This window comes from Bacillus sp. SH7-1 (assembly GCF_008042405.1).
In the GTDB taxonomy this organism is placed as follows: Bacteria; Bacillota; Bacilli; order Bacillales; family Bacillaceae_G; genus Bacillus_A; species Bacillus_A thuringiensis_N.
In genome coordinates this window covers 1-57,671 of the sequence record NZ_QNUD01000027.1, presented here as the reverse complement: position 1 = coordinate 57,671, position 57,671 = coordinate 1, and the positions used below count along the sequence as shown (strand labels likewise).

The window sequence follows — 57,671 nt, the reverse complement described above, 5'->3', positions numbered from 1 at the left end:
TTACGTAAAGAAGGCGTTTCGTTCGTTTATATTTCACACCGAATGGAAGAAATTTTTTCAATATGTGATGCCATTACGATTTTACGTGATGGGGAATATGTGGGAAAGAGATTAATTCCGGAAACATCGTTTGATGAAGTAGTTAGTATGATGGTGGGGCGGAGCATTGGTGAACGTTACCCAGAACGAAATAGTCAAATTGGCGATGTTATTTTTGAAATGCGTAATGGAACAAAAAAAGGGAAGTTTGAAAAGGTTTCGTTTCAAGTTAGAAAAGGTGAAATCCTTGGTGTTGCTGGTTTGATGGGAGCTGGCCGTACAGATATTATGAAAGCAATATTTGGATACGAACCTTTAGATTCTGGCCAAATTTTTATAAATGGACAAGAAGTAAAGATTGATAGTCCAATAGATGCGATTAGACAAAGAATTGCATTCATTACAGAGGATAGAAAATCTGAAGGGTTAGTATTAGATTTCTCAATTCGAGAAAATTTAGCCTTACCGAATTTAGAAAGTCTTTCAAAGGGAAGTGTCTTAAGTAATGAACTAGAACAACAGTTTACGGCAGACATGATGAAGCTACTTAATGTGAAAGCATCTAGCGGAGAGCAGGCAGTGAAATCTCTTTCTGGTGGAAATCAGCAAAAGATTGTAATCGCAAAATGGTTAGGCATTCATCCGCAATTACTCATTTTAGATGAGCCAACAAGAGGTGTTGATGTTGGAGCGAAAAAAGAAATTTACTCTATTATGAATAAGCTTACAGAGCAAGGCGATGCCGTTATTATGGTATCATCTGAGCTTCCGGAAGTTTTAGGGATGAGTGATCGAGTTCTTGTTATTCATGAAGGAAAAGTCGGCGGCATTTTAGGGAAAGATGAGGCATCACAAGAGTCTATTATGGCACTAGCTACAGGGGGAGAGTAAGGATGGCTAAGAAGGGGAATGTATTACAACAACTCGGTTCTTTAATCGGTTTAGTATTAATTATCGTCGTAATTACAGCTTTAAATCCAGCGTTTATTGAAATTCCAAATTTATTTAATATACTGCGTCAAGTATCGATTAATGCGCTTATTGCATTCGGAATGACCTTCGTAATTTTAACAGGGGGTATTGACTTATCGGTAGGTTCTATTTTAGCATTATCAAGTGCACTTGTTGCTGGAATGATGGCAAGTGGCATGGATCCGTTTCTTGCAATGGCAGTTGGATTATTAGCAGGTCTTGTAATGGGAATTGTAAACGGTATCATCATTGCGAAAGGAAAAGTAGCTCCATTTATTGCGACGTTAGCAACAATGACTATTTTTCGTGGGTTGACGCTTGTTTATATGGACGGACGTCCGATCACTGGTCTTGGTGATCATTTAATGTTCCAAATGTTTGGCCGCGGTTATTTTCTCGGTATTCCGGTACCAGCTGTTACAATGATGATCGCTTTCGCAGTACTGTACTTCATTTTGAAGAAAACGACATTTGGTCGCCGTACATTTGCAATTGGTGGAAATGAAGAAGCAGCAGCACTATCAGGTATTAATGTTACGAGAATTAAAGTAATGATTTACGGTCTTTCCGGAATTTTGGCAGCGCTTGCAGGTATTGTCTTAACATCACGACTAGATTCTGCACAGCCGACTGCAGGTACTTCTTACGAATTAGATGCAATTGCAGCAGTTGTATTAGGTGGAACAAGTCTTTCTGGGGGAAGAGGATGGATTGTTGGTACATTCATCGGTGTACTAATTATCGGTGTACTAAATAACGGTTTAAATTTATTAGGTGTATCTTCTTTCTTCCAACAAGTTGTAAAAGGACTTGTAATCTTACTAGCTGTATTAATTGATCGCCGAAAAGAAGCGTAATGGAGGGACAGTTCATGAAGAAATGGTTACTTATACTCGTTGCATGTATTATGGTCATTACTGCTGGTTGTTCAATGGAACCACCAGAATGGGCAAAGGATTCTAGCGATAAAGGTCGAAATAAAACTATTAAAGTTGGATTCTCTGTTTCAACTTTAAATAATCCCTTCTTTGTAACTTTGAAAAAGGGTGCAGAAAAGAAAGCGAAAGATAGCGGCATCGAATTGATTGCTGTTGATGCGCAAAATGATGCAGCGAAGCAAACGAACGATGTTGAAGATTTAATTCAAAAGGGTGTCGATGTAGTTGTTATTAATCCGACCGATTCAGATGCTGTTGCTTCAGCGGTAAGTGCGGCAAATGCAGCAAATGTTCCTGTTATTACAGTAGACCGCGTTGCGAATTCAGGTAAGGTTGTTTCTCACATTGCATCTAATAATATCGAAGGTGGTCAAATGGCTAGTGATTACATTCGTGAATTAGTTGGCGAAGGAGCAAACGTTGCTGAGTTAGAAGGAATCCCTGGATCGTCTGCTGCTCGTGAACGTGGGAAAGGATTCCATAACGTAGCCGATAAGTCTTTAAAAGTAGTTGCCAAACAAGCGGCTGATTTTGATAGAGCGAAAGGATTATCTGTTATGGAAAACATTTTGCAAGCAAATGGTGATATTAAAGCCGTGTTTGCGCATAACGACGAGATGGCATTAGGTGCACTTGAAGCATTGAAGTCTGCTGGAAAAACAGATGTAGTAGTTGTTGGATTTGATGCAACAGAAGATGCTGTGAAAGCGGTTAACGATGGGCGTATGGCTGCAACAGTCGCTCAAAAACCGGAATTAATCGGAGAGAAGGCGATGCAAACAGCAAAAGAGATAACACAAGGTAAAAAAGTGGACAAATCTATTCCGATTGAATTAGAGCTTATTAAGAAAAATAAATAAATATAAAATGAAAATTAGGAAGGAAGAATAACAAATGAAATTTTTTATTGATACAGCAAACATTAACGAAATTAAAGAGGCAAATGCATTAGGCGTAGTAGCTGGAGTAACGACAAACCCATCACTTGTAGCAAAAGAAGGCGTAGATTTCCATGAGCGTATTCGTGAAATTTGCAGCTTTATAGAAGGACCTGTAAGTGCAGAAGTAATTAGCTTAGAAGCTGATAAAATGATTGAAGAAGGAAAAGAATTAGCGAAGATTGCTCCAAACGTTGTTGTAAAAGTTCCAATGACAACAGAAGGTTTAAAAGCAGTAAAAGCGTTCTCTGATTTAGGAATTCGTACAAACGTTACATTAGTATTCTCAGCAGTTCAAGCATTACTTGCAGCTCGCGCTGGTGCAACATATGTTTCACCATTCTTAGGTCGTTTAGATGATATCGGTCATAACGGTATGGATTTAATTCGTCAAATCGCAGAAATCTTTGCAATTCATGGCATCGAAACAGAAATCATTGCAGCATCTGTACGTCACAGCGTTCACGTAACTGATGCAGCATTAAACGGTGCACATATTGCAACAATCCCAGCAAACGTAATTGCTTCATTAGTGAAGCACCCATTAACAGATCAAGGAATTGAGAAATTCTTAGCTGATTGGGAAAAAACACAAGAGAAATAATAGAAAATCAAGAATCCTAGTTTAATTGACTAGGATTCTTTTTTATTTAAAAGAATTTTCATGCAATTTTGCATATTGTCTTTTAAATTTGTTATATAAGATATTTAATATATATCACATAACTCTTTATTTTTCATATTTCGATATAAAGTGAAACGTTAATCAGTGGGGGCTTTGTTCATCACCACACTGATTATTAGTTGACCCAAGGGATAAACAGATAGAGGGTCTGACCAGAAAACTGGAGGGCATGATTCTATAACAGAAAGCTTAATGTTTATAGAATTATGCCTTTTTATATAGGGAGGTAGTAAACAGGGATTTCGACAAAAACGCAACTATTTATCTGAATTTTAAGTTTTATAAAGGGAGAGAAATGGAATGAGAAGAAAAGCGCCATTTAAAGTGTTATCGTCATTAGCAATTGCGGCAATTATCGGATGCACATCTGTAATGAGTGCTCCATTAGCATACGCAGAAACGCCAGCAAAAGAGAAAGACAATGTATCTACAACACCAATTGATTACAATTTAATTCAAGAAGATCGTTTAGCGGAAGCTCTGAAAGAAAGAGGAACAATTAATCCAGCATCTTCTAAAGAAGAGACAAAAAAGGCAGTAGAGAAATATATTGAAAAGAAACAAGGGGACCAGGCAAATAAAGAAATTCTTCCAGCCGATACTGCTAAAGAGGCATCTGATTTCGTGAAAAAAGTAAAAGAGAAAAAAATGGAAGAAAAGGAGAATGTAAAGAAACCTGAAAAAAATGTTAGCCCTGAGCAAAAGCCTGAACCAAATAAGAAACAATTGAATGGGCAAGTTCCAACATCTAAAGCAAAGCAAGCACCGTATAAGGGATCTGTTCGAAATGATAAAGTATTAGTATTACTCGTTGAATTTAGTGATTATAAACATAATAATATTGATCAAACGCCAGGGTATATGTATTCGAATGACTTTAGTAGAGAGCATTATCAAAAGATGTTATTTGGTAATGAACCATACACATTATTTGATGGTTCGAAAGTAAAAACATTTAAACAATATTACGAAGAGCAGTCTGGTGGTAGTTATACGACAGACGGATATGTAACGGAGTGGCTAACTGTTCCAGGAAAAGCATCTGATTATGGAGCTGATGGTAGCAGTGGTCATGATAACAAAGGTCCAAAAGGCGCACGTGATTTAGTGAAAGAAGCTTTACATGCCGCTGCTGAGAAAGGGTTAGATTTATCTCAATTTGATCAGTTTGATAGATATGATACTAATGGTGATGGGAATCCAAATGAGCCTGACGGTGTAATTGATCATTTAATGGTGATCCATGCTGGTGTGGGTCAAGAAGCTGGTGGTGGGAAATTAGGCGATGATGCAATTTGGTCACATCGTTCAAAATTAGCAATAGATCCAGTAGCGATTGAAGGGACAAAATCAAAGGTAGATTACTTTGGTGGAAAAGTAGCAGCACATGATTACACAATTGAACCAGAAGATGGAGCAGTAGGTGTATTTGCGCATGAATTTGGACATGACCTTGGCTTACCAGATGAATATGATACGAAATATACTGGAACTGGTTCACCTGTCGAAGCTTGGTCACTAATGAGTGGAGGAAGTTGGACAGGAAAAATTGCAGGAACAGAGCCAACTAGTTTCTCACCACAAAATAAAGATTTCTTACAAAAGAATATGGGTGGTAACTGGGCGAAAATTTTAGAAGTAGATTACGATAAAATTAAGCGTGGTGTAGGAGTTCCTACATATATTGATCAAAGTGTTACGAAATCAAATCGTCCAGGCGTTGTACGTGTTAACTTACCAGGTAAAAGTGTTGAAACGATTAAACCAGAGTTTGGAAAGCATGCATATTATAGTACAAGAGGCGATGATATGCATACAACATTAGAAACACCGTTCTTAGATTTAACAAAAGGAACAAATGCAAAATTCGATTATAAAGCAAATTATGAGTTAGAAGCAGAGTGCGATTTTGTTGAAGTGCATGCAGTAACAGAAGATGGAACGAAAACATTAATTGATAGACTTGGAGAAAAAGTAGTCCAAGGAGATAAAGATACAACAGATGGAAAATGGGTTGATAAATCATATGACTTAAGTCAATTTAAAGGAAAAAAAGTGAAACTGCAATTCGATTATATTACAGATCCAGCTGTAACATATAAAGGTTTCGCGATGGATAATGTAAATGTAACTGTTGATGGACAAGTAGTATTTTCTGATGATGCAGAAGGAACATCTAAAATGCAGTTAAATGGATTCGTTGTTTCTGATGGGACAGAGAAAAAAGCTCATTATTACTACTTAGAGTGGAGAAACTATGCGGGATCAGATAATGGATTAAAAGCAGGAAAAGGTCCAGTGTATAATACAGGTCTTGTCGTTTGGTATGCAGATGATAGCTTTAAAGATAACTGGGTTGGGGTGCATCCAGGTGAAGGCTTCCTTGGGGTTGTAGACTCTCATCCAGAAGCGTTTGTTGGTAATTTAAATGGGAAGCCAGCGTACGGTAATACAGGTATGCAAATTGCGGACGCTGCATTTTCGTTTGATCAAACACCAGCATGGAGTGTAAATTCATTAACACGTGGACAGTTTAACTATTCTGGATTACAAGGTGTTACAACTTTTGATGATTCAAAAGTATATAGTAACAAACAAATTGCAGACGCAGGAAGAAAAGTTCCAAACCTCGGACTTAAATTCCAAGTTGTTGGACAAGCAGAGGATAAATCAGCAGGCGCTGTTTGGATTAAACGTTAATAACAGAAAAGCACATTCTTCATATGAAGAATGTGCTTTTGAATTTGTACAGTAAGTTATTATTTTAGTTTATGTAATACAAGTGTCTGTTTACATGTAGTGTATCAAATTATGTAGGGAAAGGAAATATTTCCGAGGAAATTGTCGAAGTACTGTTGGTATTTATTCAGTTTCTTTTTTAAAGGAAGAAGGTAGTATTGATTTTATACATAAGGTTATTTACAGTATTACTTGGTTATACACAAAAGTAATATATTAGGCGAAAAAAAGACAATGATGGAATTAGCTTATCATTGTCTTTTTTACTTTACTTTTGTCTTTTACTTTGCTTCGGACATAAATCATTCCAGCAAATGTTACTAAGAATGCACTTCCGATAACGAAGCTGACGCTAGGTGATGCCCCGATTGCTCCAACTGTAAAGGATCCAGCAACAACACCTAATGAGAAGAAAGCATAAAACAATCCGAATGCTTTTCCGCGCTTATCATCTGTCGTATTTTCAACAAGTAATGCATTTATTGATGGGAAAAGGATAGCGAATCCAATGCCATAAACCATCATAACGATAAAGAGCATACCTTTTGTTGCGAATAATCCAAGTAAAGATAATGCTAATGCCATTACTGCAATACCAATTAGCATTAGTTTTGAACGATTAAACCGATCGTAAATACGATTTGTTGGCAGTAAGAAGAAGAGGATAGCGGTAATGCCGAATACACTTAACATCATGCCTGTTGTAGATGCTTTAAGTGCTAATGCCTCAACTTTCACTGGTAACATATAAGTGACAATTCCTTGTGAAAACATTAGTGTGAAAGCACCAATATATGCCTGTAATAACGGTTCTGATTTCAATAGTTCAAACATATCTTCTTTGTTCATCATTTGTGTTCTTGAAGTATCTTTTCTTGATACGTTATTTGGTAAGAAGAAGAGAGATACGATTGTACCAAGAACCATTAAAATAGAAATGGTAATGAACACCCACTCTATACCAGCAGTTGCTTTCATAATCCCGCTGAAAGCAGGTCCTACAATTGCCGCTGTTCCAACAGCAGCACCAGATAGAGCCATTGCCTTACCTTGTCTTGCTGCATTTGTTTGTTTTGATAAAAATGTAAAGGCAGCAGGAATTAAAAATCCGTCACTAAAGCCGTGCATAAAGCGCACAACTAATAGTTGTTCACCACTTTGAACAACGGTGTATAACAAGACTATGAAACTCGTAAGCCCCATGCTTATATAAAGTATTTTTTTTGCACCAAATTTATCGACAGCAGCGCCAGCAATAATATTACCGATCATATTAGCAAATGAGTACATGCCGACAACTAGCCCAATAATAAGAGGGGATCCTCCAAGACTTTGAGCGAACGTACTCATAATAGGTAATTGTGAAAATGTATCTAGAAACGCTACGATAACAATAAAGTAAATAAAATATTTCAAGCGATATTCACCTCTCCTATGCTATTATGGCATAATGCTAATTTCAACCGCAATGAAATTGAATTAACAGATGTGGAAAAAAGTACAAAGTGACAAAATATTGAACATTATTTGTTAAAATTTAGTGGAAATAAGATTGTTTTTTTGAAATATATGGATAGAAGTATTATAATAGATTTGTAAACTTCACCAGGTTAAGTATATACATAGAGAGGGATGTATAAAATGAAAGCATTACTTTGGCATAATCAACGTGATGTAAGAGTAGAAGAAGTACCAGAACCAACTGTAAAACCAGGAGCAGTTAAGATTAAAGTTAAATGGTGTGGTATCTGTGGGACAGACCTGCATGAATATTTAGCAGGACCTATTTTTATTCCAACAGAAGAGCATCCATTAACACATGTAAAAGCACCGGTTATTTTAGGTCATGAGTTTAGCGGTGAGGTAGTTGAAATCGGTGAAGGCGTTACATCTCATAAAGTGGGAGACCGCGTCGTTGTAGAACCAATTTATTCTTGTGGTAAATGTGAAGCTTGTAAACATGGACATTACAATGTTTGTGAACAACTTGTTTTCCACGGTCTTGGCGGAGAAGGCGGCGGTTTCTCTGAATATACAGTAGTACCAGAAGATATGGTTCACCATATTCCAGATGAAATGACGTATGAACAAGGTGCACTTGTAGAACCAGCAGCTGTAGCAGTTCATGCAGTACGTCAAAGTAAATTAAAAGAAGGGGAAGCTGTAGCAGTATTTGGGTGTGGTCCAATTGGACTTCTTGTTATCCAGGCAGCAAAAGCAGCAGGAGCAACTCCTGTTATTGCAGTTGAACTTTCTAAAGAGCGTCAAGAATTAGCGAAATTAGCAGGTGCGGATTACGTATTAAATCCAGCGACTCAAGATGTATTAGCTGAAATTCGCAACTTAACTAATGGTTTAGGTGTAAATGTGAGCTTTGAAGTAACAGGTGTTGAAGTTGTACTTCGCCAAGCAATCGAAAGCACAAGTTTCGAAGGTCAAACTGTAATTGTTAGTGTGTGGGAAAAAGATGCGACAATTACTCCAAACAACCTTGTATTAAAAGAAAAAGAAGTTATAGGTATTCTTGGATACCGTCATATTTTCCCAGCTGTTATTAAATTAATTAGCTCTGGCCAAATTCAAGCTGAGAAATTAATTACGAAAAAAATCACAGTGGATCAAGTTGTTGAAGAAGGATTTGAAGCACTTGTAAAAGATAAAACACAAGTGAAAATTCTTGTTTCACCTAAATAATATAGAATAGTAAAAAGTAGCTCTTTTCTAGAAATAGAAGAGGGCTACTTTTTTTCTATACAGAAAGGTGATAGACTTTCCTGTAACTAAAGGTATTTTGTTTGGAAGGGGAAGTCTAATGCTTTCATTTATGTTGACATTGAAACGGATGCTAAAAGCTTGTTTACGGGCGTGGAAAGATAAAGAATTTCAAGTATTATTCGTATTAACAATTTTGACATTAATATCTGGTACAATCTTTTATAGTACAGTGGAGGGGTTACGTCCTCTTGATGCTTTATATTTTAGCGTTGTAACGCTGACTACTGTCGGTGATGGGCAATTTAGTCCTCAAACTGGCTTCGGAAAGATATTTACGATATTATACATATTTATAGGGATCGGATTAGTGTTTGGATTTATACATAAGTTGGCAGTGAACGTACAGCTGCCAAGTATACTATCGAAGAGAAAAAAAGAGTAAAGCATGTGGATGCTTTACTCTTTTTTACATTAGTTTAGACAAGTATTTGCAGAAGCTTAACAATACTATATTACAATATAAGTGCATTCATTCATTATATTCACTATGTATAAAGTTATAATGATATGAAAATCTGCATATTTTAATTTATTAATAGATATTTCGTGAAAGGTGGGATATTCTAGTCATAGGTTAACCGGACGACATCATAGGATCCTAACAAAAAGTTTACAATAATTCAATTATAAAATGGAGGATTTCAGATGAAAAAGAAAGTACTTGCTTTAGCAGCAGCTATTACATTAGTAGCTCCGTTACAAAGTGTTGCATTTGCTCATGAAAATGATGGGGGAAGTAAAATAAAAATAGTTCATCGCTGGTCTGCTGAAGATAAGCATAAAGAAGGCGTAAACTCTCATTTATGGATTGTAAACCGTGCCATTGATATTATGTCTCGCAATACAACATTTGTAAAACAAGATCGAGTTGCACAATTAAATGAATGGCGTACAGAGTTAGAGAACGGTATTTATGCTGCTGACTATGAAAATCCTTATTATGATAATAGCACATTTGCTTCACATTTCTATGATCCAGACAATGGAAAAACATATATTCCATTTGCAAAGCAGGCAAAAGAAACTGGGGCTAAATATTTTAAATTAGCTGGTGAGTCATACAAAAATAAAGATATGAAACAAGCATTCTTCTATTTAGGATTATCTCTTCATTATTTAGGAGATGTAAACCAACCGATGCATGCAGCAAACTTTACAAATCTTTCGTACCCACAAGGATTCCATTCTAAATATGAAAACTTTGTAGATACGATAAAAGATAATTATAAAGTAACGGATGGAAATGGATATTGGAACTGGAAGGGTACAAATCCAGAAGATTGGATTCATGGAGCGGCAGTAGCAGCGAAACAAGATTACGCTGGAATTGTAAATGATAATACGAAAGATTGGTTCGTAAAAGCAGCTGTATCACAAGAATATGCAGATAAATGGCGCGCTGAAGTTACACCAATGACAGGTAAGCGATTAATGGATGCACAACGTGTTACTGCTGGATACATTCAGCTTTGGTTTGATACGTACGGAGCTCGTTAAGTATTTAAAAAAGGTCAAATCTCATAATAGAGTATTTGGCCTTTTTATCACTATACACATGGAGGTATGGAACGTGAAAGGTAAATTGCTAAAAGGTGTACTTAGCTTTGGGATTGGTTTAGGAGTTTTATACGGAGGACCTTCAGCTCAAGCAGACACGACTACAAATCAAAATAGTACTTTAAAAGTGATGACACATAATGTATACATGCTATCAACTAACTTATATCCGAACTGGGGGCAAAGCCAGCGTGCTGATTTAATCGGGGCAGCGGATTATATTAAAAATCAGGATGTTGTTATATTAAATGAAGTGTTTGATAATAGCGCTTCAGATCGTCTTTTAGGAAATTTGAAGAAAGAATATCCAAATCAAACAGCTGTATTAGGTCGTAGTAACGGAAACGAATGGGATAAAACGTTAGGTAGCTATTCATCTTCAACTCCTGAAGACGGGGGCGTTGCAATCGTGAGCAAATGGCCAATCATTGAAAAGGTTCAATATGTATTTGCAAACGGATGCGGACCAGATAATTTATCAAATAAAGGATTTGTATACACAAAAATTAAGAAAAATGATCGTTTCGTTCATGTGATTGGGACGCATTTGCAGGCTGAGGATAGTATGTGCGGAAAAACTTCACCTGCATCTGTACGTACAAACCAGTTAAAAGAAATTCAAGATTTTATTGAAAATAAGAATATACCAAATGACGAGTATGTCCTATTTGGTGGTGATATGAACGTGAATAAAGTAAATGCTGAGAACAATAGTGACTCAGAGTACGCATCAATGTTTAAAACATTACATGCTTCAATTCCATCTTATACGGGACATGCAGCAACTTGGGATGCGACGACAAACAGTATTGCGAAATACAATTTCCCTGATAGCCCTGCTGAGTATTTAGATTATATTATTGCAAGTAAAGATCATGCGAATCCATCATTTATAGAGAATAAAGTATTACAACCGAAATCTTCACAGTGGACTGTTACATCATGGCTCAAAAATTATACATATAATGATTACTCTGATCATTATCCAGTAGAGGCGACTATTTCTATGAAGTAGTCCTAAAAAGTTTCTTCTTAATAGGAAGAAACTTTTTTATTTTGAAAGAGGAAATTTAAACTTTCTTTCCAATATGTATAAGACATATAGAGAAGAGGAGAGAAAAAATGTGGATCGAGGAATTTTTAAAGAAGTTCCATTACCGTGTGCATTTTTGGATGAAGTAGCTTTAGATAGAAATATTCAATCGATTATAGAATTAAGTGGGAATAAGAAGATTCGTATCGCGAGTAAATCATTACGTTCTGTTCCGGTTATGCAAAAGATTTTAGCTGCAAATGATCGATTTCAAGGTATTATGTGTTTTTCACCTAGGGAAGCTTTGTTTTTACTTGAACAAGGATTCAACGATTTATTGCTCGGGTATCCTGCTTATGATGAAAGAGCTTTACATGAAATAAGTTTGCTAACAAAGAAAGGGATCATTATAACTTGTATGGTGGATTGTGAAGATCATATTGTTTATTTAGAAAAAATTGCTGAGAAGTCTAAAGGGTGTTTTCGTGTTTGTTTGGATATTGATATGAGTAGTCATTTCTTAAAGTTTCATTTTGGGGTCAAAAGATCACCGGTAAAAGATGTGCAAGGTGCTTTGAAAATAGTAAAAAGGGTGAAAGAATCATCATTTTTAATACTAGATGGTGTAATGGGATATGAAGCCCAAATTGCTGGGGTAGGAGATCACATACCGAATCAACGAGTGAAAAGTAAAGTGATTTCATATTTAAAGAAGAAATCAGTGTTAGAAGTTAAAGAAAGAAGAGGACATATCGTAAAAGAAATACAAAATCTAGGTATTGAACTAAGGTTTGTAAATGGGGGAGGCACAGGAAGTATAAAAACAACCGAGAAAGATAATTCAGTTTCAGAGATTACGATAGGCTCTGCTTTTTATGCCCCGAAGCTGTTTGATTATTATAAAGAAGTGCAATTTCATCCAGCTATCGGATTTGCTTTACCAGTTGTGCGGAAACCAGCCCCGTTTATTTACACTTGTCTAGGTGGTGGATATATTGCCTCAGGCGCAATTGGGAAAGATAAAGAACCTGAGGTTTGGAGGCCCGATGGTGCAAAATTAGTAGCTTTAGAGGGTGCTGGCGAGGTACAAACACCGATTTTTTATAACGGCGAGGAACGAGTAAAGTTAGGAGATTCTATCTTGTTTCGCCATAGTAAAGCTGGAGAATTATGTGAGCGTTTTCCTTTTTTATATCGTGTGAAAGAAGGAAAGATTGTTGGGGAGTATTCAACATATCGGGGGGATGGACAATGCTTTCTATAAAGGGACAAAAATGGAGAAATTGGACAGGGAATGTAGAAGGAACACCGCATTATACGATGTATCCAGAAAGTGTACAAGATGTGGTAGAAGTTGTAGGACTTGCGCGAAAAAAAGGGAAGAAAATTCGTGTTGTCGGTTCAGGACACTCTTTTACACCTCTCGTGCAAACGGAAGAAATTTTAGTTTCTTTAGATGAATTGAAGGGCATTGTGAATATTGATGCGGAGAAGATGGTTGCCGAAGTATGGGCAGGAACAAAGCTATATGACCTAGGGAAGTTACTTGAAGAAAAAGGTTATGCACAAGAAAATTTAGGGGATATTGATTTACAATCTATTGCAGGAGCGACTAGTACGGGAACTCATGGGACGGGTGTTACCTTTGGGAGTTTATCAACACAAGTTATAGAGATTACCGCAGTTTTATCTACAGGTGAGAGTATAGTTTGTTCAGAAACTGTGAATGTGGAATATTGGAGAGCCTTTCAGTTGTCGCTTGGGATGCTAGGTATCATTGTAAAAATAAAGTTGAAAGTTATCCCAGCGTATTCGCTCGTCTATGAAAGTGAAAAACAGTTATTATCTACTGTAATGAACAAGCTAGAAGAATATAAGAAGAATCGTCATTTTGAATTTTTCGTTTTTCCTTATTCAGATGAAGTGCAAGTGAAATTTACAAACGAAACAACGGGTAAAAAAAGTGATTTGAAATGGCATAAACTAAAGGTAGAGTTGCTTGAAAATAAGATGTTTTCTTTGTTATCTAAAGGATGTAAATGGTTTCCTTCTATAAGTAAGAGAGTAAGTCGATTATCGGCTAAAGCTGTACCGAATACAAAAATAATTGGTCCGAGTTATGAAGTATTTGCTACATCGCGTACGGTACCATTTTATGAAATGGAGTATAGTGTTCCTTCAAAGTATATGAGGACTGTTGTAGAAGAAATTTCAAATCTTATTGAAAAGAAAAAGTATAAGGTGCACTTCCCAATCGAATGCCGCTATGTGAAAGGTGATGATATATGGCTCAGTCCGGCATACGGTAGAGATTCAGCGTATATTGCTGTTCATATGTATAAAGGTATGAAATATGCGGCTTATTTTGGTGAGGTAGAGAAAATTTTTCTAAAGTATGAAGGACGCCCACATTGGGGGAAAATGCATACGTTAACGTACGAAAAATTACAAAATATATATCCAGAATTACATTCGTTTCTAAAGGTGAGGAAGTCATTAGATGAAACTGGAATGTTTTTAAACCCTTATACAGAGAAATTATTTACGCCTATGAAAAAAAGCTGACAAAGTATTACTTGTCAGCTTTTTTTAGTGTAATTGCATTTTTTGTTTGACTGATATGCTCGTAAAATAGTAACTTATCACGACTAAATACATGTAATAAAACATGAATAATGAATAGGCCGTTAATTACGAGTTGGAATAATAATATAACTACTAATACTAAAGGCTCTGTAAGATTTAGGATAGAGCTACTAGAAAGAATATAATTGATTCCACCTAAAATGAAATAGAATATACCGTAACGGATGAATAGTTCCTTCATCGTAATACGATCTGATTTTCCTTTCACGTAAATACGAAGCAATGCTTTACCAATTGTTTTTCCATTCGTAAAGTATGGAATGATAATAAAGTAAATAAAGATCGAACACGTTATGAAAATGAGTTCATATATGTTCGTGTAAGATTGAATATTAGAAGCAAAGAAAGAATTTCCTTTGTTTTTAATGACAGGTACAACGATAGATAAGAAAATCCAATCAATTTGCATCGCGATAAAGCGACGGACGAATCCGACTGGTTTCGTTTCCAAATCAATATGAATATCTAACTCGTTTGCTTTCGGAAGGAAGTACGTAAATATTGGTGCAATGATAAAGCCAATTATGCCGCCTAATGTATTTAAAAACAAATCGTCTATATCAAATAAGCGGTAGGCACAATTGTATATACCGTATAGTCCAGTCACTTGTGTTAGCTCGAAAAAGAGTGAAAGACAAAAAGAAATACAAATTGTTTGTAAGAAACTACGTCGGAAATAATAACGTAAGTAAATACCGAATGGAACGGTTAATAGAACGTTAAATGCTACTTGTAAAAACGCAGATTCTTTTAATAGGTAGAAATAAGTAGCTGGTTTCGTTAAAATTGCCGAGGTATGATTACTAATTTCTTGTATGAAATAAAATGGTGATAGTTGCATGTGCTGCGTATTAGCCGGTTGTAGGCTACAAGTATCATATGTTTGTGGTAACGGCAAAATCACAAGAAAATAGGCATTTAATAAGTAAAGTAATAATGAGTATAAAATAAATGAACGCCATTTATTTAAATAACCATACTTTCGATAATTAAATATTAAAAAAGGTATTAAGAGAAACATTGCTAAAAAAGGAAATAAAATAAATGCTGTTTTTACAGGAAATAAATATGCAGTCAAAATGAAGCTCCTTTCAATGAAAATTCGTTTACCATTATAACGTTAAAAGAACCTTAAAACAAAATTAAAATATTTTGAAATAGAAAAAATTATAAATTTTAATGGAATTAAGTTATACTAAATTTAATATAAGGATATTATGATTATTATAAGTTGAGAGAGGGTACAAGGTATGCGATATGAGCTTTTTTCTGTAAGTGGGAATCATATTACAACTTTTGAAAGTGCGTGGCGTTTTCAAGAGGGGGAACAGATTTTTGTTCATGATGATCAAACAAAACGAAATTTTATTATTATCCGCCTAACGCATGATGTATTTCAACAAAATAAACATGTTATTCGTTTGTATTGTCAAGAAAAGAAAGTATACGCATAAAAAAGCGAGTCATTCTAGTTTAATAGAATGACTCGCTTTTCGTTTTGTAAGTTTCACTTTATAAGAAAATAAGAGTAAGTACACCTACGATAATGCAATAGAAAGAGAAATATTTTAAATTTCCTTTTGCCATAATGTTCATAAACCATTTTAACGAAATATACGTCATGATAAATGTTGCGATAAATGCAACGACATATGGTACGAATAATGTGTTTAGATTTGGATCTTTTGCAATGTCTGTAATACTTAGTAATAAACCACCTAAGCTAACAGGGATATATAGTAAGAAGGAGAAACGAAGGGCTGTTTCTTGTTTCATACCAAGTAACATCGCTGCTACGATTGTTGCACCTGATCGGCTAATTCCAGGGATTAGTGCGCAAGCTTGTGCTAATCCGACGATGATTGCATCTTTCATAGAAAGGTCACCATCATTTTTACGTCCGCGCAAGTTTCTAATAATCCAAAGGCCGACAGCAGTAATAAGAAGGGAAATCCCAACCATCTTCACACCTTTTAAGTACTGATCGATGTAATCTTTAAATAAAACACCAATAACACCTGCTGGAATAGTCGCAATCACAAGATAAATAATAAAGAAGAAATCTGATTTTGCGTCTTCCGCTCTTGTAAATATATAAGATAGACCATTCTTCGTTAGACGAATTAAATCATTTCTATAAATAAGTAATACAGCTAATAATGAAGCTGAATTAACAAGTAGTTCGAAGCTAAACCCTTCTATTTTTAGTCCTAGCAAATGCTGTGCTAAAACGAGGTGACCGCTTGAAGAAATCGGAATTGGTTCTGTTAGTCCTTGGAACAGACCAAGAATTAAATATTTTAAAATGTAGTAAAATTGTTCCATAAAAACCTCCTTGTTTATTAGTCGAAAGAAACAACTTGTCCATTATAACAAAGATACGGATGAATATTGAGAAGAAATAAATATTCGAAAAATAATAAAAACCCCTTATAGCGCTATAAAGGGTTTTTATTATTAATGAGAAGCCGCTGTTTCTTGAAGACCTTTAGTCAATTGAACATCGACTTTTTCAGCATCATGAATATGGTTCATAATAGTAGTATTTAATTTTTGGAACATTTGTTGTGTATTAGCGAATTCTCGTAATATATCATCATTACAAGATTTTTGGTTTTCGATAGCTTTAATAACATTTGTGGCACCATTTTGTAACGTTTGAATCATAATTAAAATATTTTCAATTCTAGCGTTTGTATCGGCACTCATTTCTACGCCTTCATCGACTAAATGTAAATTATCTTTTGTGTTATCGTATGCTTTTTCAATTTCTTCTTGAATTTTTTTCGTTAAGTTGCCGATGTTTTTTGTGCTTTCCGCTGTACTTTCCGCTAGTTTTCTTACTTCATTGGCAACGACAGCGAATCCTTTACCATGCTCTCCAGCACGCGCAGCTTCAATACTCGCATTTAAAGCAAGTAAATTCGTTTGTGCTGCAATGTTTTGAATGACTTCTACAATTTGCTCGATTTCTTTTGAGCGTTCACTTAAATGGTTCATACTATTAGACGTACGTTGAGATTGTTCACCTAATTTGTTAATTACAATAAGTAAACGGTGAACAGATTCTTTTCCTTCATTAGAACAGTCAATAATTTCTTCAATAGATTGAATTAAGCTTTGCTCTTTTTGTAACATTTCGTTATTCAATTCATTGGAATGTGTAGTACGCGTTGAAACATTTTCGAAACATGAGTTTAATTGTTGAACTAAATTTTGAAGTGTATGGTGTTGATTATTTACAAGTTTATGCTCTTGAACAACGCTTTGTACACGATCGTGGATAGAAGAAATAATCTCTTGTTTTTCAATATCTTTTTGTTTTAATTCTGCTTCTAGTTCCTGTATACGATTTTCTAATTGATCAATTTTATGTTGGAGTGATTTCTTTTGAGTAAACATATATTTATTTCAACCGCCTTTAGAAGTTATATTTTCTCTATATTTGGATTTTAGCATCTTTTATAATTTTTAAATATAGGAATTGTTAAATATTTAAGAATCTATTACATTTTATGCATAATTCCCTTTTTTTCGTCATGAAAAATAAACTGTATTTAATGGTATTGTAAACAAACTGTAAAATAAATCATGTATAACTGTATAAGAAGGGAGTCGGATTATGAACTATTTTAAGCGAATCAGTAGTCTAGTATTAGCAGGCATTATCGGTCTTTCTAGTACAGTCGCTGTAAAAGCAGAGTCAAACGACGAGAAACTTAACAACATGCAACAGCAATTGCAGCAAAACGATGCAGAAATGCAAAAGAAAGAGCAAGAGAAGCAAGCTGTTAGTAAAGAAATTCAAGGTATCGAAAACGAACTACATAATTTAAATAATACAATTGCAAAAAATAAAGAGGATCAAGCTGCTATTCAACGTAAAATCGATGAAACCCATAAGCAGATTGAGCAAAAAAAGAATGAAATTGTCGTTTTAGAGGATAAGGTCCTTGCTCGTAAGGATATTATGAGAAAACGTATGGTTTCTGTTCAAAACAGTTCAAATACAAGTTTAGTAGTAGAAGTTGTAGTAGAGTCAAAAAACTTTGCAGATTTCTTACAACGTATGAACGCAGTTTCTACCATTCTAGAAGCTGATAAAGAAATTTTACGTCTACAAGAACAAGATCTTCGTCAAATTGAAGAAGATAAGAAAACAATTGATGAAAAAGAAGCATCTTTAGTAGTAGACAAACAAAAATTAACAAAAGCACAAGCTGAGTTGCAGGATAACTTGAAAAAGCGTCAAGATAACTTACAAACAGTTCAAGCTAAATATAACCAAGTTGCAACTCAACTTAATTTAGCAGCAGAAGAGAAAGCTAAAATTGAGTCAAATATGAAGGCAGTACAAGAAACAATCGCTCGTGAGCAAGAAGCAGCAAGAATTGCAGCAGAAGAGCGTGCAAAAGCAGAAGCAGCTGCAAAGGCTGAGCAAGAAGCTCTAGCTAAGGCACAGGCGGAAGTTGCTGAAAAGCAAAAGCAAGAAAAAGCTAATAAACCAGTTGAACCTGTTGCTAATAATAATTCGAAGGTAGAACCTGCACAACCTTCTAAACCAACTGCTGGTGGAAAAGAGATTTATGTACATGCAACAGCTTATACAGCAGATCCAGGTGAAAATGGTTATGGTCCAGGTCAACAAGTATACTCTGCATGGGGACCAGGTGGTAAACCTTATAATTTAACTGCAAATCCAGGAATGAAATTAATTGCTGTAGATCCAAGTGTTATTCCATTAGGTTCTACTGTATATGTTGAAGGCTATGGACAAGCAATTGCAGCAGACACTGGTGGCGCGATTAAAGGTCACAAAATCGATGTTTTAATGCCTGATAAAGCTTCATCTAGTAATTGGGGCAGAAAAAATGTTAAAGTTACAATTTTAAACTAACACGTAATCCAACTTTACAATACGTAAAGTTGGATTTTTTTATAAAAACAATGTTAAGTTGAGTTTACATTTTGTTAAAGGTAGCATACAATGATGGTGAGAGGTGGTAAATTTGACCATTTTAAATAGAGTGAAGGAATTAAGAGCTCGGTTTAATTTTTCGCAAAGTGTATTAGCAGAGAAGGTTGGAGTGACGAGACAAACAATAGCTGCAATTGAAAAAGGGGATTATGTCCCTTCATTATTATTAGCGCTTATGATTTGCGATGTATTTCAGTTAAAGATGGAAGATGTGTTTGTTTTAAATAAGGAGGGGGAAGAGGATGAATAGACTTGTATTTTCCTATATGTTGAATGTACTTTTAATGGTATTAGCGGGTTGGGCATTTATTGAGTTGTATTATTTTACTATCGAAGTTGCTAATTTTATTCAAACGAAGAGGGTACCATTTGAAGTTTCGGTGAGTTTAATGCCACTAGGATTGCTTTTAATATTTGGTATCGTATCGACTGTTCTTTATAAAATTCAAAAGAAAAAATATAAAGAGCTATCATATTGGATGTTTCCACTATTATTTCCTCAAGAAGACGAGCGGGAAAAGGCAATTACAGAAAAGGCTTGTCGTACTACATTTATGTCACTATGGTACGTGTTGCCTTGTGCAGTTGGTTTTTTAACGCTTTCTCCAATTGCTAATCTATATGTTCCTGCATATCCAATATATATTGCATTTAGTATTTTCTTTATTCAAATGACAATTTTCCACGTATCCTTATATCGAAATAAAATCGCTTAAAAAGAAACCTTCTTGCATCAGCAAGAAGGTTTCTTTTCAGCTTACACTTGTACATATAGCAATATTATCTTATCATTTTATATAGAGTAAGATTTTGTAAGGGAAAGGAATTGTATATGAATAAGCAAAGAATTTATAGTATAGTAGCAATCCTCCTATTTGTTGTAGGTGGTGTATTAATCGGCAAGCCATTTTATGATGGATATCAAGCTGAAAAGAAACAGACTGAAAATGTACAGGCTGTCCAAAAGATGGATTATGAAAAACATGAGACGGAATTTGTAGATGCTTCGAAAATTAATCAACCAGACTTGGCAGAAGTAGCGAACGCATCTTTAGATAAGAAACAAGTAATTGGTCGTATTTCGATTCCGAGTGTTTCATTAGAACTTCCTGTTTTAAAGTCGTCTACTGAGAAAAACCTATTATCAGGTGCAGCAACAGTAAAAGAAAATCAAGTAATGGGAAAAGGGAATTATGCATTAGCAGGACATAACATGTCTAAAAAAGGTGTTTTATTTAGTGATATAGCGTCTCTAAAAAAAGGCGATAAAATTTATTTGTATGATAATGAAAATGAATATGAATATGCGGTTACTGGTGTATCTGAAGTAACTCCTGATAAATGGGAAGTTGTTGAAGATCACGGGAAAGATGAGATAACGCTTATTACATGTGTATCTGTGAAAGATAATTCTAAACGTTATGTTGTTGCTGGTGATTTAGTAGGAACGAAGGCGAAGAAATAAAAAAGATGAGGGGGAAATCCCTCATCTTTTTTTAATCCATCCATTTCACTAACTTTTTGGAAATTGATAATAAAACACAACCTAAAACGATTGCTACAGCACCAATAACTGTAAATACTTCAGCATACCCAAGTGAAGTCGTGAAGCTTGCAAGTTGTCCGCCTAAAATGTTGGCGATACCTGAACTCGCTAACCATACGCCCATTAGTAAAGATGCTAGTTTTACTGGAGCGAGAGAACTAACCATTGATAGTCCAACAGGTGATAAGAATAGTTCACCTAACGTATGGAAAAGATACGTAAAGACGATAAATAGTAAGTTTGCTTTTTCTGTAATGTTATGCTCATCACTACCTGTTTTTAATGTAGCGATAACGAGAATGATATAGCCGATACCGAGTAGGATCATACCAAGTCCCATTTTTGTTGGGATTTTTAAGTCCCCTTTTTTTCTAGTTGCAAGTTTTGCCCATAATGCTGAAATGACTGGAGCAAGTAAAATAATAAATAATGGATTGACCGATTGGAACCAAGATGTTGGAACTTCCCATCCGAACACAGAGCGGTCTACAAATTTGTTTGTATATAATGTTAATGAGCTACCAGCTTGTTCAAAGCCAGCCCAGAAGAAGACAACAAAGCATGTTAAAATGACGATAACTGCAGTACGTTGTTTTTCTTTTTTTGTTAACGGTGTATCTCCTACTGATGGTTGTCCAGCAGCCGTTTGTAAATCGCGAGTTGGTTTTTTACCAATATCACCAAGGAAGCGATTTGATAGTGTTGTAAATAAAATTTGTCCAATGATCATTCCGATTGAAGCGGCTAAGAATCCGTAACGGAATCCGTAATGTACAACGCCATCAACCGTTGTTTTGAATAAATTTTCTGATAAAAATCCACAAACGAGTGGAGCTAAAAATGACCCGACGTTAATACCCATATAGAAAATGGTAAATGCACTATCACGTTTTGGATCGTTCTCTTCGTATAATTCCCCAACCAGTGTAGAGATGTTCGGTTTGAAGAATCCATTACCAATAATAATAAGCGCTAATCCGAGGTATAAGCCTAATTGGTTTTGCAAGGCAAATAGTGTAAGGTTACCGATTGCCATTGTTATACCACCAATTGTGATCGCTTTTCGTCTACCTAGAAAACGGTCTGTTAAGTACCCACCAATCATTGGTGTGAAATAACAGGCTCCAGTATAAAACCCGTAAATAGAGAGTGCCCATGCGGGACTAAACCCAAGACCACCGCTTACTAAAGCTGTCGTTAAATATAATGTTAATAATCCTCGTAATCCATAGTAACTAAATCTTTCCCACATTTCTGTAAAGAAGAGTAAGTATAAACCTGGAGGATGTTTCTTTTTTCTTTGTTGTTCTCTTTCTAGTTGTATCGCTGATTCCATGTTATTTTCCTCCTGACACAAACAAAAACAAAGTTAATAATTTTGTACATTTAATATTTTACCTTATTAACTATTATAAGTCAATAAAGGTTGATTTTTCAGAAGAAATTGGAAAAGAGGGATAGCTATAGAATGGGTGTTTCTTTTATGTTAGACTATGGACTATGTTTTCTTTGTAAGAAAGCGGATTGGCGTTTATTTTGTATATATGAAATGGATTTCATAAGAGATGAAATTGAAGAAGGAGAAAGAAATGAAATTGTTACAGAAAAAAGAAATTTTACTTATTAGTCTTATGTTATTCTCGATGTTCTTTGGAGCGGGGAATCTTATATTCCCGCCTTTCCTTGGGTATGAAGCAGGAGAACATGTGTGGATTTCATTAGTAGGGTTTATTATATCAGCAACAGGTCTTCCTATATTGGGAGTTATTGCGATTGCGAAAGCAGGAAGTTTTCAAACGTTAGCGGGTAGGGTTCATTCTTCATTCGCGCTTATTTTTCCGTGTATCGTGTATTTATTTATTGGACCAGGCCTTGGCATACCACGTGCAGGAAGTCTAGCTTTTGAGATGGGACCGGGTCAGCTATTCTCGGAAGCAGGTAGCGTAGTCTTATTATGTTACACATTTATTTTCTTTAGTATTGTGTACTGGTTAAGTTTATCACCGTCTAAATTAATGGGGTTGTTCGGAAAGGTTTTAACACCGTTATTATTAGGTATGATTGCTCTTATCTTTATAAAGAGTATGTTCACATCAGTAGGTAGTGTGAAAGAGGCTGCTGGAAACTATGGACAAGCGCCTATGTTCCAAGGGTTTTTAGATGGATATTTAACGATGGATGCATTAGCAGCTTTAATTTTTGGGATTGTGATTGCAAATGCTCTTCGTGCAAAAGGTATTGAAGATGATAAAGGTTTAGCGAAATATATGAGTATTGCTGGAATTGGGGCAGGACTATTATTATCTATTATTTATGTCATACTTGGATATGTTGGTTCAATTAGCGGTTCGTTAGGTACATTTGATAATGGGGCGAACGTATTAGCACAAGTGATGACTACATTATTTGGACAAGGCGGAGTCGTTTTATTAGGTCTTATTTTTACGATTGCGTGTTTATGTGTTTCAATCGGACTTGTTACATCTTGTAGCCAATTTTTTGCAAGTGCATTTCCGAAAGTAGCGTATAAAGTTTGGGCATTTATATTAAGTTTTGTTAGTATGGTTTTAGCTAATTTAGGATTAACACAAATTTTAAAAGTATCAGTACCGATTCTTGGATTTATTTATCCAATTGCATTAACGCTTATTATTTTAGGGCTATTCCATAAGTATATTGGGAAGTATGTATGCATATATCCAGTTACAATTGTGATTGTAGCAGTATTTAGTGCAATTGATATTTTCAATAAAAATGTAATGATGAATCAGTGGACATCAGTATTGAAATACATTCCGTTTTATACAGAAGGTGTTGGGTGGATTATTCCAGCTATTATAGGTGCTTGCATTGGTGTTATCGTTAGTGTTGTTTTAAATAAGAAGAAATAAAAGAAAGGTGTTTTCCAATTTCGGAAAATACCTTTCTTTTTTGGGAAAAATAGTATTGAAAATGAATAGACTAAGAGTATGATAAAGGTAATTGGTAATATATAGGTTTCGAACGGATGATGAGGAGGGAACGTATGAAGGAGGATTTGAATAAGAAAATAGAAGCACTCGAAACGGCAATTGAAACGATTCAAGAAGCACTTTTTGAATTGAAAGCAAAACAAAGAGAAATAGAAGTAGAAAATGCTCAGCAACATGTTAGTAAGGAAAAGAAAGAATATATTGAAACGGTAATAGAGGAAAAACAAAAAGAAGAAGTAGTTACAATAAAAGAGCCTGTGCAAGAACGTGAGGTAAAACAAGTGGATATATCTGCTTTTAAACCAGAACCATTTAATATTATAAAGTTTTGCCAAACTTGGTTACCACGCGTATTTGTCGGCATTATGTTACTTGGAGTAATCTGGTTATTTAAAGCAGGGGTAGATGCTGGATTATTAACACCTGCAATACGAATTGTGTTTGGCATTGTCCTATCTATCGGTTTTTATTATATAGGGGATATTCAAATTAAACGAGAGCGGCAAGCATTAGGGTTAGTATTAGCAGGAGGAAGTATTACAGGTATAGTTTTAACAACATTTGCGGCACATTATTTATATGGATTTATTCCAGCAAGTGTTGCATTTGTGTGTAATATTGCATGGGTCATTTTAGGTATTTATGTAGCGAAGAGGTATCAATCGGAATATCTTACTATTTTCGTAGCGGTAGGAGCTTTCTTCGTGCCATTCTTATTAAATAGTACGACTCCTAATCCGTATATTTTCTTTGGATATGAGACGGTACTAACACTTATCTTATTATGGTATGCGTTGAAAAATCGTTATCAGTATTTATACATGATTTCTTATGCTGTTGCTGCTATTGTTCTTTTGGTCTTCTTTGCTGTTATGTCAATGTTAGTAGAGGATTTGCAAGTACAGTTAACAGTAGTTTATGGTTTGATTCACTTACTATTATTTTGGCATATGTTTACGGAGAGAAGTTTTATAGTAGAGCCACGCTTGGCGATATTTAGTGCGAATGCCGTTTTCTTCATATTAGCCATTTCAAAAATACCTGAATTTACAACATGGGGATTAATGATTAGTGCACTCGTGCACGCTATTATGTTCGTGTTTGAATATAGGAAGAATAGACATTCTACATTTACAAATCTTTTATTTGGTTTCGCAATGGGGGCATTTAGTTTAGCGATTTTATATGAGTATAGTTTAGTGAATGCAGCGATTGTACTATTATTACAAGGTTTCCTCGGTATGGTGACTTCTATTAAAGGAAAACAGCAGATAAAATTGTATGTTAGTGCGACGGTTTACGCAATTGGAATGATACAGACTATTTTTAGCCCGTTTGATCAATTTATTTCGGCAGGCTTTGTTGCTCATATTATTTTAATAGGTACATTTTATTACTGCATGAAACGAGCGAAAGATGTGTTGATGAGCTTTGGAAAATATGTTTATTCAATAACACTCTATTGGTTTATGGTTATCGTATTTATTGCAATCACTAGAGTCGGTGAAGTGCTTTCTACAGATGGAAGCATAATAAGTGTATCTGTATCTTTATTATGGATGGTATATGCATTATTTGCAGTTTGGCTTGGACGGAATAAAAATATGAATGAAATATTATATGCCGGCTTAGTCGTGTTAGTCGTAACGATAGGAAAGCTATTCCTTCTAGACTTACCAGAAGTATCGATGATGATCAGGGCAGTGTTATTCTTGATAGTGGGTAGTATAGGTATCGTTATTTCAAGGATGTTTTTCTCAAAAGAAGAGAAGTAGAAGAAGGCAATCCATATCCGGATTGCCTTTTTCATTATTTCTTATTAATCGTTACAGTCTCACTATATTTTGCTGTTGTATTTTGGCGTAGACGAAGTGTTGCTTGTCCAGCCGTATTTGGATCGATTTGTACGTTCACAATCTTCTCAGCAGAACCTAAGCTGTTTGTTGTGAAAGAAAATGCACTACTATATCCAAAAGTAGATGGCCAAGTGCCGTTTGTATTTTGGACTTTTGCCACTTGTGTACCGCCAGTAGTGAATATACCTAAAGAATAATTATTGTATGTTGTGTTTGGCAATAAGTTATTTACTTGGATTTTGATTTGGAACACTTCATTGTTTGATAGAGTGCTAGGGTGTGTAACTACGTAGTCAGTTGCTGTTACTGCACCGTTATAGCCATATGAACCAGGTTTAAAAGTATTTGTATTAAACCATTGATAACCTGCATTTGGCGCACTCCAAGGTTCAGGTTGTGGCTCAGTTGATAAGCTTGGTTGTTCAAATGTTTGTAAAGTGGTTGGTAAATCAAGTTGTAAACCATTTACTTGATCTAAACTTGTAAATGTTTCTTTATTCGATAGCCAATTTACGATATTTTCTAGTAAGATAGCATCGTTTTCTTCTTTATATCCATCGTAAGTTTTCTTTGTTTGGCCAGAGTCTTCACGAACGTATTTTGGCGTAGCGTCTTCAACAGGAGAAGAGTCACCGATAAAGGCAGCTTTTCCAAGACCTACTTTTGCGATAGCAGCATAAGGACCCTCTGCAACACCACCGCCGTTATACACACCGCTATCAACAGCGTTATTCCATTTTGACGGGTTTTCTGGAAGATAAACAAGTCCTTTTGCTAGTTTTGGATTTGTAATTGCTAAAGTAGAACCAGCATGCATTGCTACAGATGAAACCCCTTCTGTAATTCCGAATGATTGTTCAGGTGACACAATATTTTTAGCGGAAACATCGCCAATTGCATTGTAGCGGAAGCGAATACCGAAGTTGTCAGATAGCCAATCAGAGCTTTCTACTCCTTGCATAGCTTGTGAATTGGCTTCTTCGTTAGACATTCCTTTTGCTGGATTATCCCAAGCACCGCGTCTATATCCGTTAAATACTTCAGAAGAGTCCCAACGATTTTTATTACGATCTGCATTATAATGATCGGCAATGAAGAAGATACTACCGCCATTTTTCACATATTGTAACATAGCATCTTGTTCAGATTTTTTGTAAGGAATATTTGCTTCTGGAACGATAAACACATTGTAGCCTTTTAAATCTTCGTATGTAATCGGTGTTGATTTACGTAGTTCTTTTACATGATATCCGTTTTGGGCAATGCCGTTTCCAAAATCAGAAAAGCCACCATCAATAACCCAGTCAGCTGTCCCAGCCGTTTGACCGTGTGTATTATCGAATAATACTTTCTTCCCATTGTTTTGATTTACAACTTTTGCAGCAATTTCAGGAGCTGGGTCTACAGAGCTTTCTGCATAAGTAGATGGTATGAACGAAGCCCCTATACTTAGTGTAATTGCTGTTGCTAAAGAAAATGTAATCCATTTTTTATTCTTCATAGAAGAATCCCCCTAATAATAAATATATGTGCTTTAATAATGTAATTTATTTTTCTGTAAAAATAAAGACGGAAAACATAAAAAATATTAAAAATTTGTAAAAATACCGTGAATTTTGTTGAGAAATATTTATAGAGATTTAAAAACATCCCTTCCAAATAATAAGGAAGGGATGTTTTGTTTAACTAATTTTTGAATTAGGCGTTTCATCAATTTTATGAAAACCTTTCATGTAATATACGATAGCTAGGCCAATAAGCCAAATTGGGCCAACGATTAATGCAATTCGTGTATCTTCTGAATACGCCATTATACATAGTACAAGTGCAAGGAAGCCAAGTGAGAAGTAAGAGCTTAATGGATGTAAAGGCATTTTATACGTTAGCTTGTCTTTTTTCTCAGTTGATAATCCTTTACGGAATTTAATTTGAGCGACTAATATAATGCCCCAAGTCCAAATTGCCCCGAAAGTTGAAATACTAGTGAGCCATGTAAATACTTTTGCAGGTACGAGATAGTTTAATATAACGCCAATGAGTAAAACGATAGCAGTTGCTACAATTCCTTGACTAGGAATGCCATTTTTATTTAAACGACCGAATCTTTCTGGTGCTTTCTTTTGCTGAGCTAATGTATATAACATACGGCCTGTACTAAATAAACCACCATTACAAGAAGAAAGAGCTGCTGTTAATACGACAAAGTTAATAATCCCTGCTGCTTTTGCGATACCGATTTGCTGGAATGTTAATACGAATGGACTTCCTTTCTCACCAAGTTCGTTCCATGGATAAATTGCCATCATAACGAATAGAGCCCCAACGTAGAACAGTAATATTCTCCAAAATACGTTATCAATTGCTTTTGCGAGTGTTTTTTTCGGATTTTGAGCTTCCCCCGCTGTAACACCGATTAATTCAACACCTAAATAAGCGAATAACACCATTTGTAAAGAGAGTAGTAATCCAGAAAAACCATTTGGGAACCAGCCCCCATGTGACCAAAGGTTTGAAATGCCGGTAGCGATACCGCCGTTTCCGAATCCGAATAAAATAATACCAGCTCCAACAATTATCATACAGATAATTGTGACAATTTTAATGAGAGCAAACCAAAATTCAAGTTCTCCAAATACTTTTACGGATAAGAAGTTAAAAGCACTCATTAATAATAGAGCGAGTAAAGCCCAAGTCCAGCGTGGGATATCTGGGAACCAGTACTGCATGTAAATGCCAGCTGCTGTAATTTCAGCCATACAAGTAACAACCCATAAGAACCAGTAGTTCCAGCCGGTAATATAGCCAGCTAGTGGTCCAAGGTAATCATTAGCATATTTACTAAAAGAACCGGCAACAGGTTGTTCAATTGCCATTTCTCCGAGTGCGCGCATAATGAAAAAAATAACGAGTCCAGCGATCATATAGCCTAGTAGAATAGAAGGACCAGCTAGTTTAATAGCGGAGGCAGATCCTAAAAATAGTCCAACGCCAATAGCTGAACCGAGTGACATTAAAGTAATATGTCGTTCTTTTAAACCTCGGTTTAAAGTTCCAGATTTGTTTGTTTGCTGCATAAGAAGAATCCCCCTTGTAGAGTGAACGATATTTGAATGCGTTTACTAAATATTTAACTATTTCAAATTATAAAACATTTCTATCTGTTATGCTACAAAAATAATCATGATAAACTGTACTATAGTTGTACTTGTCAGACTTAAACTTAAAATTCGAACTATTATTGAATATATTGACTCTTCTTTTTATTGATTGTTAAGATTAAGTATTATATTTTCTCACATACTAGTAAGAAAAGAATGTGTGATAATAATTCAGATGTAGGAAGGGTACATAACCATGTTTCAATTACAAAAATATAACACTTCTGTGAAGCAAGAGCTTTTAGCTGGCATCACAACTTTTTTTACATTTGCGTATATTCTTGTCATCAATCCGAAAATATTATCTGATGCAGGTGTACCATTTGATCAAGCTTTTACGGCAACTATTATTGCGACAGTTGTAGGGACGCTATGTATGGCGTTTTTAGCTAACTATCCAATTGTTATTGCTCCAGCTATGGGAATGAATGCGTATTTTGCTTATTCTGTTGTTCAACAGGCAGAGGGGATTACATATGTCATTGCGTTTTCAGCAGTATTTGTAACAGGTATTATTTTTCTTTTATTATCTTTCACTTCATTTAGGCAAAAGCTAATTGTCGCAATTCCTGACAGTTTAAAACATGCGATTGCAGGTGGAATTGGGTTATTTATTGCTTTTATTGGATTACGTCTATCTGGAATTATCGTTGATCATCCATCTAACTTAGTTACGATTGGTGACTTCCATTCTCCAGCCGTTATTTTAACTCTAATTGGTTTAATATTAGCGGCGGTATTAATGGCATTACGTGTGAGTGGTGCATTATTTATTAGTATGATTGTAACAGGAGTTATCGCCTTCTTTACAGGGCAACTGAAGTTCACGGATAAAATTGTTGCGATGCCTCATTTACCAGAGGGTATTATCGTTTCAAATCCAATCAATGCCTTTTCAGATGTAATTGAATACGGATTATATGGCGTTGTATTCTCATTTTTACTTGTACTGTTATTTGATACAACAGGTGCATTACTCGGTTTAATTAAACAAGCAGGTTTAATTACAGATAATACAGAGAAACGTTTTGGTAAAGCGTTTATTGCAGATGCAATTGGTGGGACTACAGGCTCTATCTTTGGAACAAGCCCAACAGCAGCGACGATTGAATCCTCAGCTGGTATTGCTGCGGGTGGTAAAACAGGATTAACAGGTATTGTAGTTGTCGGTCTAACGATTATAACGGCATTCTTCAGCCCTGTTATTGCTTCTTTATCAAGCGTAGCTGCTATTACAGCTCCTTCATTAATTATTGTAGGTAGTTTAATGGCACAAAGTCTTCGTGATATTAATTGGAATGAATTTGAAGATGCATTACCAGCATTTTTAATTTTCGTTGGTATTCCGTTAACGTCTAGTATTGCGAATGGAATAGCAATTGGATTTTTAGTGTATCCAGTCTTAAAGATTGTGAAAGGGAAAGGGATGGAAGTCCATCCGTTACTATACTTATTTACAATTTTATTTGGATGTCATTTATTCTTATAATATAGATATAGGAGAGGGGGCTTCTTATGAGAGGCCCCTTTTTTGTGTATAATAAAGTGAAACTTAAATTAATTACGTAAATTATAAATTGCTTAATGGAATATATATGTTACACTAAAGGTAGAGGAGGAACATGAATGGCTGTAAGTAAAATAAAAGTCGCGCGTGTTCAGTTAGATTTAACACAGCAACAATTAGCAGAAAAAGTAGGCGTTACAAGGCAAACGATTAGTTTAATTGAGAAGGGGAAATACAACCCGTCTTTAGATTTATGTTTGAAAATTTGTTATGCGGTAGATAAAACATTGAATGATTTGTTTTGGGAGGAAAAGGAGTGATAGGATGAAAATTGTGAAAGATGAACGCTTAATGATTGAGGGGCTAAAACATATTAGACTAGTTTTTACCTTACAAAATATCATCATACTAGGTATTGTTTTTTATCGCTACGTTTTGCAAGGGGCAGGATATGAAAGTGTTTCAGATTTATTAATGGTATTTATGGGCGGGATAATAGTTATTAACTTTTTAAATCTGAAAAATTCAGTGGAAGTGTATGAGCATGCAGGGGGAGTATCACGCAATTATTTTATGAAGTTATTATTAATTCCAGTAGGTATTGTTATTGGAATTTTAGCTATTTGTATTATTGTAACACCAGATATTTCGATAAAGGAAATTAGTATGACAGGACTTATTATGTTTGCTTGTTTTTTAGTTCCTAGTTTGTTTATATACATATATATGAAAAAAATAAAAAATGAAGATTGAAATATAAGAAAAGCTTTCCCGTATTGCGGAAAGCTTTTCTTATATCCTTTTATATAGTATCTTATGAAGACCAATCGGTTTAATTTCAAAGATTTCACCATGTTCCTGAAAGCCTAGGCGCTTGTAATAGTCAGCTACAGTAACTCGACCATTACACCATAATATATTTGCTTGACGTTCTTGTAATATTTGTTCTGCCTTCTGAATTAAGGAGCTTCCAGCGTGGTTGTTTCGAAATTCAGGTAATGTGGCCATTCCTCGTAAACGATAGTGAATACCGGCTGGTAAGTCAGGGTATATTTCCTTTGAGAAGGAAGCGATACTAACCAGTTTATCGTTTATAAATGCGCCTAAGTGAAAGCTGTCTGTTTCATAGTCGGAAGGGTACTTACAATCTGCTAATGTTTGACTCGGGCGTAAAATTTTTTGACGTAATACGTAAGTTTCAGATCCATCAATATTTTTCACGGTAATCATATTAACATCCTTTCTTATAAACCCTTTTCTGTTAGTTGTATAAAGAAATAGGCAGGTGCGGCGAAAAGTCCGAGTATGCTAGCAGTTCCGAGAAGGAGTGAAAGTAAGAGGCAAGAGTATTTTATTCCATTCGATTTTTTCCATCCATAACTACAAATTTCAATGCTAACACCGATGAGAATAATGGCAACGAGTACTTCCGCTAATAATAAGAGAGCTAAAGTTACAATAGACATAATGTGATCCATCCCCATAATATATGATAGTAACATTTTACCATATGAAATGGAAAAAAATGCCCCTCAATTATGTGAGGGGCATTTTTCTATTCTAATATGCTTTTTAGTGTATCGATATGTTCTTTTGAGCCTGTTACAAGTAATGTATCACCGTGTTGTAGTCTTGTATCACCATGTGGAATTAATGCTGTATTCCCACGATAAATTTGAATGACTAGTACATCGCCTAAAAATGGAAGGCGACGAAGTGCAACGCCGTTATATTTATTACTCCGTAGTTCAACTTCACGGACTGTTTCATTTGCTGTTGTAATTAAGCGAACGAGACTTGGTTTATCAATTAGTGCACGCAATAAAATACGTGTAGAGTTAATTGTTGAGAATACGGCGATATGTTCTTGCGTTGCTTTTTCTTGTAGAAGTGGATCTTCTACACTTGCAATAACATGTTCAACACCTAGCTCTTTTGCATGTTCTGCTAATAATAAGTTTTGTTCATCATCGCTTGTTGCAACAACAACGCGGTCTGCATGAAATGCTGTTTGTTCAGTTAATGATGCAATTGTGATGTCATCTAATTTCACGATAGGGAAGTCATGTGATTTCGCTTCCTCATCATTTATTTTATTTTGACGCATCATATATAGTGTTACGTCATAATCTTCTCGTTTTAAATCAAGTGATAACGGAAGGGTAATTCTACTCGCACCAATAATAGAAACTTTTGGCTTTGGCGTTTCTACTTTCGGGAACATCTTTTTAAATAATATAGGTGCGAAAATACAAGTAATAACTGCGCTTAAAATAAGGGAAGCAGATAAACTTGGACTGATGATTCCTAGTTTTTCACCAATTTGTGCAGCTGCAATAACTAAAGAAAGTGTCGATGTTAATAAGATGGCACTCCCCAGTACGATATTACGTGGATACCATTTTCGTAAAACGAGTGATGGTAACAGTTTTGAGATAAAGAGTCCTACAATTAAAATTGGGATCATGAGCATACTAGAAGGTTCTTTGAAAATAGACCAAACCTCTAAATTTACACCAACCATTACGAAGAAAATAGGAATGAAGAAACCATATCCGATGGAATCAAGTTTTTCAACCATATCTTCATTTGGTGATAATAACGATACGAGTACACCTGCTAAGAAGGCACCTAAAATATTTTCTGCTCCAACCGATTCAGATAAACCAACTAATATTAAGATGAGTGCAAAAACAGCTCGTGTATCAATTTGTACACTACCAGCTTTTAAGCTATCTAAGTATGGAATGTTTTTAAAGCGTTTTGCAATGAAGTAAATAACAATACCAGCGCCGAATAGAAGGAGAAGGAGCCACATGCTTTGGCCGCTTTCGGAATTTAATCCGACGAATACAGCGAGTAAAATCATTGTAACTAAATCTGCAATAACAGCGACTAATAAAATGATTTGTCCAATTGCTGTTTTTCCTAAGTTATTCTCTTTTAATGTTGGAACGACAACACCTAAAGAAATTGTTGAAATAATTAAAGTCATAAACATTGCATTATCTACAAATCCTAGCCATACGAATAGTAATGATAGGGCATAAGATAAGATGAAAATAAAGAAGAAGATAATACTTGCTGCTTGGAATGTGTTTGGTTCGTTTGTCGTATTCTTTTTCCCTTTTTGTTTAAAGATAGAAAAATCAATTTCTAAACCGCTTAAAAACATAAGAAAGATAAATCCTAGTGTCGATAAGACTTGAAGCCACATATCTGGTTCAATAATATTAAACCCACTTTTACCTACAAAGATTCCTGCGATGATTTCTGCAACAACGACAGGAAGTGCTTTTAATTTAAAGCGTTGTAACAAAAGGGGAACGAAAAACGCGATTGCAACGACAACCATAAGTGATAGAACAGAAGTGTGATGTTCCATTGCGTTCTCTCCCTTCAAATAAATATAGTACCTATTTAGCCATATAATAGGTAGAAAAGCAACGCATATGGATTCGATTTCATAAAGAAAGAGTTTTCTTAACATTTGTCATAATAAGTATATTTTTCATGATTCTGTTGTTAATTCCGTAATGTGGATGTAATAGGGGAGAGCATAAAAAAAGACTGCTGAGGAATCTCAGCAGTCTTTTTCATGTACATTACATTGAGAAGAAGATCCATACAGTTAAACCAACTGTTGCAGTTGCAACGAAGAAACTGTAGATCATAGTAAGAATTTGAACTCTTCCTTCTCCTTCTTTTAAGTGCATGAACATGATTAATTGTAACAACGCTTGCGCAACAGCCATTATGATAATAGTTGTTAAGATCGTTGAAAGTGGCAGGCTTGTGTAAAGTGCCACGTATAGTGCTAGAAACGTTAGTGCAAGCGATAAAATAAATCCGAAAACGTGTGACCAAGGGAATCCGCTATGCGCATGCCCGTTTGCTTGATTGTTATTTTGACTCATTTACGCCACCATCCCGTTCAAGTAAACTAGTGTGTAAATAAAGACCCAAACTAAATCAAGGAAATGCCAGTATAAGCTGATAATGAATACTTTACGAGCTGTAACTGGTGTTAAACCTCGTTTTAAAATTTGGATAATAACACAAATTGCCCAAATGATACCGCCTGTTACGTGGGCTCCGTGCGTTCCAAGAAGAACGAAGAATCCAGATAGGAAGGCACTTGTTTGAATTGTTGCGCCTTCACCAATATACATAATGAACTCTTCAATCTCGAAGAATAGGAAGCCTGCACCTAAAAGTAATGTAAGGACAAACCATCCAAGCATTGCTTTTTGATTGTGCTTACGCATTTCGTGAATTACGATACCACATGTGAAACTACTTGTTAAAAGTAGTAATGTTTGAATTAAAAGCGTTTTAAGTTCAAACAGTTGCGCTGGAGTTGGGCCATCTGCCGTACGACCAGCAAGGACTAGATAAGAGGCGAAAAGTGTTGCGAACAGCATAATTTCAGCCCCAAGAAAAATCCAGAATCCTAGGATATTCAATCTGCTTTGTTCGGATTGATATTCCAAAGGTAAGCTTTTATCTAAAGCCGCCATGTCATTTCACCTCTCATGCTATATGTTCTGTTTCTTTAATTTCATCAACACTTACGTAGTAACCATCGTCATAATCGAATGAACGATAGATTAAGCAAGCTAAAATACCAACGCCGCCGATTGCTGCAAGCCAGAACCAGCTAAATACTAATGCGAAACCTGCAAGACCGAAGAATAAAGACGCAATAATAGGCACACCAGAGTTACTTGGCATGTGAATTGGTTTTAAATCTTCTGCTGCTGGTGTAACTGTTTCTCCGCGTTTCTTCATGTACCAGAAAGCATCAGCTTCTTTAATTTCAGGAAGCTTCGCGAAGTTGTAATGTTGTACAGGAGATTGAGTTGCCCATTCAAGTGTACGACCATCCCATGGATCTCCAGTTGTGTCACGTTCACCGTGACGTGCACTCCAAATTACGTTGTAGCAAAGAAGTAGGAAGCCAATACCCATCATTACCGCACCAACAGATGCGATTTGGTTTAGCCATCCCCATCCAAGACTTTCAGAGTAAGTGTACATACGACGAGTCATACCGTCTAAACCTAAGAAGTACATTGGGAAGAAACAGATGTTGAATCCGCTCATAAAGATCCAGAATGTCCATTTACCTAGGCGTTCATTTAACATATGACCAGTCATTTTTGGATACCAGAATGTGAATCCAGCAAGCATAGCGAATACTGTACCTGCAATTAATACGTAGTGGAAGTGAGCAATTAGGAAGTAGCTGTTATGGTACTGATAATCAGCTGCTGCCATACCAAGCATAACCCCTGTAACCCCACCGACTACGAAGTTTGGAATAAATGCCAATGACCAAAGCATTGGAACTGTAAAACGAATACGTCCTTTATACAGTGTAAACAACCAGTTAAAGATCTTAACACCGGTTGGAATCGAAATCGCCATTGTCGAAATCGAGAAGAACGAGTTAACCGCTGGACCTGCACCCATCGTGAAGAAGTGGTGAAGCCATACGACGAAACTTAGTAAAGAAATTGCAACCATTGAGTATACCATCGCACTGTAACCGAATAGACGTTTACGTGAGAATGTACTAATGATTTCAGAGAAAATACCGAATGCCGGTAAAATAACGATATATACTTCAGGGTGACCCCATACCCAGAACAGGTTGGCCCATAACATCGGCATACCGCCGCTCGCCATCGTAAAGAAGTGAGCATCGAATAGACGGTCAAATGTCATTAATGCAAGAGCAACTGTTAATACTGGGAAAGCGAAAATAATGATAATTGTTGTAATTAAGATCGACCAAGTAAACATTGGCATTCTCATTAAAGTCATACCAGGTGTACGCATTTTTAAGATAGTAACAAGGAAGTTAATACCGGTCATTAGCGTACCGAGACCTGAAATCTGTAATGCAATTGCGTAGTAGTTATTTCCTACACCAGAAGTAAACTCTGTACCTGCCATTGGGAAGTAAGAAGTCCACCCAGCGTCTGGAGAACCACCGATTACGAAAGCGATGTTGAATAACATTGCTCCGACAAAGAATAACCAGAAACTTAAAGCATTTAAGAACGGATATGCAACGTCACGAGCACCAATTTGTAATGGTACTACAAGGTTCATTAATCCCATAACGAATGGCATTGCCATGAAAAGAATCATTACTGTACCATGTGTTGTGAAGATTCCGTTATAGTGTTCAGCGTTTAAATAAGTTGTTTCTGGGAATGTTAACTGTGCACGGATCATTAAACCATCCATACCACCACGGAATAACATGATAACCGCAGAAATAATATACATGGCTCCGATTTTTTTATGGTCAACAGTTGTTAACCATTCGTCCCAAAGCCATTTCCATTTTTTATACTTTGTTAGTACGAAAATGATTGCTAATGTCACAAGAACGATAGAAGCGTCTGCACCGTAAATAATCGGGTCACCTGTGACAAAGAATTCATCAAGCTTCACTGTGTTCACTCCAATCTGTTGGAATTATAGCTATTATTTTTTTTTGTTTTTGTAGTAGTTGTAATCACAATATTCAAGTGATTTCGGATCTACATAACTTAAGTGGTGACTAGAGAATGTCATACGACCAACTACACCAGGTTTAACAATTTCGTTGTACTTATCTTCTGTTAGTTTAGGAGCAGTTTGTTGTACTTCTTTAACCCACTTGTCATATTTCTCTTTAGTTTTTGCTTCAACTTCGAACTCCATGTGAGTGAATCCTTCACCAGAGAAGTTCGCGCTACGGCCTAGGTAAGAACCTGGCTTATCAGCTTGTAAATAAAGGTCCATAATCATGCCATCCATTGTGTACTTCATACCACCAAGTTCTGGTACCCAGAAAGCATTCATTGGGCCGACAGAAGTCAGTTTGAATTGAATTGGTACACCAGCTGGGATGTTTAAATAGTTAACGGTTTCAATTTTTTCCTCTGGGTAACTGAATAACCATTTCCAGTTTGCAGATGTAACATAAATTTCAACTGGTTTAATATGTTTGGACTCTTTCGGAACCTCTTCCGAAGCGTAAGTTGCTTTTACTGTTGGGATCGATAATGCGATAACGATAATAACAGGAACAAGCGTCCAAATAATTTCTAATAATGTGTTACCGTGTTGTTCAGGTGGCTCGTAGTCCATATTCTCTGGTTTTTCACGATAACGAATCAAGATGACTGTAAACAGGATGAATACAATTGCGATAATTAATGACATAAGCAAGAATGACCAAACAATTAAATCATACTGTGCTTTTGCAACAGGTCCTTGCGGATTTAATACTGCGAGTTTCTTATCACAGCCGCCGAGGAACAGAAGTAATGATAACGGAAGAAGCGAAGCCAACTTCCAAAATGCTTTCTTTAGTTGCACGATTGAAAATCTCCTTTCTCCTTGGATTGAAACTATGCCAATAAAACAATATAAACCTATTAATTTATAGAAGGCAATAGTTTTTGATATATTGTTAAAAAATAGACACAAATGCACACTTTTTAAGGTGAATATCATTTGTAACTTGATTACATTGTAAACTATTTTCCAGAGAAAAACGTGATTGTAAAAATTTTAAGATAAATAAAGTTATACCAGGATATCCAAGAAATAGAAAAAAGCTATCTTATTATAAGAAGATAGCTGAATATTTTGTATATTTAGTTTATTTCTTGTTTTATATTTATTTGATGTTCAATTGTGACAACTTTTTTATATTTTACTTGGTATAAAATGTAACAAATAATCATAAATGGAATGCCGCAATAAAGAGCGATTCTCTGATCTGGGATGAAAGCTAAACTAGCAAATGTAATGAAATTGAGTGAGAACGCTACGATTGGAACGAGCGGATAAAGTGGTGTACGATATTTTAAATCATTTATGTCGCCACCGTTTTTCACGAAATTTCTACGGAAGAAAAACTGTGAAGCCGCAATTGACATCCAAACGACAACGGCAGCCATTGCTGCGATAGATGTTAAAACTAAAAAGACAGTATCTGCCGCAAATACACTTGTTAATAGAGACAGACTTGCAAAGATTAGACTGAAAATCAATGCGTTGAGTGGTACCCCTTTTTTAGTTAACTTCGTAAATGCTGGACTTGCCATTCCTTGTTTTGCCATAGCCCAAAGCATACGAGAATTTGCGTATAGACCAGAATTGGCTACGGATAATACAGCTGTAATAATAACAAAGTTCATAATGTCTGCTGCATATGGAACACCAGCCATATCAAATACAAGTACAAATGGACTTTCGACTAGATTAGCCTCTTGCCATGGGAGTAAACCTACAACAACTGATATTGCTAGGACGAAGAAGAATAGAGTTCGCCAAATGGTATTTTTGATTGCTTTAGGAATTGTTTTTTCAGGATTTTCACTTTCTCCTGAAGCAATTCCGATTAATTCTGTTCCCTGGAAGGAGTAATTTACTGTAATCATCGTAAGAAGAACAGCTAATGCACCATTTGGAAATAATCCGCCATTTTCAGTGAAATTGTGAAGCATTGGAGCTGGTTTTCCGTTAAAGTCTAGTAGACCAAACATAACTGCGCCACCGAGTACGATGAAAACAACAATAGTTGCGACTTTTACACTTGCGAACCAAAATTCTGCTTCTGCATATGCTTTTGCTGATAAAGCGTTTACAAGGAAGAGTGCTGCTGCAAATGTAACACACCAAATCCACGAAGAAACGTCTGGAAACCAACGTTTCATTAAAATACTTACAGTTGTTAACTCTACTCCAACTGTAACCGCCCAATTTAACCAATACATCCAACCGACAACAAACCCAAAACCAGGTGAAATAAATTTGCTTGCATAGCTTTGGAATGAACCTGCTTCTGGCATAGCAACGGATAATTCACCAAGACATAACATCGTTAAATACATAACAAATCCACCGACTAAAAATGCAAGAATAGCTCCACCAGGACCAGCGTTATGGACGATTTGACCAGATCCCATAAATAGGCCAGTTCCGATAACACCACCAAGTGCAATCATAAATAGGTGTCTACTTTTCATTGTTCGTTTTAAATCTGTTTGTTCTACTTGTTGATTCATATGCCCTCACCCCGTTATTTTCTTGTATGTATAAACTGCTTTTCATTCAGAGTTTTTAATCATTAGTGGGGGATGTGACACATACTCGGCTTATTTATTATGCAATGAATGGAGTATGTAAAAATACGAACTATGACTAAATACTCTAAGAATGTTTATTAACAAGGTGATATCTTCACTATGTTAATTATTTTGATTTTAGCAAAATAATTCAGAAAAGTATATTGTTTTTTCTCTTTATTAAAAATAATTAGAATTTTGTAACGTTTTAGTTGTGAACAATAATTCACAGAATCTTTCTAGCAAACTAGTAAGAAGAAAGGTACAATGATAGGAGGTATGTCTGTAAAATAATAATTAATGGAGTTTTGTTTAAAATGAAAAAGTTAAAATATCTTTTTGTTTTTGGAATTATACTTGCTGCCGCGTTTTTTATAGGGAAAGATAAAATTATACAAAAGGCGCAAGTATTCCGTTTAGAGTTTCTATCTGAAATGAAAGAAGCGACTATGATTGAAAATGTTCCGTTTATAAAGCAGTTACCAGAATTACCTCGTGGATGTGAAGTGACAAGCTTAGCTATGTTGCTACAATATAAAGGTGTGCAAGTAGATAAGATGCAACTTGCTAGCGAAATTCATCGTGTTCCATTTGAACAAAATGGTTTACGTGGAAATCCTTATGAGGGGTTCGTTGGAAATATTTATACGAAGGCAGAGCCAGGATATGGTGTATATAATCAACCTATTTTTAATTTAGCGGAAAAATATGTTCCTGAAAAAGTAGTTAATTTAACAGGTAGAGACGTGCAAGATATGTATAAAGTAGTTAGTTCTGGTTCGCCGGTATGGGTCATTATTAATACAACGTTTAAGCCATTAGCTGAGAGTAGTTTTGAAACATGGAAAACAAGCTCTGGCGAAGTGAAAATTACATATTTTGAGCATAGTGTAGTAGTAATTGGATATGATCAAAACTTTGTGTATGTAAATGATCCGCTTAAAAACAATCCGCGTTTGGCTGTTCCGCGAACAGAGTTTGAGAAAGCTTGGGAGCAAATGGGGAAACAAGCGATTACTATTTTATAATAATGAAAAAGTCATCTTTTTGATGGCTTTTTATTTTTTAATTATTGAGATTGAAAATTCAGAAGATTCTTTTAAAAGTTAGCGATTCACGTTATAATAACATTTAACTTGGTGAAGGAGGAGAGAAGAGAAATGGATGTTGCAAAAGAACTTGTTTTGCCAAAGAATCAGTTGGTTGAGTGGAGAAGACATTTTCATAAGTATCCAGAGCTATCTTTTCAAGAAGAGAAAACATCGCAGTTTGTGTTCGATATACTTCGGAAAATCCCATATTTAGAAGTGTCAAGACCTACTAAATATAGTGTAATGGCAAGGTTGATTGGTAAGCAACCTGGTAAAATAGTTGCAGTTCGAGCTGATATGGATGCTCTTCCTATTCATGAAGAAAATGAGTTTGATTTTATTTCTGCATACCCAGGTGTGATGCATGCATGTGGTCATGATGGACATATAGCGATATTACTTGGAGTCGTACATAAGTTAGTAGAAGAAAGAGAGAAGATTAAAGGGGAGATTCGTTTTCTATTCCAACATGCTGAAGAAAACTTTCCTGGTGGTGCAGAGGAAATGGTCGCAGCAGGTGTAATGGAAGGTGTGGATTATATTATTGGTGCTCACCTTTGGGCGTCGTTAGAGGTTGGGAAAGTAGGTATAATTTATGGTCCTGCAATGGCTGCCCCAGATGTTTTTAAAATTACGATAGAAGGAAAAGGTGGACATGCGGGAATCCCTCATGAAACGGTTGATAGTATTGCCATCGGCACACAAGTTGTTACACAAATTCAGCAAATTGTATCTCGCCTCACGAATCCGTTAGATTCCCTTGTAGTATCTGTTACGCAATTTCATGCTGGGACAACTCATAATGTGATTCCAGAACAAGCGGAGATTGAAGGGACAGTGCGGAGTTTAAGACATGAATTGCGAGAAGAAACAGAGCAAAGAATTGAGCAGATTGTGAAGCATGTGACAGGTGCTTACGGAGCGGGATATACGTTTTCTTATGAATATGGATATCGACCGGTAGTAAATGACTATGAAGTTACAGAGATTATTGAGCAAACAGCATTACAGCTTTATGGAAGGGAACGAGTTACTCGTTTACAGCCGACGATGGCCGGGGAAGATTTTTCAGCGTTTTTACAAAAGGCACCAGGGACATTCTTTTTTATCGGAGCGGGAAATAAAGAGAAAGGAATTATATATCCTCACCATCACCCTCGTTTTACGATTGATGAAGATGCATTACCGATTGGCGTGGAAGTTTTTGTATCATCTATTATGAATTTCATAAGTAAAGGAGAATGAGATGAAGAAAATACACGTATTAGCGCTTATTCCAGTTTTTTGTTTAGTTATTGGACCTGTATTTGCTAATTCAGTTACTCCTTACATATTAGGGATGCCATTTTTATTATTTTGGGTATTATTATCGGTTCTCATTACGTCTCTTTGTATGGGGATTGTGTACGTATTCGATCCTGCTAATAAGGGGGATGTAAAATGACCGCATTACTTATCATTATTTTGTTTTTGTTTCTCGCACTATTTTTAGGAATTCGGGCGCAACATGGAAAAGATATGAATTTAGAACAATGGTCAGTTGGTGGAAGAGGATTTGGCACTGTTTTCGTTTTTCTCCTTATGGCAGGTGAAATTTATACGACATTCACATTTTTAGGCGGAAGTGGATGGGCATATAGTAAAGGAGCACCTACTTTCTATATTTTAGGTTATGGTGCATTAGCTTATATTTTATCTTACTTTTTATTGCCGCCAGTTTGGAAGTATGCGAAAGAGCATAATCTCGTTTCACAGCCGGATTTTTTTGTGAAGAAATATAAGAGTCAGACACTTGGCATTATCGTTTCTATCATCGGGGTTATTTCGATTATCCCATACCTTGTTTTACAGTTAAAAGGATTAGGAATTATCGTTTCGGAAGCCTCTTACGGAAGGGTATCACCAGTTATTGCAGTGTGGATTGGCGCAATTGTTATAACGATATATGTAATGGTTTCAGGTATACATGGCTCTGCTTGGACAGCTGCTTTGAAGGATATTATGATACTGTTTATCGTTATGTTTTTAGGTATATATTTACCATATCATTATTATGGAGGATTTCAGCCGATGTTCGAAGCTGTAGAAGCAGCAAAACCAGGCTTTTTATCTTTACCTGATGAAGGAATGAGCATTTCTTGGTTTGTTTCTACTATTGTATTAACAGCTCTCGGTTTCTATATGTGGCCCCATACATTCGCTTCTGCTTTCTCTGCAAAAAATGAAAAAGTATTTCGTAAAAATGCGGCAATTATGCCATTGTATTCTTTAGTTTTACTTTTCGTGTTCTTTGCAGGGTTTGCAGCTATCTTGCAAGTTCCCGGATTAAAAGGAGGGGATGTAGACCTTTCGTTATTCCGTCTGGCTCTTCAAACCTTTGATCCTTGGTTTATTGGGATTATTGGTAGTGCTGGGGTTTTAACAGCATTAGTTCCAGGTTCTATGCTTGTCATGGCCGCTTCTACATTATTAGCGAAAAATATTTACCGAACAATGGTCCCGACTGCTTCGGATCGACAGGTCGCTAAAGCGGCGAAATTATTTGTTCCGGTAGTAACGCTTGTAGCTGTTTTGTTCACTTTTAAAGGTGGAGAAACGATAGGGGCACTTCTTTTAATGGGATATAGTATAGTGACACAACTTTTCCCAGCACTTGTATGTAGTTTGTTTCCACATCAGATTATTACGAAGCAAGGGGCAATTGCAGGAATGGGGATTGGGTTGTTAGTGGTCGCATATATTACTTTATCTGGTTCAACTATAGCTACAATGTTTCCAGGTTTCCCCCAATATATAAAAGATTTAAATGTAGGAATAGTCGCATTGTTAATGAATATGATTGTGATGTTTATCGTTAGTTGGTTCACGAAAAGTGTATCGATAAAGAAAGACAATATAATAGTAGAAAAGTAATCCTTGTATTAGAGCTATCTTCAAAAAAGAGATAGCTCTTTTTTGTATATATTTTCTTTAATTAGCGGAATCTAACTAAAAACTTGTTGAAAAGGAAGTTAGGTGGGGGAATTGTTAGAGTTAAAAGGTAACTTATTTGAAATTATGAAAGAAATTAGAGATGAGTTAGGTTCGCCTAATGATTTAACAATTAGGGAAGTTGCCCTTGCAAGTAGTTTTACACGCTGTGCTGTTGTTTTTTTATGTGGGTTAACAGATAAGGATAATGTTTATAAATATGTAGTTCGTACATTGCAATATGAAGAAGTACAAAAAGAAGAAGCTTTAGTTCAAACGTTATTGGATCGTTTTATTTCTATTGCGGAAGTTGGTAAGAAGACAACGTTTCCGGATATTATAAATGCGATTTTAGCGGGAGATACAGTTATAGTAATTGATAATGTTCAAACAGCTATCGTGATTAATAGTAGAGCTTGGGAAAAAAGAAGTTTAGAACCACCGGTAACAGAAGATTTAATACGTGGACCGAGGATTGGATTAAATGAAGATATTAACGTGAATAAAATGTTAATTCGCCGTAGTTTACGTGACCCGAAACTGAGATTTCAATCTTATATTATGGGAAAGAGATCCCAAAAAGAAGTGACTTTAATATATATAGAAGACATTATTAATCCTTACATTGTAAAGGAGCTAGATCGGCGTCTTCAATCAATAGTGACAGATGTCGTTTTTGAGACGGGTACGATTGAGCAATTAATTCAAGATAATAATTTATCACCGTTTCCGCAGTTTTTAAATACGGAAAGGCCTGATAATATTGTGGCCTCATTAGCGAAAGGAAAGGCAGCTATTTTGGTGGATGGATCACCGTTTGCCCTTATAGCTCCGCTAGTATTTGTTGATATTTTTCAATCTGTGGAAGACCATTATGAGCGTTGGGTAATAGGGACTTTATTAAGAATTTTGCGGATGGGTTCAGGTATAGTTGCAGTTTTAATGCCGGCGATGTATGTAGCGCTCGTCTCATATCACCAAGGACTTATTCCTTCTAAATTGGCTTATTCGATTGCCGGGGCAAGAGAAGGTGTTCCGTTTCCTGCATATATAGAAACGTTAATGATGGCATTAACGATGGAATTAATACGAGAAGCGGGAATTAGGTTGCCGAAACCGATGGGGCAAACAATTGGGATTGTAGGTGGGCTTGTAATTGGAGAAGCAGCGGTGAACGCAGGAATTGTAAATCCATTTTTAGTTATCATTATTGCGGTTACAGCTATTGCTACATTTTCACTTCCAGTGTATAGCATCACAATTACGTTTCGAATTTTACTTTTCGTCTTTGTATTAGCAGCAACTGCTTTTGGATTGTACGGAATTATTTTAGCACTTATTGCACTTGCGGTTCATATTACAAATTTGAAGAGTGTTGGTATTCCTTATACAACACCTATAGCTCCAGCGTTTTATAAAGATTGGAAAGAAGAGCTTATTCGTTTGCCAAAATCAATGTTGAAAGAGAGACCGGAATATTTACAAACGAAGGATTCTACAATACGTCCAAAGGAGCGAAAATAATTGAAACCATTTGAGTATGGAGATGAAGAGATTGGATCTCGGGAAATTGGATTTGCGGTATCATCGACCATTATTGGTATAGGGGCATTATCTATGCCAAGAGATATTGCTAACCAAACTTTATTTTCGGACGGTTGGATTATTTTGCTTTTGGGTGGATTGGTGTGTGCAGTTTTAGGTTGGTTTGTAACGAGGGTAGCTATTTTATTCCCGAAACAAAACTTTGTTCAATATACAAGTGCGCATTTGACAAAGCCTGTTGCATATACGATTAGTAGCATTTTAGTATTAACATTTTCTGCGTTGACAGCATATGAATCGCGAATGATTTCAATTATTTCCCAAACGTATTTATTTAGTGATACACCAATACAACTACTGTCTTTCTTCTTCTTATTAGTTGTTATTTATGGAATAGCAGGATCTAGAGCAGCCTTATTAAGGTTAAATGTCCTATTCTTACCTATTGTTTTAATTGCGATAGTGCTTCTTTCTTTATTGAATATAAATTTAATGGAAATAAATAATTTACTACCAGCTTTTCAAACGAAAGTGAGTCAATATGCTGTTGGAGTTAAGAATTCTATTTTTACGTTTATTGGATTTGAAGTAGCTCTGTTTTATGCTGTGTTGTTAAATGATAAGGCGGCAAAAAAAGCACCAATGGCAGTTGCGAAAGCGGTAATGGTAAATGTGCTGTCGTACATTTTAATTTATGTAACTTGTATTAGTGTTTTTACGTATATGACAACTCGTGGATTGACGTACCCAACAATTGAATTAGGGAAAGAAATTGAAATTGGTGGAGGGTTTTTAGAAAGATTTGATGCAATTTTTTTTACAACTTGGATTATTACTATTTATAACACTACAGCCATGTATTATGACGTCGCATCTTTATTATTTTGTGCTATGTTTCCAAAAGTGAAGAAACATGTTTTCATTTTTGGAAGTGCCCCGATTATTTTTATGGTGAATATGTTACCTAGTAGTTTGAATGACTTGTCAAATTACGGAACTTATTTAGCTTGGATAGATATGGGGTTTGTCGTGTTAGCGCCTTTGTTAGTTTTTATTGTATATAAAATAAAAAGAAGGAATGGTAGAAATGAAACACCTTCTTAAAATGATAATGCTGATGATTTTAGCTGGATCTATCAGTGGGTGCTCTGAGTTAGAAGAAATAGAAGAAAGAGGATTTGTAGTAGGGGCAGCCTATGATATTGTGAAAAAAAAGAAAGCGAATCCAATTATGAAAGGGACGTATCAGATGGTACTTCCCAGTAAGTTAGCGCAGCAAGGTGGCCAAGGTGGTGGGGATAGCGAAAATTATATTAATGTTAGTGCGAAGGCAGATAGTGTCTTTGAGCAAATACGAATTATCGCAAAAAAAATTAGTCGAACATTATTTTTTCCGCATATACAAGTGATTATTTTTTCGAAAGAATTACTGGCGAATCCGTATGTTTTGCAAAATACGTTAGATGTATATATTCGTGATCATGAGATGAGACGAAATATTCGTTTGTTCGTTTCTGACAAAGATGCAGAAGCTATTTTGAAACAGAGCGCTAAGCCTGAAAATTTACCAGCGCAGTATATTGATATGTTAGCTGAACATCCTCCAAAAAATGCCCAAATGATTGAGGCTGCAAGAATTGGTGAGGTTCAGGAAAAGATGATTGCGAGCCGAAGTTTCGTACTACCTATTCTTGAATTAACAAAGCAAGGTGTACAAATGAACGGGGCAGCGTTGTTTCGCGGGAAGGATAATAAGTGTGTAGGTAGTTTGAATGGGGAAGAAACATTAGGGATGAATTATATAATAGGTAAAAAAATTGGAGGTTTTTTTACCGTTCGCAAAAAGAATCAACTTATTACATATGAAATTCATAAGTTGCGTCGGAAGATTAAAGTATCTACAACGAATGTTACAAAACCAAAGTTTAATATTCACTTATTTTTGGAAGGTACAATAGCTGAGTTACACTTTAGTGATCATAAAAAGGTCTTGAATGAAAAACGTTTAGAGAAGGATATTTCGGAGGAAATGGAGAAACGCATCCGAAAATCGATTAAGCTTGTTCAAAAAAAATATAAGGTAGATGTATTAGAATTAGGGGAAGTATATAAGCGGCATAATTATAAAGAGTGGAAAAAAATAAGTAAGAATTGGGATCAAGGTGAAAATTACTTTAGTGATGCTGAGGTTACTGTTCATGTTCATCCGATAATTGAGCATTCAGGTTCAGCCTTACCAAAAAGAGTAAAGTAAGGTGATGGAAGGTGTTTACTGGATTAGGGATTAGTTGCACAATATTAATGGCAGTTCTTCCGGGAGCCATATACTACATTCATAAAAAAATTACAACGTATGGAGCACAGCCTTGGAATACAGATATACAAAAAAAGAAACCTGAATAATTTCAGGTTTCTTTCGCACAAAGCATATGTGAAGGGGGATACCTTCTATGTATGCTTTGTTTTTATACAAGCCCTAACCAATGTACCAATTGTGTAGAGAGGAATGTCACAACAATGGCGATAACAGTAGGGATTGCAAACGATAAGAATGTCCATTTTGCACTTTTTGTTTCTTTGTATATGTTAACCAGTGTTGTTCCACATGGGAAATGAAGAAGTGAGAACAACATTGTGTTTAACGCTGTTAACCAAGTCCAACCGTTTTCTAAAAATAGATTTTTAATTTGATTAAAATCATCTATTTCAGTTAAAGCTCCGGTTGATAAATAAGACATTAATAAAATCGGGATAACAATCTCATTCGCTGGTAGCCCAAGAATGAACGCAGCTAGAATAAAGCCGTCAAGCCCTAACATTTTAGCGAATGGATCTAGGAAGTTTACAAAATACATAAGCAGGCTTGTGTCACCGATGAAAATATTAGCTAGTAACCAAGTTAATGCAGCCGCAGGGGCAGCTACAACAACAGCTCGCTTTAAAACATAGACTGATTTATCGAGTGTTGCACGTACAATTGTATTCCAAACCTTTGGCTTACGGTACGGCGGTAACTCAAGTGTGTAGTGAGTTGGAACGCCTTTTAAAGCCGTTTTTGATAGTACCCAGGAAACGGTTAATGTCATAATAATACCAATTACAACCATTCCCACTACAACACCAGCAGTAACTAATGTTTGCATACTACCTGTATAACCAGCAGCCATAAATAATGAAGCCATTAAAATTAACATAGGCCAGCGACCGTTACAAGGAACGAAATTGTTTGTTAAGATTGCAAGCATACGTTCACGTGGTGATTCAATAATACGTGTTGACATGATGGCTGCTGCATTACAACCAAAGCCCATTGCCATCGTTAAAGATTGTTTGCCGTGTGCACCAGAGCGTTTGAATAAGCGATCCATATTAAACGCAACGCGTGGTAAGTATCCGTAGTTTTCTAATAGTGCGAACATAGGGAAAAAGATGGCCATAGGTGGTAACATAACGCTAATAACAGCACCGATACCACGAAATAAGCCAAGTATTAAAATACCATGTAACCATTCAGGTGCATGTGCTGCTTGGAACCAAGATGTTAAGTATCCTTCGGCCCACCCGAAGAACTCAGCAATCATATCAGAGGGTACGTTAGCACCTGCAATTGTAAGATAAAAAATGATAGATAAAATACCGAGCATAATGGGGAATCCCCAGATGGGAGATGTGAAAATTTTATCTAGTTTTTCAGAACGATACAATTTATCCGTATTTGTATATTGAACAGATTCTTTACATATGCTTGCAGATGTTCGGTAAATATCTCCGACAATATCATCTCGTATATCTTCTTTTGATAGTGCTTGTGCATGTTGAATAATATAGTCTAATGGAAGAGCTTTACTGGCTGAGTGAGATTCCATTCATTACGACCTCCCTTACAAGTGGTTCATTATGGTGTTTTTGAAGTGTAGTTAAGAAATTTTTATCTCCATCTAATATACGTAACGCAATCCAACGTGCTGGATACGTATCACCGAACACTTTATAAATTTGTGGTTCTAATTCCTGAATCATATTCTCGATTTTTTCGCTGTAAGCAATTTTAATTGGTGTTGGAATTAGCTTTTTATTTGCTACTTTGGCAATAACATTTAGTAAATGACCGATGCCTACTCGGTTACGAGCGGAAATCTTAACTACAGGTACACCGAGTGATTTTGCTAATTTCTTTTCATCAATAACGATGCCTTTTTTCTCAGCTTCATCAATTAAGTTAATACAAATGACTACGTTGCTCGTCATTTCCATCACTTGGAGTGCTAAATTTAAATTTCGCTCCATAGCAGTTGCATCGATAACAACTACAGTTACTTCTGGTTTTTCAAATATAATATAATCCCTTGCTACTTCTTCATCCGCAGAATTTGAATATAGTGAGTAAGTTCCAGGTAAATCTATTAATGTATATTTACTACCGTTATGTTCATATTCCCCTTCAGCTTTTAAAACAGTTTTTCCCGTCCAGTTTCCAGTATGTTGTTTTAAGCCTGTTAAAGTATTAAATAATGTACTTTTCCCGGTATTCGGGTTACCAGCTAAAGCAATGCGATGTTTGCTCATCTGAAATCATCTCCTATTAATACCCCGAAAATAAGGGAACTTTCTTCCTTGCGTAGTGCAATAGTGGTGTTGCTTACTTGATAAGCGACCGGATCTCCAAGTGGACTACGTTGTAATACTTTAATTGTTGCCCCAGGGATAAATCCTAAATCTAATAAACGTCGTTTCATAGTTCCTTCTAATTGTATCTTCTCAATTTGTACAAACTCTCCTGTCTTAAATTCGGAAAGTGGTTTTATATTAGCCGATACCATAAAAGTTACCTCATCTCTATATTGTTAGTTTGAGTTTAAAAAGTTTCCTTAGGTAAACTTTTTGTTAGTAATATAGTAGACTACATTGGATGATGCTGTCAATTGGTACTTTAAAAATATTCATTTATTTTTAGAATTGTTCCAATTTATTTAGTTGTACTAAAAAATATTACTGGAATTCTGTGTAATGTGCATAAATTAGGCGTGTAAAAGTAACAAAATACAGCAGAATTGTAAATATAACTTTAACTAAAAGGGGAAAAGAGCGAAAAACATTTACATTGAATTTACATTGTTAAGAATAAATTTACATTACAGCTTAATTAGTGTGGATTTTGTTGGGTTCTTTAACTATAAATGTTGGGATTCCTAGTTTTTAAGGATTATTATCGTCATTTACTTAAAATTAAAAATTGCTTAACACTCACATAATATTACTGTCCTACAATGAATTTGTGTTCGAAAGAAGTAGACAAATGTGAAAAGTGATAATCCAAATGGGGGTACAAGACATGGTTATGAAAAAGGGTATTAAATTTTCTTTAGCAGCTTTAGTGGTAGCGGGTTCATTAGTGGGATGTGGAAAAGCAGAAGAGACATCAGGTAAAGATGCTAAAGGAAGTGGTAATGCAAAACAAGAATTGTCAGGTACGATAGCAGCTGCAGGCTCTACAGCACTTCAACCTCTTGCAGAGGAAGCTGGAAAGAAATTTATGGAGAAAAATTCAAACGTTTCTATTCAAGTGCAAGGTGGCGGTAGTGGAACTGGAATTAACCAAGTAGCTTCTGGTGCAGTCCAAATTGGTAACTCAGATGTTCCATCTGCAGATAAAATAAAAGATGCTGATAAGGCGAAAGAATTAGTAGATAACAAGGTAGCGGGTATTGCATTCGCACTTGTCGTAAATAAAGATGTAAAAGTTGATAATTTAACAGTACAACAAGTACAAGATATCTTCACTGGAAAAGTAACAAACTGGAAAGAGGTAGGCGGGAAAGATGAAAAAATCAACGTAATTAACCGTCCGGCTTCTTCTGGTACACGTGCTACATTTGAAAAAACAATTATGAAAGACGCGAAAATTAATGACGGAACTGGTACTACACAAGATTCTAACGGTGCAGTAGAGCAAGCGATTAACTCTACTCCAGGTTCAGTGAGTTATTTAGCAATGTCTTACATGGTTGGCGAGAAAAAAGGTGCGCTACAAACAGTGAAAATTGATGGTGCTGAACCAAAAGTTGAAAACATTTCGTCTGGGAAATATCCATTCTGGTCTTACGAGTACATGGTAACGAAAGGTGAGGCAAAAGAAGCAACAAAAGCTTACATTGACTATGTAAAAGGTAAAGATTTTGAAAAGCAAGTAGAAGATATGGGTTATATTCCGATGTCTAAATTAAATAAGTAATAAAATTTATGGGGCTGGCTGCAAGGCCAGTCCTGTTCATTTCAATTTATGAAGTGGGGTCTGTCCTGTGATGAAGGGGAAAAAACAAATTAATTACGTGAAAAGTGAATATATAGGAAGATCACTTGTTACGTTTTGTGGTATTTTTATTGTTTTAGTTACATTAGCTATTATTGCGTTTATTTGCGGTAAAGGAATTCAATCTTTTACGCAAAGTGGTATCTCGTTTACTGAGATGTTAACATCGACAAAATGGAGTCCAAATGCTGATGAGGGAACTTTCGGGGCTGTAATTTTCATTGTAGGTTCAACGGTGGTTTCGTTAGGTGCGGTTATTATTAGTGCGCCAATTGCTATAGCTCTTGCTATATTCATGAATTTAATTTCGCCAAAGTTTGGAAATAAAGTATTGAAGCCTGTTTTAGAATTATTAGTTGGTATTCCTTCAGTTGTATACGGATTATTAGGGGTTACAATTTTAGTACCGCTATTACGTGATTCGTTTGGAGGAGTAGGGTTTAGTTTAATTGCAGGTATTATTGTCCTGAGTATTATGATTTTACCTACTATTGCTAGTATCGCTTCTGATGCAATACGCTCGGTTCCATTTGATTATTTAGAAGCTTCTTATGGTTTAGGATCAACGAAATGGCAAGCGATTAGCCGAGTAATTGTTCCTGCTGCGAAAAAAGGGATTTTAACAGGTGTTGTTTTAGGTTTAGCGCGTGCTTTTGGTGAAGCATTAGCGGTTCAAATGGTAATTGGGAATACGATTAAATTACCAGAAGGAATATATAGTCCGACAGCAACGTTAACTGGTATTTTGACAATGGACATGACAAATACATTAAACGGAACTGCTTGGAACAATGCGCTATGGACTTTAGCAATGATTTTACTTGTTATTTCATTCCTGTTTATTTTAGTAATTCGAGCAATTGGGCAAAGAGGTGAGCGATAATAATGAATGCAAGAACGGTAAATAAAGTTTGGACAGGTATCTTTTATGCGGTTGCGGCTTTAGTTGTAGCTTTGCTAGTGTTTTTAGTATTTGAGATTTTACAAAAGGGATGGGGTTTTTGGGATCCTAATTTCTTGTTTGGAGAACCAAGCAATACAAGAGCTGGTGGTGGGATTGGTCCGCAGTTATTCAATTCCTTCTATATGCTTGTTATAACGCTTATTATATCTATCCCCCTTGGATTAGGTGCTGGAATATATTTAGCGGAGTATGCAAAACAAGGGCGTTTTTTAAATTTTGTTCGTTTATGTATCGAGACAATGGCATCTTTACCTTCTATTGTTGTTGGTTTATTCGGTTTGTTAGTGTTCGTTACAATGACAGGATGGGGATACACAGTAATGGGTGGTGCCCTTGCTTTAACGATTTTAAACTTGCCAGGTTTAACGCGTGTTTGTGAAAATGCGATTTCAGAGGTTCCTTCTAATGTGAAAGAGGCGAGTCTTGGATTAGGTGCAACAAAGTGGCAAACGATCACTCGTATTATTATTCCGTCGTCACTACCACAAATTATTACAGGTGTTATTTTAGCGGCAGGTCGTATATTTGGGGAAGCGGCGGCATTAATTTATACAGCGGGTTTAACATCTCCAATTTTAAATTCAGCAGCGGACTTCTCAAGTCCTGCTCATCCTTTAAATCCATTTAGACCAGCTGAAACGTTAGCGGTTCACATTTGGAAGTTAAATTCCGAAGGGATTATTCCGGATGCGAAGTTAATTGCAACAAAATCTGCAGCTGTATTAATTATTATGGTATTACTATTCAATGTTATTTCACGCTTGGTAGCATCTATATTGCACAAGCGTTTTACAGGGGCGAAAAGAAAAAGTAAAACGACGAAGAAGGTAAAAGCGGCATAAGCTGTAAAGGGGGAACTCTCTACTTATAAGTAGGGGGTTCTTTTGTATTTTAATATAGAAGGAATGGATGTAGTGATTGTTGAATTTGTAATTAATTATAGAGATGAATAGGGGCAAATGAAGGAGTGAAGGAATTGTTTTTTCTACAAATGTCAGGTTTTCCTGGAACAGGAAAATCAACAGTTTCTAAGTATATAGCGAAGTTAACAGGTGCTGTAATTGTAGATCATGATATTTTGAAATCCGCATTGTTACAATCATTAGAAATGAAAGGAATTGAATCGGCGATTGTTGGAGGAGTATCATACGACGTTGAATGGGTATTGATTGATTCATATTTAGAACAAGGACATAGTGTGATATTGGATAGTCCATGTCTATATGAAGGGATGGTTGAAAAAGGAATTAAGCTGTCTAATAAACATGGTGTGAAATATAAATATATTGAGTGTTATCTGAATGATATGGAAGAGATTAATAATAGGTTACAAATACGTAAGCGTATGGTCAGTCAAATTGAAAAGGTAGAGTCGGAAGTAGCTTTTAAAAAGTGGTTAGATGGTAGTAAAAGACCTCTAAATAGTGAATATCTTGTTGTGGATTCTAGTGAACCTCTAGAGCGGTATGCGGAGAAAATGATGGATTATATGAGTAGTTAGAGAAAAAAGCGTTATCTTCATTCGTGAAGATAACGCTTTTTCTTTAAATATCAGGTGTTTCTGTAGAAGTGCTTATTTTTCTGCGAGAGCGTCTTTTTCTTCCGATTTTATCTAATAGTTCATACATAACTGGAACAACTACTAATGTAAGAACGGTTGAAACTGCTAAACCACCGATGACAACGACCGCCAAACTTTTTGATACCATACTTCCTGCTTGGGATTGACCGAATAGGAGTGGTAGCATAGCGACGATTGTCGTTATAGCTGTCATAATAATTGGACGTAATCTAGTGGATCCCGCTTCTAGTAAGGCATCTCTTGTTTCCATTCCATGTTCCCGATTTTGTTGTACTCTTTCTATTAATACGATAGCGTTTGTAACGACAATCCCGATTAACATTAATGCGCCAATTAATGAATTTATATCAACAGGTGTTCCTGAAACGATTAATCCTAAAATGCCGCCGACAGCAGCTAGTGGCAAGGAGAACAAAATTGCGAAAGGAGCGCGTGCTTGCCCGAAGGTAATAACCATTATTAAATATACAATCCCGATTGCAATTCCCATAATTTTGAATAGATCCGTGAAGTTCTCTTGCATAGATTCAGTGGCACCTGCAATATTTACTTTTGCGCCGCTAGGTAAATCTAAATCAGTTATCGCTTTATTTACTTCTGTGCTTACTTTACTTAAATCTTCATTTGTAGCTTCTGCCGTAATTTGAATCGTTTCTTTTCCATCTTTATGGAAGACTTCTGTTTGAAGTTGTTTTTCTGAAATAGTTGCAATGTCTTTTAAAGGAATTGGTCCATTGATAGGTGATAATATATTTGTGTTTAAAATATCTTCTTGTTTAGTAATGTTTTCTTTTTTGTGTTCTATCATAATAGTTGTTTTTTCATTATTGATTGAAACTTCACCAATAGGTGATTTCTTCATAAGGAATGCTACTTGTTGTGCTGCTAATTCTGGTGTTAATCCTAGTTGTTCGGCCTTTGTTTGATCAACATGGATTTGCCATTCTTTCTTAGAGTCTTCTAAATTCGTTTTTACTTTAGAGAGAGTAGGCATATCTTTTAGTTTTGTTTCGACGATAGTAGCAGCCTCTTTTAAATTCGTTTCGTTAGTGGTTGTTACGTTAAATTGCAAAATATTACCGCCGCCAGAGCTTGAATAACTCGTTTTTATATAATCAAGTTCAGCGGGCTCAAAAGCTTTATGTTCTTTTTTTAACTCTTTAATATACTGATCAATATCAGAGCCTTTCTTGAAGACTACAAATATACTGGCAAGATTATTTTTCGTCGTTTGTCCCCATTGTGCATCTTCTGCGCTAGATCCCATTCGTAAAATAACATCCGTTACATCTGAATTAGAAAGTAATTTCTTTTCGAAATCGAAGGCTTTTTGTTTTTGTGTTTCAGCAGCGTAATCAGCTGGGAAAGTCATGTTAATAGATAACATTGTGTCGTCTTCAGATTTTATGTTCGCTTTCGGTAGTAATATATAGGCTGCAATCGATCCTGCAAATAATAAAAAAGAAGTAAGTAGAATAATGAATTTATGCGAAAGAGCCCACTTTAATGTAGCGACATATCGTGGTGAAGAATTTGGCTTTCGATGTTTTGTCTTTTTGAGTAGTAAAAAAGCCATAAGTGGAACAACTGTTAGTGCGACGAGTAAGGATGAAAGAATAGAATATACAACTGCTAATACCATAGGTAACATTAATTTTCCGATTACTCCTGATACTAGGCCGATAGGTAAGAAAACAGCGACCGTTGTTAAAGTGGAAGAAGTAATTGCGACGGCGACCTCTTTCGTTGCATCGAGAATAATATCTTTAGAGAAAGATTCTTTTTGTAAACGACGGAAAATATTCTCAATGACAACGATGCTATCATCAACGAGACGTCCCACTGCAACCGCTAAACCACCAAGTGTTAGGGTGTTGAGTGTGATGTTAGATTGGTGTAGTAAAAAGAGTGTTAATAAAATAGATAATGGAATACTGACAACAGCGATGAGTGTCGTCCGGAAGTTACGTAAAAAGATTAGGATAATTAGAGTTGCAGCAATTGCTCCAAGGATTACTTCTTTTCCCATACTAGTAACAGCATTTTCAACTTGCTCATGAGTTGAGGCTAAAAGTTTAATAGAAAACTGATCTTTATATTGTTTACTTATATCTTTGATTTTCTCATCGATTTCTTTTCCGATTGCAACTGCATTTTTACTTGGCTCTTTCATGATGATTAATCCAGTTCCTTCTTCGCCATTTATATGTGAGATTGTATCGTAGTGTTGTTTAAGTTCAATTTGAGCAACATCTTGCAATTGTACTTGAGGTGCAACGGTGATGTTTTTAATGTCATCTATATTTTTTATATCCCCAATGACGCGAAGGTTATATTCTTCTTTATTAACGGTAACGGCTCCAGCTGGAGTGGAAGTTTCTTTTCCTTGTAAAACCTTTAATATTTGCTCCGTTGTTACGTTTTTATTTTTTAATTGGTTTGGGTCTAGTGTGATAGATAATTCAGAAGTTGATTTTCCGAAAAACATAACGTTGGCAACACCATCAATGCTTTCGAGTTGTGGTACGATTTCCTTTTCGATTTGTTTTTCATCTGCTTTTGAAAATCCGTTTTGCTTTTGGATCGCAATTTGAGCGAGTGGAATCATAGAAGTATTTAATTGGCTAACTACTGGTTTCGTTGCATCTTTAGGTAATTTAATTGTAGTAATCGCCTTTTCAACTTCGCGTGCTGCATCTTTCATATTTGCTTTGGATGTATACGCAATATCGATGCGTGATAATCCCTCATGCGTAGAAGAAGTGATGTTGTCGATGTGCTCTAAATTGCGAAATTGTTTTTCGAGGGGATCAGTTACTTCTTTCGTCATTGCTTCAGCGTCGAGTCCTGGAGATAAGGTTGTGACAGTGACTGCTGGATTATCGATGCTTGGTAAAAACTCCATAGGTAATTTAGAGCCGGAATAAACGCCGAGTATGGAAATGAGAAAAACCATGATGATAACAGCGGCTCGGTTTTTTAATGAAAACTTTGTTAACCTATCCATAAAGTAATTCCTCCATTGGTTTATTTATAGTTGGGTACGTCCTTCTTACTATATAACAAAAAATGGATATTTTTCATTAATTAAATGTAAAAAAATTCTAACAATAATTTTAAGTTAATGTTTTTGTTGGGATTTGGTTATTTATCTCGCTATTCGTAGGGGGATAAGAATCCCACCTGAAATTTCGGTTGGAGTCGGGCTGCCTGTAAACACCTGATTTGTTTAACTAATAATTTGTGTGGAGGAACAAAGCAAAGAATCAGCTGGTTCGCTTTATCTAGGAAGTGAAGATATTGATTGGAGTGGGAAGTGGTGTATATATTTTCTTTTTTGTGTGGATTGATTTGTTTTTTTATATTGTTAGTTTATAGGGAAGTAAATGATTATAGGCTTTAGTATAGAAGAGAATGCAAGCTGGGAAGGGGTTATGAGATGCAGTTTGGTCAATTAGAGTGTATTGATATACAAGTTAAATAGCTGTTTTCCGTAGAGGAGGATGAGGTGTATCTATATAGAAGAAAGTAGGGTGGATATTTTTTTATGTTTTTTTTTATAAAAAACACTTGTTATTTAAAATTCATGATGGTATATTAATAAACGTCGCTGATGCGGAAACGCAGAAAACGACGAAAAAGAAATTTTGAAACTTAGTTGACATCGAAAAATGAAGATGTTAATATGATGAAGTCGCTTCTGAGCGGCGGACAAGTTCTTTGAAAACTGAAC

Annotated in this window: 52 protein-coding genes (1 of these 52 running past the window's edge); 33 read left to right on the top strand and 19 right to left on the bottom strand. The window is 35.7% G+C overall.

The features are described 5' to 3' along the window. The 5 genes from rbsA to inhA2 all read left to right on the top strand — a co-directional run. On the top strand, positions 1 to 930 hold the 3' portion of the coding sequence (gene rbsA / locus DN390_RS21025) for a ribose ABC transporter ATP-binding protein RbsA (RefSeq protein ID WP_147808333.1). Its footprint begins 555 nt before the window's first position; 930 of the gene's 1,485 nt are visible here — the last part of the coding sequence; its start codon lies off the left edge, out of view; it ends in the stop codon at positions 928 to 930. Positions 931 to 932: 2 nt separating this feature from the next. Next, entirely contained in the window at positions 933 to 1,868 is a 936-nt protein-coding gene (locus DN390_RS21020; RefSeq protein WP_001074641.1) for an ABC transporter permease subunit, read from the top strand. A 14-nt stretch (positions 1,869 to 1,882) separates the two neighbouring features. After that, entirely contained in the window at positions 1,883 to 2,809 is a 927-nt protein-coding gene (gene rbsB / locus DN390_RS21015) for a ribose ABC transporter substrate-binding protein RbsB (RefSeq protein WP_000758975.1), read from the top strand. Positions 2,810 to 2,843: 34 nt separating this feature from the next. Next, on the top strand, positions 2,844 to 3,491 hold the full coding sequence (gene fsa / locus DN390_RS21010) for a fructose-6-phosphate aldolase (RefSeq protein WP_000667666.1): 648 nt from the start codon (positions 2,844 to 2,846) through the stop codon (positions 3,489 to 3,491). A gap of 381 nt (positions 3,492 to 3,872) precedes the next feature. Continuing rightward, positions 3,873 to 6,272 (top strand): M6 family metalloprotease immune inhibitor InhA2, encoded by a 2,400-nt coding sequence (gene inhA2, locus DN390_RS21005; RefSeq protein WP_147808332.1) that lies wholly within the window; start codon positions 3,873 to 3,875, stop codon positions 6,270 to 6,272. 282 nt (positions 6,273 to 6,554) lie between these two features. On the opposite strand, the gene DN390_RS21000 is transcribed toward inhA2, so the two are convergent. Then, entirely contained in the window at positions 6,555 to 7,727 is a 1,173-nt protein-coding gene (locus DN390_RS21000) for an MFS transporter (RefSeq protein WP_147808331.1), read from the bottom strand. A 225-nt stretch (positions 7,728 to 7,952) separates the two neighbouring features. On the opposite strand from DN390_RS21000, the gene bdhA reads away from it, so the two are divergent. The 6 genes from bdhA to DN390_RS20970 all read left to right on the top strand — a co-directional run bounded on the left by bdhA (position 7,953) and on the right by DN390_RS20970 (position 14,241). Next, positions 7,953 to 9,005, top strand: a complete 1,053-nt coding sequence (bdhA, locus tag DN390_RS20995) for a (R,R)-butanediol dehydrogenase (RefSeq protein WP_033691573.1) — start codon at positions 7,953 to 7,955, stop codon at positions 9,003 to 9,005. A 118-nt stretch (positions 9,006 to 9,123) separates the two neighbouring features. Next, positions 9,124 to 9,468 (top strand): potassium channel family protein, encoded by a 345-nt coding sequence (locus tag DN390_RS20990; RefSeq protein ID WP_147808330.1) that lies wholly within the window; start codon positions 9,124 to 9,126, stop codon positions 9,466 to 9,468. Between the two features lie 263 nt (positions 9,469 to 9,731). Next, complete coding sequence (cerA, locus tag DN390_RS20985) at positions 9,732 to 10,583, top strand: phospholipase CerA (protein WP_147808329.1); 852 nt, start codon at positions 9,732 to 9,734, stop codon at positions 10,581 to 10,583. Positions 10,584 to 10,641: 58 nt separating this feature from the next. After that, a complete protein-coding gene (sph, locus tag DN390_RS20980; RefSeq protein WP_255444105.1) occupies positions 10,642 to 11,658 on the top strand; it encodes a sphingomyelinase C in 1,017 nt (338 codons plus the stop codon). 109 nt (positions 11,659 to 11,767) lie between these two features. Further along, complete coding sequence (locus DN390_RS20975) at positions 11,768 to 12,940, top strand: amino acid deaminase/aldolase (RefSeq protein ID WP_147808327.1); 1,173 nt, start codon at positions 11,768 to 11,770, stop codon at positions 12,938 to 12,940. Continuing rightward, positions 12,928 to 14,241, top strand: coding sequence for a D-arabinono-1,4-lactone oxidase (locus DN390_RS20970; RefSeq protein ID WP_147808326.1), 1,314 nt, complete (start codon positions 12,928 to 12,930; stop codon positions 14,239 to 14,241). Before DN390_RS20975 ends, DN390_RS20970 begins: the two co-directional genes overlap by 13 nt. A 7-nt stretch (positions 14,242 to 14,248) precedes the next feature. Here DN390_RS20970 and DN390_RS20965 read toward each other — a convergent pair whose 3' ends face one another. Beyond that, positions 14,249 to 15,400: a VanZ family protein gene (locus DN390_RS20965; protein WP_147808325.1), complete on the bottom strand. Its 1,152-nt coding sequence runs from the start codon at positions 15,398 to 15,400 to the stop codon at positions 14,249 to 14,251. A gap of 172 nt (positions 15,401 to 15,572) precedes the next feature. Here DN390_RS20965 and DN390_RS20960 point away from each other — a divergent pair, with 172 nt between their 5' ends. Beyond that, positions 15,573 to 15,776 (top strand): hypothetical protein, encoded by a 204-nt coding sequence (locus DN390_RS20960; RefSeq protein ID WP_001268339.1) that lies wholly within the window; start codon positions 15,573 to 15,575, stop codon positions 15,774 to 15,776. 58 nt (positions 15,777 to 15,834) lie between these two features. Here the strand turns inward: DN390_RS20960 and DN390_RS20955 are convergent, their stop codons facing one another. Continuing rightward, the gene (locus tag DN390_RS20955) at positions 15,835 to 16,647 is read right to left on the bottom strand and encodes an undecaprenyl-diphosphate phosphatase (RefSeq protein WP_063225108.1); all 813 of its coding nucleotides are present in this window, start codon (positions 16,645 to 16,647) and stop codon (positions 15,835 to 15,837) included. Positions 16,648 to 16,779: 132 nt separating this feature from the next. Continuing rightward, complete coding sequence (locus tag DN390_RS20950) at positions 16,780 to 17,460, bottom strand: methyl-accepting chemotaxis protein (protein ID WP_370458311.1); 681 nt, start codon at positions 17,458 to 17,460, stop codon at positions 16,780 to 16,782. Between the two features lie 484 nt (positions 17,461 to 17,944). On the opposite strand from DN390_RS20950, the gene DN390_RS20945 reads away from it, so the two are divergent. From DN390_RS20945 to DN390_RS20930, 4 genes are all read left to right on the top strand, one after another. Beyond that, a complete protein-coding gene (locus DN390_RS20945) occupies positions 17,945 to 19,219 on the top strand; it encodes a 3D domain-containing protein (protein ID WP_147808324.1) in 1,275 nt (424 codons plus the stop codon). A 112-nt stretch (positions 19,220 to 19,331) separates the two neighbouring features. Continuing rightward, a complete protein-coding gene (locus DN390_RS20940; RefSeq protein ID WP_000154007.1) occupies positions 19,332 to 19,550 on the top strand; it encodes a helix-turn-helix transcriptional regulator in 219 nt (72 codons plus the stop codon). After that, positions 19,543 to 20,016, top strand: coding sequence for a hypothetical protein (locus DN390_RS20935; RefSeq protein ID WP_001984696.1), 474 nt, complete (start codon positions 19,543 to 19,545; stop codon positions 20,014 to 20,016). The genes DN390_RS20940 and DN390_RS20935 overlap by 8 nt, the downstream gene beginning before the upstream one ends. A 116-nt stretch (positions 20,017 to 20,132) precedes the next feature. Next, entirely contained in the window at positions 20,133 to 20,765 is a 633-nt protein-coding gene (locus tag DN390_RS20930) for a class A sortase (RefSeq protein ID WP_001041721.1), read from the top strand. Between the two features lie 31 nt (positions 20,766 to 20,796). Here the strand turns inward: DN390_RS20930 and DN390_RS20925 are convergent, their stop codons facing one another. After that, the gene (locus tag DN390_RS20925) at positions 20,797 to 22,182 is read right to left on the bottom strand and encodes a peptide MFS transporter (RefSeq protein ID WP_147808323.1); all 1,386 of its coding nucleotides are present in this window, start codon (positions 22,180 to 22,182) and stop codon (positions 20,797 to 20,799) included. A gap of 253 nt (positions 22,183 to 22,435) precedes the next feature. Between DN390_RS20925 and brnQ1 the strand changes: the two genes are divergently transcribed. Both brnQ1 and DN390_RS20915 read left to right on the top strand, forming a co-directional pair. Beyond that, the gene (gene brnQ1, locus DN390_RS20920) at positions 22,436 to 23,737 is read left to right on the top strand and encodes a branched-chain amino acid transport system II carrier protein BrnQ1 (protein WP_147808322.1); all 1,302 of its coding nucleotides are present in this window, start codon (positions 22,436 to 22,438) and stop codon (positions 23,735 to 23,737) included. A 134-nt stretch (positions 23,738 to 23,871) separates the two neighbouring features. After that, the gene (locus tag DN390_RS20915) at positions 23,872 to 25,593 is read left to right on the top strand and encodes a DUF2339 domain-containing protein (protein ID WP_147808321.1); all 1,722 of its coding nucleotides are present in this window, start codon (positions 23,872 to 23,874) and stop codon (positions 25,591 to 25,593) included. A 34-nt stretch (positions 25,594 to 25,627) separates the two neighbouring features. Here DN390_RS20915 and DN390_RS20910 read toward each other — a convergent pair whose 3' ends face one another. After that, positions 25,628 to 27,175, bottom strand: a complete 1,548-nt coding sequence (locus DN390_RS20910) for a DNA-binding protein (protein WP_147808320.1) — start codon at positions 27,173 to 27,175, stop codon at positions 25,628 to 25,630. Positions 27,176 to 27,356: 181 nt separating this feature from the next. Then, positions 27,357 to 28,748: an amino acid permease gene (locus DN390_RS20905; RefSeq protein ID WP_097950454.1), complete on the bottom strand. Its 1,392-nt coding sequence runs from the start codon at positions 28,746 to 28,748 to the stop codon at positions 27,357 to 27,359. A 280-nt stretch (positions 28,749 to 29,028) separates the two neighbouring features. Here DN390_RS20905 and DN390_RS20900 point away from each other — a divergent pair, with 280 nt between their 5' ends. The 3 genes from DN390_RS20900 to DN390_RS20890 all read left to right on the top strand — a co-directional run bounded on the left by DN390_RS20900 (position 29,029) and on the right by DN390_RS20890 (position 31,092). Further along, on the top strand, positions 29,029 to 30,321 hold the full coding sequence (locus DN390_RS20900) for an NCS2 family permease (protein WP_000487208.1): 1,293 nt from the start codon (positions 29,029 to 29,031) through the stop codon (positions 30,319 to 30,321). Positions 30,322 to 30,458: 137 nt separating this feature from the next. Then, a complete protein-coding gene (locus tag DN390_RS20895) occupies positions 30,459 to 30,659 on the top strand; it encodes a helix-turn-helix transcriptional regulator (protein ID WP_000301182.1) in 201 nt (66 codons plus the stop codon). Between the two features lie 4 nt (positions 30,660 to 30,663). Next, entirely contained in the window at positions 30,664 to 31,092 is a 429-nt protein-coding gene (locus DN390_RS20890) for a hypothetical protein (RefSeq protein WP_147808319.1), read from the top strand. 39 nt (positions 31,093 to 31,131) lie between these two features. Here the strand turns inward: DN390_RS20890 and DN390_RS20885 are convergent, their stop codons facing one another. From DN390_RS20885 to DN390_RS20850, 8 genes are all read right to left on the bottom strand, one after another. Next, positions 31,132 to 31,569, bottom strand: a complete 438-nt coding sequence (locus DN390_RS20885; protein ID WP_147808318.1) for a GNAT family N-acetyltransferase — start codon at positions 31,567 to 31,569, stop codon at positions 31,132 to 31,134. 14 nt (positions 31,570 to 31,583) lie between these two features. Continuing rightward, positions 31,584 to 31,841: a DUF4022 family protein gene (locus tag DN390_RS20880; protein WP_060629578.1), complete on the bottom strand. Its 258-nt coding sequence runs from the start codon at positions 31,839 to 31,841 to the stop codon at positions 31,584 to 31,586. Between the two features lie 53 nt (positions 31,842 to 31,894). Next, complete coding sequence (locus tag DN390_RS20875; RefSeq protein WP_060629579.1) at positions 31,895 to 33,724, bottom strand: monovalent cation:proton antiporter family protein; 1,830 nt, start codon at positions 33,722 to 33,724, stop codon at positions 31,895 to 31,897. A 220-nt stretch (positions 33,725 to 33,944) separates the two neighbouring features. Continuing rightward, positions 33,945 to 34,256, bottom strand: coding sequence for a cytochrome aa3 quinol oxidase subunit IV (gene qoxD / locus DN390_RS20870; RefSeq protein WP_060629580.1), 312 nt, complete (start codon positions 34,254 to 34,256; stop codon positions 33,945 to 33,947). Further along, positions 34,257 to 34,859 carry a cytochrome aa3 quinol oxidase subunit III gene (qoxC, locus tag DN390_RS20865; protein ID WP_000729317.1) on the bottom strand — a complete coding sequence of 201 codons (603 nt, stop codon included), beginning with the start codon at positions 34,857 to 34,859 and terminating at the stop codon, positions 34,257 to 34,259. Positions 34,860 to 34,872: 13 nt separating this feature from the next. After that, a complete protein-coding gene (gene qoxB, locus DN390_RS20860) occupies positions 34,873 to 36,807 on the bottom strand; it encodes a cytochrome aa3 quinol oxidase subunit I (RefSeq protein WP_000762376.1) in 1,935 nt (644 codons plus the stop codon). Between the two features lie 33 nt (positions 36,808 to 36,840). Further along, on the bottom strand, positions 36,841 to 37,719 hold the full coding sequence (locus DN390_RS20855) for a cytochrome aa3 quinol oxidase subunit II (RefSeq protein ID WP_060629581.1): 879 nt from the start codon (positions 37,717 to 37,719) through the stop codon (positions 36,841 to 36,843). A gap of 281 nt (positions 37,720 to 38,000) precedes the next feature. Continuing rightward, entirely contained in the window at positions 38,001 to 39,416 is a 1,416-nt protein-coding gene (locus DN390_RS20850) for an amino acid permease (RefSeq protein WP_147808317.1), read from the bottom strand. Positions 39,417 to 39,793: 377 nt separating this feature from the next. On the opposite strand from DN390_RS20850, the gene DN390_RS20845 reads away from it, so the two are divergent. The 8 genes from DN390_RS20845 (at position 39,794) to DN390_RS30730 (ending at position 47,485) form a co-directional block, all read left to right on the top strand. Then, complete coding sequence (locus tag DN390_RS20845; RefSeq protein ID WP_147808316.1) at positions 39,794 to 40,504, top strand: C39 family peptidase; 711 nt, start codon at positions 39,794 to 39,796, stop codon at positions 40,502 to 40,504. 132 nt (positions 40,505 to 40,636) lie between these two features. Further along, positions 40,637 to 41,812 (top strand): amidohydrolase, encoded by a 1,176-nt coding sequence (locus DN390_RS20840; protein ID WP_147808315.1) that lies wholly within the window; start codon positions 40,637 to 40,639, stop codon positions 41,810 to 41,812. Position 41,813: 1 nt separating this feature from the next. Further along, the gene (locus DN390_RS20835; RefSeq protein ID WP_060629585.1) at positions 41,814 to 42,011 is read left to right on the top strand and encodes a DUF3311 domain-containing protein; all 198 of its coding nucleotides are present in this window, start codon (positions 41,814 to 41,816) and stop codon (positions 42,009 to 42,011) included. Beyond that, positions 42,008 to 43,480, top strand: a complete 1,473-nt coding sequence (locus DN390_RS20830; protein ID WP_097950447.1) for a sodium:solute symporter family protein — start codon at positions 42,008 to 42,010, stop codon at positions 43,478 to 43,480. Before DN390_RS20835 ends, DN390_RS20830 begins: the two co-directional genes overlap by 4 nt. Before the next feature lie 102 nt (positions 43,481 to 43,582). Next, complete coding sequence (gene gerLA, locus DN390_RS20825) at positions 43,583 to 45,061, top strand: spore germination protein GerLA (protein WP_147808314.1); 1,479 nt, start codon at positions 43,583 to 43,585, stop codon at positions 45,059 to 45,061. Beyond that, entirely contained in the window at positions 45,062 to 46,186 is a 1,125-nt protein-coding gene (gene gerLB / locus DN390_RS20820; RefSeq protein ID WP_147808313.1) for a spore germination protein GerLB, read from the top strand. Next, complete coding sequence (locus tag DN390_RS20815) at positions 46,170 to 47,336, top strand: Ger(x)C family spore germination protein (RefSeq protein ID WP_060629588.1); 1,167 nt, start codon at positions 46,170 to 46,172, stop codon at positions 47,334 to 47,336. The genes gerLB and DN390_RS20815 overlap by 17 nt, the downstream gene beginning before the upstream one ends. 11 nt (positions 47,337 to 47,347) lie before the next feature. Continuing rightward, positions 47,348 to 47,485, top strand: a complete 138-nt coding sequence (locus tag DN390_RS30730; RefSeq protein ID WP_000493994.1) for a hypothetical protein — start codon at positions 47,348 to 47,350, stop codon at positions 47,483 to 47,485. A 62-nt stretch (positions 47,486 to 47,547) separates the two neighbouring features. Here the strand turns inward: DN390_RS30730 and DN390_RS20810 are convergent, their stop codons facing one another. From DN390_RS20810 to DN390_RS20800, 3 genes are read right to left on the bottom strand one after another with little or no spacing between them, the layout of a single operon-like run. After that, positions 47,548 to 48,948, bottom strand: coding sequence for a nucleoside recognition domain-containing protein (locus DN390_RS20810; protein WP_060629589.1), 1,401 nt, complete (start codon positions 48,946 to 48,948; stop codon positions 47,548 to 47,550). Beyond that, entirely contained in the window at positions 48,926 to 49,648 is a 723-nt protein-coding gene (locus DN390_RS20805; protein ID WP_060629590.1) for a FeoB small GTPase domain-containing protein, read from the bottom strand. Before DN390_RS20805 ends, DN390_RS20810 begins: the two co-directional genes overlap by 23 nt. Continuing rightward, a complete protein-coding gene (locus DN390_RS20800) occupies positions 49,645 to 49,902 on the bottom strand; it encodes a FeoA family protein (RefSeq protein ID WP_000252984.1) in 258 nt (85 codons plus the stop codon). The genes DN390_RS20805 and DN390_RS20800 overlap by 4 nt, the downstream gene beginning before the upstream one ends. A gap of 512 nt (positions 49,903 to 50,414) precedes the next feature. On the opposite strand from DN390_RS20800, the gene DN390_RS20795 reads away from it, so the two are divergent. The 4 genes from DN390_RS20795 to DN390_RS20780 all read left to right on the top strand — a co-directional run bounded on the left by DN390_RS20795 (position 50,415) and on the right by DN390_RS20780 (position 53,857). Then, entirely contained in the window at positions 50,415 to 51,314 is a 900-nt protein-coding gene (locus tag DN390_RS20795; protein ID WP_060629591.1) for a phosphate ABC transporter substrate-binding protein PstS, read from the top strand. 70 nt (positions 51,315 to 51,384) lie between these two features. Further along, entirely contained in the window at positions 51,385 to 52,275 is an 891-nt protein-coding gene (gene pstC / locus DN390_RS20790; protein WP_000676679.1) for a phosphate ABC transporter permease subunit PstC, read from the top strand. 2 nt (positions 52,276 to 52,277) lie between these two features. Further along, positions 52,278 to 53,198: a phosphate ABC transporter permease PstA gene (pstA, locus tag DN390_RS20785; RefSeq protein ID WP_000994142.1), complete on the top strand. Its 921-nt coding sequence runs from the start codon at positions 52,278 to 52,280 to the stop codon at positions 53,196 to 53,198. Positions 53,199 to 53,332: 134 nt separating this feature from the next. Beyond that, on the top strand, positions 53,333 to 53,857 hold the full coding sequence (locus tag DN390_RS20780; protein WP_147808312.1) for a P-loop nucleotide/nucleoside kinase family protein: 525 nt from the start codon (positions 53,333 to 53,335) through the stop codon (positions 53,855 to 53,857). A 43-nt stretch (positions 53,858 to 53,900) separates the two neighbouring features. Here DN390_RS20780 and DN390_RS20775 read toward each other — a convergent pair whose 3' ends face one another. Beyond that, positions 53,901 to 56,945, bottom strand: a complete 3,045-nt coding sequence (locus tag DN390_RS20775; protein WP_147808311.1) for an efflux RND transporter permease subunit — start codon at positions 56,943 to 56,945, stop codon at positions 53,901 to 53,903. Positions 56,946 to 57,671: the final 726 nt, after the last annotated feature.

Coding starts and splice junctions, on each gene's coding strand:
- DN390_RS20875 (WP_060629579.1), bottom strand. CDS start 33,724: ATGGAACATCACACTTCTGTTCTATCACTTATGGTTGTCGTTGCAATC.
- DN390_RS20850 (WP_147808317.1), bottom strand. CDS start 39,416: ATGAATCAACAAGTAGAACAAACAGATTTAAAACGAACAATGAAAAGT.
- DN390_RS20835 (WP_060629585.1), top strand. CDS start 41,814: ATGAAGAAAATACACGTATTAGCGCTTATTCCAGTTTTTTGTTTAGTT.
- DN390_RS20800 (WP_000252984.1), bottom strand. CDS start 49,902: ATGGTATCGGCTAATATAAAACCACTTTCCGAATTTAAGACAGGAGAG.
- DN390_RS20935 (WP_001984696.1), top strand. CDS start 19,543: ATGAATAGACTTGTATTTTCCTATATGTTGAATGTACTTTTAATGGTA.
- bdhA (WP_033691573.1), top strand. CDS start 7,953: ATGAAAGCATTACTTTGGCATAATCAACGTGATGTAAGAGTAGAAGAA.
- DN390_RS20775 (WP_147808311.1), bottom strand. CDS start 56,945: ATGGATAGGTTAACAAAGTTTTCATTAAAAAACCGAGCCGCTGTTATC.
- DN390_RS20840 (WP_147808315.1), top strand. CDS start 40,637: ATGGATGTTGCAAAAGAACTTGTTTTGCCAAAGAATCAGTTGGTTGAG.
- inhA2 (WP_147808332.1), top strand. CDS start 3,873: ATGAGAAGAAAAGCGCCATTTAAAGTGTTATCGTCATTAGCAATTGCG.
- DN390_RS20945 (WP_147808324.1), top strand. CDS start 17,945: ATGAACTATTTTAAGCGAATCAGTAGTCTAGTATTAGCAGGCATTATC.
- DN390_RS20895 (WP_000301182.1), top strand. CDS start 30,459: ATGGCTGTAAGTAAAATAAAAGTCGCGCGTGTTCAGTTAGATTTAACA.
- DN390_RS20915 (WP_147808321.1), top strand. CDS start 23,872: ATGAAGGAGGATTTGAATAAGAAAATAGAAGCACTCGAAACGGCAATT.
- DN390_RS20880 (WP_060629578.1), bottom strand. CDS start 31,841: ATGTTACTATCATATATTATGGGGATGGATCACATTATGTCTATTGTA.
- DN390_RS20990 (WP_147808330.1), top strand. CDS start 9,124: ATGCTTTCATTTATGTTGACATTGAAACGGATGCTAAAAGCTTGTTTA.
- DN390_RS20955 (WP_063225108.1), bottom strand. CDS start 16,647: ATGGAACAATTTTACTACATTTTAAAATATTTAATTCTTGGTCTGTTC.
- rbsB (WP_000758975.1), top strand. CDS start 1,883: ATGAAGAAATGGTTACTTATACTCGTTGCATGTATTATGGTCATTACT.
- brnQ1 (WP_147808322.1), top strand. CDS start 22,436: ATGAAATTGTTACAGAAAAAAGAAATTTTACTTATTAGTCTTATGTTA.
- qoxD (WP_060629580.1), bottom strand. CDS start 34,256: ATGAGTCAAAATAACAATCAAGCAAACGGGCATGCGCATAGCGGATTC.
- cerA (WP_147808329.1), top strand. CDS start 9,732: ATGAAAAAGAAAGTACTTGCTTTAGCAGCAGCTATTACATTAGTAGCT.
- DN390_RS20970 (WP_147808326.1), top strand. CDS start 12,928: ATGCTTTCTATAAAGGGACAAAAATGGAGAAATTGGACAGGGAATGTA.
- DN390_RS20950 (WP_370458311.1), bottom strand. CDS start 17,460: ATGTTACAAAAAGAGCAAAGCTTAATTCAATCTATTGAAGAAATTATT.
- DN390_RS20960 (WP_001268339.1), top strand. CDS start 15,573: ATGCGATATGAGCTTTTTTCTGTAAGTGGGAATCATATTACAACTTTT.
- qoxC (WP_000729317.1), bottom strand. CDS start 34,859: ATGGCGGCTTTAGATAAAAGCTTACCTTTGGAATATCAATCCGAACAA.
- pstA (WP_000994142.1), top strand. CDS start 52,278: ATGAATGCAAGAACGGTAAATAAAGTTTGGACAGGTATCTTTTATGCG.
- DN390_RS20805 (WP_060629590.1), bottom strand. CDS start 49,648: ATGAGCAAACATCGCATTGCTTTAGCTGGTAACCCGAATACCGGGAAA.
- DN390_RS20810 (WP_060629589.1), bottom strand. CDS start 48,948: ATGGAATCTCACTCAGCCAGTAAAGCTCTTCCATTAGACTATATTATT.
- DN390_RS20795 (WP_060629591.1), top strand. CDS start 50,415: ATGGTTATGAAAAAGGGTATTAAATTTTCTTTAGCAGCTTTAGTGGTA.
- sph (WP_255444105.1), top strand. CDS start 10,642: ATGGAGGTATGGAACGTGAAAGGTAAATTGCTAAAAGGTGTACTTAGC.
- DN390_RS20910 (WP_147808320.1), bottom strand. CDS start 27,175: ATGAAGAATAAAAAATGGATTACATTTTCTTTAGCAACAGCAATTACA.
- DN390_RS20890 (WP_147808319.1), top strand. CDS start 30,664: ATGAAAATTGTGAAAGATGAACGCTTAATGATTGAGGGGCTAAAACAT.
- DN390_RS20900 (WP_000487208.1), top strand. CDS start 29,029: ATGTTTCAATTACAAAAATATAACACTTCTGTGAAGCAAGAGCTTTTA.
- DN390_RS20925 (WP_147808323.1), bottom strand. CDS start 22,182: ATGGAATCAGCGATACAACTAGAAAGAGAACAACAAAGAAAAAAGAAA.
- fsa (WP_000667666.1), top strand. CDS start 2,844: ATGAAATTTTTTATTGATACAGCAAACATTAACGAAATTAAAGAGGCA.
- DN390_RS20905 (WP_097950454.1), bottom strand. CDS start 28,748: ATGCAGCAAACAAACAAATCTGGAACTTTAAACCGAGGTTTAAAAGAA.
- DN390_RS20815 (WP_060629588.1), top strand. CDS start 46,170: ATGAAACACCTTCTTAAAATGATAATGCTGATGATTTTAGCTGGATCT.
- DN390_RS20830 (WP_097950447.1), top strand. CDS start 42,008: ATGACCGCATTACTTATCATTATTTTGTTTTTGTTTCTCGCACTATTT.
- DN390_RS20845 (WP_147808316.1), top strand. CDS start 39,794: ATGAAAAAGTTAAAATATCTTTTTGTTTTTGGAATTATACTTGCTGCC.
- DN390_RS20885 (WP_147808318.1), bottom strand. CDS start 31,569: ATGATTACCGTGAAAAATATTGATGGATCTGAAACTTACGTATTACGT.
- pstC (WP_000676679.1), top strand. CDS start 51,385: ATGAAGGGGAAAAAACAAATTAATTACGTGAAAAGTGAATATATAGGA.
- DN390_RS20930 (WP_001041721.1), top strand. CDS start 20,133: ATGAATAAGCAAAGAATTTATAGTATAGTAGCAATCCTCCTATTTGTT.
- DN390_RS21020 (WP_001074641.1), top strand. CDS start 933: ATGGCTAAGAAGGGGAATGTATTACAACAACTCGGTTCTTTAATCGGT.